Origin of the sequence: Streptomyces lichenis (assembly GCF_023218175.1) — a bacterium.
Lineage (GTDB): Bacteria > Actinomycetota > Actinomycetes > Streptomycetales > Streptomycetaceae > Streptomyces > Streptomyces lichenis.
Map to the genome: position 1 here is coordinate 115,344 of NZ_JALPTH010000014.1, position 57,671 is coordinate 173,014.

At 73.7% G+C, this 57,671-nt stretch carries 46 protein-coding genes and 2 pseudogenes (2 of these 48 cut by a window edge); 30 read left to right on the forward strand and 18 right to left on the reverse strand.

Annotated features, from left to right (window positions below; translation table 11 throughout):
* From M1O15_RS16040 to M1O15_RS16105, 14 genes and pseudogenes are all read left to right on the forward strand, one after another.
* Positions 1-2,218, forward strand: the 3' portion of a protein-coding gene (locus M1O15_RS16040) for a dienelactone hydrolase family protein (protein WP_443735618.1). 575 nt of this gene lie to the left of the window's left edge; 2,218 of the gene's 2,793 nt are visible here — the last part of the coding sequence; the start codon falls outside the window, past its left edge; it ends in the stop codon at positions 2,216-2,218.
* Between the two features lie 290 nt (positions 2,219-2,508).
* Positions 2,509-4,563: a beta-1,3-glucanase family protein gene (locus M1O15_RS16045; protein ID WP_248634524.1), complete on the forward strand. Its 2,055-nt coding sequence runs from the start codon at positions 2,509-2,511 to the stop codon at positions 4,561-4,563.
* Positions 4,564-4,828: 265 nt separating this feature from the next.
* Positions 4,829-5,779, forward strand: coding sequence for a carbohydrate-binding protein (locus tag M1O15_RS16050; protein ID WP_248634525.1), 951 nt, complete (start codon positions 4,829-4,831; stop codon positions 5,777-5,779).
* Between the two features lie 87 nt (positions 5,780-5,866).
* Complete coding sequence (locus M1O15_RS16055; protein ID WP_248634526.1) at positions 5,867-6,907, forward strand: AraC family transcriptional regulator; 1,041 nt, start codon at positions 5,867-5,869, stop codon at positions 6,905-6,907.
* A 460-nt stretch (positions 6,908-7,367) separates the two neighbouring features.
* Positions 7,368-7,703 carry a ferredoxin gene (fdxA, locus tag M1O15_RS16060; RefSeq protein WP_248634527.1) on the forward strand — a complete coding sequence of 112 codons (336 nt, stop codon included), beginning with the start codon at positions 7,368-7,370 and terminating at the stop codon, positions 7,701-7,703.
* A gap of 57 nt (positions 7,704-7,760) precedes the next feature.
* A complete protein-coding gene (amrS, locus tag M1O15_RS16065) occupies positions 7,761-9,197 on the forward strand; it encodes an AmmeMemoRadiSam system radical SAM enzyme (RefSeq protein WP_248634528.1) in 1,437 nt (478 codons plus the stop codon).
* A gap of 36 nt (positions 9,198-9,233) precedes the next feature.
* Positions 9,234-10,739 carry a radical SAM/SPASM domain-containing protein gene (locus tag M1O15_RS16070; RefSeq protein WP_248634529.1) on the forward strand — a complete coding sequence of 502 codons (1,506 nt, stop codon included), beginning with the start codon at positions 9,234-9,236 and terminating at the stop codon, positions 10,737-10,739.
* 33 nt (positions 10,740-10,772) lie between these two features.
* Positions 10,773-12,071, forward strand: coding sequence for a coproporphyrinogen-III oxidase family protein (locus M1O15_RS16075; RefSeq protein ID WP_248634530.1), 1,299 nt, complete (start codon positions 10,773-10,775; stop codon positions 12,069-12,071).
* Positions 12,072-12,247: 176 nt separating this feature from the next.
* Positions 12,248-12,874, forward strand: a complete 627-nt coding sequence (locus tag M1O15_RS16080; protein WP_248634531.1) for a LysE family transporter — start codon at positions 12,248-12,250, stop codon at positions 12,872-12,874.
* A 106-nt stretch (positions 12,875-12,980) separates the two neighbouring features.
* On the forward strand, positions 12,981-13,679 hold the full coding sequence (locus tag M1O15_RS16085; RefSeq protein ID WP_248634532.1) for a hypothetical protein: 699 nt from the start codon (positions 12,981-12,983) through the stop codon (positions 13,677-13,679).
* A 48-nt stretch (positions 13,680-13,727) separates the two neighbouring features.
* Complete coding sequence (locus M1O15_RS16090) at positions 13,728-14,429, forward strand: YczE/YyaS/YitT family protein (RefSeq protein WP_248634533.1); 702 nt, start codon at positions 13,728-13,730, stop codon at positions 14,427-14,429.
* 79 nt (positions 14,430-14,508) lie between these two features.
* A complete protein-coding gene (locus M1O15_RS16095) occupies positions 14,509-15,735 on the forward strand; it encodes a GDSL-type esterase/lipase family protein (RefSeq protein ID WP_248634534.1) in 1,227 nt (408 codons plus the stop codon).
* A gap of 148 nt (positions 15,736-15,883) precedes the next feature.
* A complete protein-coding gene (locus M1O15_RS16100) occupies positions 15,884-16,426 on the forward strand; it encodes a hypothetical protein (protein ID WP_248634535.1) in 543 nt (180 codons plus the stop codon).
* 86 nt (positions 16,427-16,512) lie between these two features.
* Positions 16,513-16,737 (forward strand): annotated as a pseudogene (locus M1O15_RS16105) (methyltransferase); the annotation flags it as partial.
* A gap of 77 nt (positions 16,738-16,814) precedes the next feature.
* Here the strand turns inward: M1O15_RS16105 and M1O15_RS16110 are convergent.
* Entirely contained in the window at positions 16,815-17,345 is a 531-nt protein-coding gene (locus tag M1O15_RS16110) for a winged helix-turn-helix transcriptional regulator (protein ID WP_248634536.1), read from the reverse strand.
* Positions 17,346-17,447: 102 nt separating this feature from the next.
* On the opposite strand from M1O15_RS16110, the gene M1O15_RS16115 reads away from it, so the two are divergent.
* Together M1O15_RS16115 and M1O15_RS16120 are read left to right on the forward strand one after the other, a co-directional pair.
* Entirely contained in the window at positions 17,448-18,851 is a 1,404-nt protein-coding gene (locus tag M1O15_RS16115) for an MFS transporter (protein WP_248634537.1), read from the forward strand.
* Between the two features lie 128 nt (positions 18,852-18,979).
* Positions 18,980-20,500, forward strand: coding sequence for a monooxygenase (locus tag M1O15_RS16120; protein WP_248634538.1), 1,521 nt, complete (start codon positions 18,980-18,982; stop codon positions 20,498-20,500).
* 60 nt (positions 20,501-20,560) lie between these two features.
* On the opposite strand, the gene M1O15_RS16125 is transcribed toward M1O15_RS16120, so the two are convergent.
* Positions 20,561-21,856: an alpha/beta hydrolase gene (locus M1O15_RS16125; RefSeq protein WP_248634539.1), complete on the reverse strand. Its 1,296-nt coding sequence runs from the start codon at positions 21,854-21,856 to the stop codon at positions 20,561-20,563.
* A 383-nt stretch (positions 21,857-22,239) separates the two neighbouring features.
* Between M1O15_RS16125 and M1O15_RS16130 the strand changes: the two genes are divergently transcribed.
* Both M1O15_RS16130 and M1O15_RS16135 read left to right on the forward strand, forming a co-directional pair.
* Entirely contained in the window at positions 22,240-24,015 is a 1,776-nt protein-coding gene (locus M1O15_RS16130) for an ATP-binding protein (RefSeq protein ID WP_308282352.1), read from the forward strand.
* A gap of 65 nt (positions 24,016-24,080) precedes the next feature.
* Entirely contained in the window at positions 24,081-24,758 is a 678-nt protein-coding gene (locus M1O15_RS16135) for a response regulator transcription factor (RefSeq protein ID WP_248634540.1), read from the forward strand.
* A gap of 29 nt (positions 24,759-24,787) precedes the next feature.
* Here M1O15_RS16135 and M1O15_RS16140 read toward each other — a convergent pair whose 3' ends face one another.
* On the reverse strand, positions 24,788-25,279 hold the full coding sequence (locus tag M1O15_RS16140; protein WP_248634541.1) for a PadR family transcriptional regulator: 492 nt from the start codon (positions 25,277-25,279) through the stop codon (positions 24,788-24,790).
* 64 nt (positions 25,280-25,343) lie between these two features.
* Between M1O15_RS16140 and M1O15_RS16145 the strand changes: the two are divergent.
* Positions 25,344-26,723 (forward strand): annotated as a pseudogene (locus M1O15_RS16145) (carboxylesterase/lipase family protein); the annotation flags it as partial.
* A gap of 255 nt (positions 26,724-26,978) precedes the next feature.
* Here M1O15_RS16145 and cynS read toward each other — a convergent pair.
* Both cynS and M1O15_RS16155 read right to left on the reverse strand, forming a co-directional pair.
* Positions 26,979-27,449, reverse strand: a complete 471-nt coding sequence (gene cynS / locus M1O15_RS16150) for a cyanase (RefSeq protein WP_248634589.1) — start codon at positions 27,447-27,449, stop codon at positions 26,979-26,981.
* A 56-nt stretch (positions 27,450-27,505) separates the two neighbouring features.
* Complete coding sequence (locus M1O15_RS16155) at positions 27,506-28,096, reverse strand: carbonic anhydrase (RefSeq protein ID WP_248634542.1); 591 nt, start codon at positions 28,094-28,096, stop codon at positions 27,506-27,508.
* 127 nt (positions 28,097-28,223) lie between these two features.
* Here M1O15_RS16155 and cynR point away from each other — a divergent pair, with 127 nt between their 5' ends.
* Positions 28,224-29,129 (forward strand): transcriptional regulator CynR, encoded by a 906-nt coding sequence (gene cynR, locus M1O15_RS16160; RefSeq protein WP_248634543.1) that lies wholly within the window; start codon positions 28,224-28,226, stop codon positions 29,127-29,129.
* 374 nt (positions 29,130-29,503) lie between these two features.
* Here cynR and M1O15_RS16165 read toward each other — a convergent pair whose 3' ends face one another.
* The 6 genes from M1O15_RS16165 to M1O15_RS16190 form a co-directional block, all read right to left on the reverse strand.
* Positions 29,504-29,743 carry a DUF5133 domain-containing protein gene (locus M1O15_RS16165; protein ID WP_248634544.1) on the reverse strand — a complete coding sequence of 80 codons (240 nt, stop codon included), beginning with the start codon at positions 29,741-29,743 and terminating at the stop codon, positions 29,504-29,506.
* 162 nt (positions 29,744-29,905) lie between these two features.
* Complete coding sequence (locus tag M1O15_RS16170; protein ID WP_248634545.1) at positions 29,906-30,688, reverse strand: class I SAM-dependent methyltransferase; 783 nt, start codon at positions 30,686-30,688, stop codon at positions 29,906-29,908.
* Positions 30,685-31,914 (reverse strand): cytochrome P450, encoded by a 1,230-nt coding sequence (locus M1O15_RS16175; protein WP_248634546.1) that lies wholly within the window; start codon positions 31,912-31,914, stop codon positions 30,685-30,687. Before M1O15_RS16175 ends, M1O15_RS16170 begins: the two co-directional genes overlap by 4 nt.
* Positions 31,911-32,594 carry a tRNA-dependent cyclodipeptide synthase gene (locus M1O15_RS16180; RefSeq protein ID WP_248634547.1) on the reverse strand — a complete coding sequence of 228 codons (684 nt, stop codon included), beginning with the start codon at positions 32,592-32,594 and terminating at the stop codon, positions 31,911-31,913. The genes M1O15_RS16175 and M1O15_RS16180 overlap by 4 nt, the downstream gene beginning before the upstream one ends.
* A gap of 328 nt (positions 32,595-32,922) precedes the next feature.
* Positions 32,923-33,582, reverse strand: a complete 660-nt coding sequence (locus M1O15_RS16185) for an NADPH-dependent F420 reductase (RefSeq protein WP_248634548.1) — start codon at positions 33,580-33,582, stop codon at positions 32,923-32,925.
* A gap of 479 nt (positions 33,583-34,061) precedes the next feature.
* Entirely contained in the window at positions 34,062-34,757 is a 696-nt protein-coding gene (locus M1O15_RS16190) for a CBS domain-containing protein (protein ID WP_248634549.1), read from the reverse strand.
* A gap of 325 nt (positions 34,758-35,082) precedes the next feature.
* Between M1O15_RS16190 and M1O15_RS16195 the strand changes: the two genes are divergently transcribed.
* Together M1O15_RS16195 and M1O15_RS16200 are read left to right on the forward strand one after the other, a co-directional pair.
* Complete coding sequence (locus tag M1O15_RS16195; RefSeq protein ID WP_248634550.1) at positions 35,083-35,808, forward strand: response regulator; 726 nt, start codon at positions 35,083-35,085, stop codon at positions 35,806-35,808.
* A gap of 341 nt (positions 35,809-36,149) precedes the next feature.
* Positions 36,150-37,880 carry a GAF domain-containing sensor histidine kinase gene (locus M1O15_RS16200; protein ID WP_443735619.1) on the forward strand — a complete coding sequence of 577 codons (1,731 nt, stop codon included), beginning with the start codon at positions 36,150-36,152 and terminating at the stop codon, positions 37,878-37,880.
* 34 nt (positions 37,881-37,914) lie between these two features.
* On the opposite strand, the gene M1O15_RS16205 is transcribed toward M1O15_RS16200, so the two are convergent.
* From M1O15_RS16205 to adhE, 5 genes are all read right to left on the reverse strand, one after another.
* A complete protein-coding gene (locus M1O15_RS16205; protein WP_248634551.1) occupies positions 37,915-38,793 on the reverse strand; it encodes a universal stress protein in 879 nt (292 codons plus the stop codon).
* 147 nt (positions 38,794-38,940) lie between these two features.
* Entirely contained in the window at positions 38,941-39,462 is a 522-nt protein-coding gene (locus tag M1O15_RS16210; protein WP_372499482.1) for a pyridoxamine 5'-phosphate oxidase family protein, read from the reverse strand.
* A 293-nt stretch (positions 39,463-39,755) separates the two neighbouring features.
* Positions 39,756-40,559, reverse strand: coding sequence for a pyruvate formate-lyase-activating protein (gene pflA, locus M1O15_RS16215; RefSeq protein ID WP_248634552.1), 804 nt, complete (start codon positions 40,557-40,559; stop codon positions 39,756-39,758).
* 46 nt (positions 40,560-40,605) lie between these two features.
* Positions 40,606-42,903 (reverse strand): formate C-acetyltransferase, encoded by a 2,298-nt coding sequence (gene pflB / locus M1O15_RS16220; protein WP_248634553.1) that lies wholly within the window; start codon positions 42,901-42,903, stop codon positions 40,606-40,608.
* Positions 42,904-42,988: 85 nt separating this feature from the next.
* Positions 42,989-45,652, reverse strand: a complete 2,664-nt coding sequence (gene adhE, locus M1O15_RS16225) for a bifunctional acetaldehyde-CoA/alcohol dehydrogenase (RefSeq protein WP_248634554.1) — start codon at positions 45,650-45,652, stop codon at positions 42,989-42,991.
* 319 nt (positions 45,653-45,971) lie between these two features.
* Here adhE and M1O15_RS16230 point away from each other — a divergent pair, with 319 nt between their 5' ends.
* Positions 45,972-46,949: a universal stress protein gene (locus M1O15_RS16230; protein WP_248634555.1), complete on the forward strand. Its 978-nt coding sequence runs from the start codon at positions 45,972-45,974 to the stop codon at positions 46,947-46,949.
* A gap of 256 nt (positions 46,950-47,205) precedes the next feature.
* On the opposite strand, the gene M1O15_RS16235 is transcribed toward M1O15_RS16230, so the two are convergent.
* Positions 47,206-48,003 carry a sigma 54 modulation/S30EA ribosomal C-terminal domain-containing protein gene (locus M1O15_RS16235; RefSeq protein ID WP_248634556.1) on the reverse strand — a complete coding sequence of 266 codons (798 nt, stop codon included), beginning with the start codon at positions 48,001-48,003 and terminating at the stop codon, positions 47,206-47,208.
* A gap of 508 nt (positions 48,004-48,511) precedes the next feature.
* On the opposite strand from M1O15_RS16235, the gene M1O15_RS16240 reads away from it, so the two are divergent.
* From M1O15_RS16240 to M1O15_RS16265, 6 genes are all read left to right on the forward strand, one after another.
* The gene (locus M1O15_RS16240; RefSeq protein ID WP_248634557.1) at positions 48,512-49,735 is read left to right on the forward strand and encodes an arginine deiminase; all 1,224 of its coding nucleotides are present in this window, start codon (positions 48,512-48,514) and stop codon (positions 49,733-49,735) included.
* Between the two features lie 54 nt (positions 49,736-49,789).
* Entirely contained in the window at positions 49,790-50,791 is a 1,002-nt protein-coding gene (gene argF / locus M1O15_RS16245; RefSeq protein WP_248634558.1) for an ornithine carbamoyltransferase, read from the forward strand.
* A gap of 47 nt (positions 50,792-50,838) precedes the next feature.
* Positions 50,839-51,843 carry a carbamate kinase gene (locus tag M1O15_RS16250; RefSeq protein ID WP_248634559.1) on the forward strand — a complete coding sequence of 335 codons (1,005 nt, stop codon included), beginning with the start codon at positions 50,839-50,841 and terminating at the stop codon, positions 51,841-51,843.
* Positions 51,840-53,444 carry a YfcC family protein gene (locus M1O15_RS16255; protein WP_248634560.1) on the forward strand — a complete coding sequence of 535 codons (1,605 nt, stop codon included), beginning with the start codon at positions 51,840-51,842 and terminating at the stop codon, positions 53,442-53,444. Before M1O15_RS16250 ends, M1O15_RS16255 begins: the two co-directional genes overlap by 4 nt.
* A gap of 163 nt (positions 53,445-53,607) precedes the next feature.
* The gene (gene ctaD / locus M1O15_RS16260; RefSeq protein WP_248634561.1) at positions 53,608-55,371 is read left to right on the forward strand and encodes an aa3-type cytochrome oxidase subunit I; all 1,764 of its coding nucleotides are present in this window, start codon (positions 53,608-53,610) and stop codon (positions 55,369-55,371) included.
* Positions 55,368-55,979, forward strand: a complete 612-nt coding sequence (locus M1O15_RS16265) for a hypothetical protein (protein WP_248634562.1) — start codon at positions 55,368-55,370, stop codon at positions 55,977-55,979. The genes ctaD and M1O15_RS16265 overlap by 4 nt, the downstream gene beginning before the upstream one ends.
* An 88-nt stretch (positions 55,980-56,067) precedes the next feature.
* Here the strand turns inward: M1O15_RS16265 and M1O15_RS16270 are convergent, their stop codons facing one another.
* Positions 56,068-57,051, reverse strand: a complete 984-nt coding sequence (locus tag M1O15_RS16270; protein WP_248634563.1) for an Acg family FMN-binding oxidoreductase — start codon at positions 57,049-57,051, stop codon at positions 56,068-56,070.
* 331 nt (positions 57,052-57,382) lie between these two features.
* On the opposite strand from M1O15_RS16270, the gene M1O15_RS16275 reads away from it, so the two are divergent.
* Positions 57,383-57,671, forward strand: partial view of a universal stress protein gene (locus M1O15_RS16275; RefSeq protein ID WP_248634564.1) — the 5' end (the start) only. Its footprint extends 608 nt past the window's final position; 289 of the gene's 897 nt are visible here — the first part of the coding sequence; its start codon is at positions 57,383-57,385; its stop codon lies beyond the right edge, outside the window.

Sequence of the window (57,671 nt, forward strand, 5' to 3'; positions counted from 1 at the left end):
GAAGGGCGCCCCCGGCAAACGGCCCGTCGCCCTGTTCCTGCACGGGCGGCACTCGACCTGCTATGTGCCCGGGAAGGAGGAGACCTCCATCGACTGGCCGTGCGCCAAGGGCAGCAAGCCGATCCCCAGCCACCGCGGCTACCTCCGCGACCAGAAGCTGCTGGCCTCCCAGGGCTATGTGACGGTGTCGATCTCCGCCAACGGTGTCAACGGCCAGGACGGGGAGCTCGAGGACGCCGGTGCCCAGGCCCGCTCCTCGCTGGTCCGCGCCCATCTGGCCCGCTGGGCGCAGTGGGCGGCCGACCCGGCGAGCGCGCCGGAGGCCGTACGCAAGGGACCGAAGGCGGACCTCTCCAAGGTGCTGCTGGTCGGGCACTCGCGTGGTGGTGAGGGCGTCAACCGCGCGGCCATGGACAGCCTCTACCCGCCGCCGCCCGCGCAGGACGGCGCCAAGGGCAAGGTGCGCTGGACCATCCGCGGCACCGTGCTGATCGGGCCCACCATCTTCGGCCAGAACCCGGTCGCCGACGTGCCCTCGCTGACCATCCTGCCGGGGTGCGACGGCGATGTCTCCGACCTCCAGGGCCAGGTGTACGCGGACGGCACCCGCGGTGTGAGCCAGGGCAAGGCCCTGCACAGCTCGGTCTACATGGTCGGCGCCAACCACAACTACTTCAACAGCGAGTGGACGCCCGGTCAGGCGCAGGCACCGGCCGGGGACGACTTCTACGACGACTCCGAGACCCCCGACCCGCTGTGCTCGCCGAAGGCTCCCGGTCGCCTCACCGCGGACCAGCAGCACCGGGCAGGCGCCACCTACATCGCCGCCGCGGCCCGGCTGTTCGCCGCCGGTGACGACCGGGTGCGCCCGCTGGTGGACGGCACCGGACGGCGCGCCCCGTCCGCCGACCCGGCCCGGGTGCTCAGCCACGCGGTGGGCGCCGGGCGCGGCGCGGGCCTGCTGCCGGACGGAGCGGTGACGGTGGCCGGCGACGGCCGGCTCTGCGACGCGGTCGCCCCGGGACGGAGCGCCTGCCTCGGCGAGAACGCCCCCGGCCAGTCCCCGCACTTCGCCCGCTGGGTCCCGGAGCACGAGGCCGGCCGCCGGGCGGTCGCCCTGTCCTGGAAGAAGCCGGGCACCGCGACCCGGATGACCCCGGGCAAGCCGCTCTCCGCCAAGGGCGCCGAGTCCCTGGCGCTGCGGCTGGCGGTCCCGCCGAACAGCGGCGGCACGAAGTTCGACGTGGCGGTCAAGGACGCCGCCGGCAAGCGGGCGGTCCTCGGCGGCGTACGCCTGGACGGGCTGCCCGGCACCGACCGGACCGCCTCCTACTGGGCGCAGGAGGTGCGGGTCCCGCTCAGCGCGGCGGTCCGCGCCCGGCTCGACCTGGGCAAGGTCGCGTCCCTGGAGCTGATCCCGCGCTCCGGCTCCGGCCAGGCGCTGCTGATGGACGCCTGGGCCTGGCGCCCGGGGACCCCGGCGGTGAGCAGCGCGGCGCTCACCCGGGTCGACATCGGGCGGCTGACCGTCAAGGAGGGCGACTCCGGCGTCCGCACCTACCAGGTGCCGGTGTGCACCACCGGCAAGGGCACGGGCACGGTCCGGCTGTACGTCGTCGACTCGGCCACCGGGAAGACCACCGGCCGGGTGGCCCAGGTCGGCCCGGGCACCGCGGGCATCAAGGTGCAGATGAAGGTCAAGGGCAACAAGCGGTACGGCTGGGACGAGGCCCAGACCATGGTGGTGAAGGCCGTCAAGGGCGCCGTGGTGGGCTCGGAGTCCGGTGGGGTGCTCGCCAAGAACGACGACCCGATGCCGAAGGTGACCGTGCGGCCGGTGGCCGCCTCCGTCACCGAGGGCGCGGCGCTGACCTGGCGGGCCTCCCTCTCGGCGCCCGCGGACGTCGACATCTCCGCGTTCGGCAAGCTGGTGCCGGTCACCGGCGGCCGCCCGGAGCTGTCCACCGCCGACGTGGACCGGGAGTGGCTGGCCGAGCTGGTGGGCGAGGTCCCGGGCACCGCGGTCCCGCTCTCCCGGCTGGACGCTTCGCTGTGGCTGAACATCCCGGCCGGTGAGACCAGCGGGGAGCTGACCGTTCCGACCGTCAAGGACGACGTGGCCGAGCCGGTCGAGCATGTCCGTATTGCCGCCCTCCGCGGCGACCAGGACGAGACGGTGGGCCAGCCGCTGGAGGGCACCGTCCGCGACGCGCCGTGACCGGCGCACCGTAACGCGACGGCGGGGCCGGGGGCTCCGGGCATCCATCCGATGCCCGGAGCCCTCCGTCATTCGGAGCCACTGAGGATCCGCAGGGTGTACGGGCCCGGGGACCGCGACGCTCCCCGGCCCGCCCCCGCCCCCTCGGTTCTCCGCCCTCCGCCACGATCCGGCCACCCTCAGGGGCGAGAACCGGCCGGAAGGATCAATCCGGTGGCCGCGGCCGTCAACACGGCCCCGCCTCCCCGTCCCTAGGCTCGGCGCAGCCAAGCACAAAGGACGCATCACGTATGTCTCGTAGAGCCGCCAAGCCGCTGTGGGCCCGCAGGAGATTCGTCGCCGCCTCCGCCGCCGGCGGGGCCGCCGTACTGGCCGGGGTCGGCACCCGGGTGTTCGCCGGTCAGGACGAGGCCTCCGGCCCCCGGGTCACCCTGGTGAACGAGTCCGGCCGCGGCGCGGCCTTCGCCTATGTCGCGGCGAACCTGATGAAGGGGGAGGTCTTCGAGGGGCACGCCTTCCTGGACCCGGCCACCGGGCGGCTGGTGCCGGTGCCCAACCCGTCCGCCGACGGCCAGGACCTCTCGTCGTTCCTGCGACGCTTCCGCATCCCGTTCGGGCAGGCCCTGACCCTGCGGGAGCGGCTGATATCGGGCCGGGTGTGGTTCGCCCTCGACAGCGAGCTGCCCTTCAGCGCCAACCGCCACCCCGGCCGGGCGGCCGGACTGCTGGTGCAGCCCGCGCCCGGCACCCCCTCCGATCCCACCTACGAAATGCTGTGGGACTACTGCGAGTTCACCTACGACCAGCGCGGGATCACGGCCAACATCTCCATGGTGGACGCCGTCGGCCTGCCGCTCGCCCTGAAACTGGAGCCGGCGAGCGGGCCGGTGCAGCAGGTCGGCGGGGTGGGCCCGGGCGGCACCGCGCGCCTCGCCCGCGAGCTGGCCAAGGCCGGCGGCGACTGGGCGGCCTGCCCGGTCCATGACAAGCATGGGCGGCTGGTACGGGTGACCAGTCCCGCCAAGCTGGACGGGCTCGGCACTCGGGTCTTCCGCGGCCACTACGCGGACTACGTGGACCAGGTCTGGGACCGCTACCGGGAGGGCAGGCCGGGGTTGCGGATCGCGCTGGGCGAGGTCTGGCCCGGCAAGACGGTCACCGGCAACACCTCCGGGGACCGCCTGGTCTTCCGCGGCGTCAGCGACGGCTCCCCCGCCTCGTTCCCCCGGCCCGGCACCCATCTCGACCCCCAGCTCACCGGGGCGGCCGCCCGGCGGACCGCGGAGGCCGACATCTTCGGCTGCGACGGCTCGCTGCACGCGATCAACGCCACCCAGCAGGGCCGGATCGCCGCCGTCCTCGGGGCGGCCTTCGCCCGCAGCACCCTGCTGGAGGACGGCACCCACCCGGACATCCCCGAGCGGACCTTCTACCGCGACCAGCCCGTCCACCACTACTCCCGGCTGGTGCACGAGATCGCCCAGGGCGGCCGGGGCTACGCCTTCGCCTTCGACGACGTCAGCCCGGCCGGCGGCAAGGACCTGTCGGGCACGGTCTTCCACTACCGGGAGCCCGACCGCTGGCACCTCACCGTCACCTTGCACTCCCCCGGCACCGCCGCCGCCCCGGGCAAGCCCGCACCGGCCGCACTCGCCGCGCCCACCGGGGTCAGGGTCCTGTCCCGTACGGGGACCACGGCCGAGGTGAGTTGGGAGGGCGCGGCCGGTGCCAGCGGGTACGAGGTCAGCCTGGACGGCCAGCAGGCCGCCTCGGTCACGGCGACCACCGCGACCCTCTCCTCGCTGCGACCGGGGCGGGACCACCGGCTCACCGTCCGCTCGCGCGCCGACGACGGGCGGCTGTCCCCGCCGTCCGCCCCGGTGACCATCCCCGCGCAGCCCGCCACCGGCGGCGGCACCGGTCAGGCCGCCACCGGGATCATCGCCGCCGCCGCGTACACCCGGCAGTCCGGGACCCGCGTCGAGCGCTCCCCGGACACCTCCCCCGGCTCCACCGGCCGGCAGGTGACCTCGGTGTCCGCGGGTGACTGGCTGCACTTCGCCCGGGTCCACTTCGGCACCGCGCCCGCCCGGGTGGTCCGCTGCCGGCTCGCCTCGGGTGCCGCACCCGGGATCAGCGGAGGCATCGAGTTCCGCCTCGGCGGCCGCACCGGGACGAAGATCGCCGAGATCGACCTCTCCTCCACCGGCGGCTGGGGGGCCTTCACCACGGTCCCGATGAATCTCAGCCGCCCGGTCACCGGCGCCCATGAGCTGTATCTGACGTTCATCGGCAGCCGCGCCGACTTCGTCAACCTCAACTGGTTCCGCTTCGACCAGCGTTGACACCGGTCCGGCACCGCGCCGCGCCGCCGTACGGTACGGCTCACCGTCCCGTACGGCGGCATCCGCCGACCGGCCGGCGCCCCGCGCCCGACAGGGCCACCCCACCGAGTCCCTGCCGCCCAAGCCCCCCCGCCGAGCCACCCCACCGAGTCCCTGCCGCCGAAGCCATCTCGCCGAGCCATCTCACCGAGTCCGTGCCGCCCAAGCCGTGCCGCCGAGCCCCTGCCGCCGAGACCGTGCCGCGGCCGGAAAGGACCACCTCCCCATGCCCCAGCCCCACGACCGCGGCCCCCGCCCCGCGGCAGCCCCGGCGCTGGTGCGGCCGTATCTGCGCCACCCCACCCCTCCCCCGCCCGACGCCCCGGCGCACCACCCCGTTCCCGTACCCGCCAGCCCCGTCCAACCCGACGAGCCGACCGCCCGGCTGTATGTGGTGGCGCCTCCGCGTGCGCCGGAGCCGCCCCCTCTCCGGGAGCGGGCGGTGGCGAGGCGCGGGCGCCGGCTCTCCGGGTACGCCCTGGCCGGAGCGGCCGGCTGTGCCGCCGTTCTCGTGGGCCTGGTGCTCACACTCCGCCCGAGCGGCGACCCGCGGCCGGACGCGCTGGTGGTCCCCACCGCGCCTGCGCCCCCGGTACCGACCGGGCCGGCACCCGAGCCGACGCGGTCCTCCGCCGTCCACGGTTCTCCGCGGCCGGACCGGTCGGCTGGGCCCCCGGTGCCGAGCGGCTCCCCCGCCGACGCGGTGTCCCCTTCCTGGGCCGGGTTGCGGGACGTCAGCGCCTCCTCGTCCGGCAGCGATGCGAGTGGAGGCGTGCCCGCGACCGGTCATCCGGCGGCATCCCCCAGCGCCGTGCCGAGCGCGATCGGGCCGGTGCCCGCCGGTTCGGGGGACGGAGCGGTGGTGGTCGACGGGGGCGGGGCCGATGTCTCGGCGGGCGCCACCCTGCGCTTCCGGCTGGACTTCGGCGAGCGGGGGCTGAGCCGGCTGGCCACGCGGCTGCGGTACGAGAGCGCCGACGGCTCCAGCGCGCTGGTCACCGTGCGCCTGGGCTCACCGTCCGCCCCGCCGATCGGCTCCTTCTCCGTGGGCGACACCGGCTCGGCCACCTGGCGGACCGTGCCGGCGGACATCACCAGCACCCGCGACGTCCAGGACGTGTTTCTGACCTTCGGGAGCGGTGCGCGCTTCGTCGTGGACTCGTTCGCCTTCTCCTGATCTCTCTTCCCCTCCGCGGGCCGTACGCCCAGCAGGCCCCGTACCTCCGCGTTGACACCCCGGCGGCCGCCACTTTCAATGTCCGCCATGCACGAGTCGCCGTCGCCCACCGTGGTGGCCAGTTACGCCAGAGCGGTGGTGGACGCCGGGTCCGGCGCGGGCGGGCAGGGAGGCGGGCCGGAGGCCCGTACGGGCGGTCCCGGGGCGCCGACTCGGTGGCCCTCGGCGCAGCGGCTGCCGTTCGCGGAGGTGCGTGCCCTCTGGGATCAGGCCGTCGGCAACGACGGAACCGGCGACGGCTACGGCGATCCGCATGTCGGTCTGGCGCTGGGCGCCCGCATGGGCCCGGGGACGCTGCATGTGCTGGGCCATCTGGTGGTGGGCTGCGCCAGCCTGGTGGAGATGGTGGCCCTGGTCGAGCGCTTCCATCCGCTGGTCAGCCAGGCGGGTGTGATCGTCTCGCACCGGGGCCGGCGGGCGACCCGGATCGCGTACCGCCCGCTGGTGCCGGCGCACACCACCCTGCCGCAGCAGATCGAGGCGATCGTGATCGGCATGGTGACCTCCGCCCGTTGGCTGGCGGGCCCGTCCTGGACGCCGGAGTCGGTGTCGTTCCGCCATCCGGGGCGCGGGGACGGCGCCCTCTTCACCGACGTGGTGGGCGCGCCGGTCGTCTTCGGTGCCGCCGAGAACGCGCTCATCGTGGACAACGCGGACCTGGACCTGGAGCGCGCGCTGCCCGACCCGGAGCTGGCGGCCCTGCACCGGACGCACGCCGAGCGGCTGCTGCGGGATCTGACGCCGCCCTCGGACCTGCCCGAACGGGTGCGGCGCTGGCTCGCGGACGCGGACCTGGAGCGCACCGGACCCAGGGACCTGTGCGACGCACTGCATCTGAGCGAGCGTTCGCTACGTCGGTTGCTGCACGAGGAGGGGACGTCCTGGCGGGCCCTGCTGAACGCGGCCCGCCATGAGCGCGCCCGCCAGCTGCTGGTCCGTACCGATCTCACCCTGGACCGGGTGGCGCAGCTGACGGGACTGAGCGGGGCGGCGGTGCTGGTGCGGGCGTTCAGCCGCTGGGAGGGCGCGACCCCGGGCGCCTACCGCAGGGCGGCGCGGGAGAGGTGAATCCCGGAGAGATCCCTTTCCCCGCGAGGGGAGAGATCCCTTTCCCTCCGAGCGGGAAGATCCCTTTCCACGCGAGGGGAAGATCTATTTCCGCCTGGAGGGAGATCCCTTTCCGCCCGAGGGAAGATCCCTTTCCCCTCACAGGGTTCTCTTTCAGACATCCGGCGGAGATTGTTTCGGCCCCAGGTGATCGCCCCGCCATCGAGAGCCGCCGGTCACCCCGATGAACAGGGAAAGTAAGGCCGCCCTTACTTTCCCTGGATTGGCCGATTACCGGCACGGGCGACCTCTGGACGCCGACTCGGGCACCCACCTAATCTTTGCCTAGCCATCGGCCGGATGGATCACCACCCCCTGCCGAACGGGGTGGGATCATTTCACCGCACCTTTTCGCGCGGTGTTCCCGTGAGCACCCGAGCAGGCCGATGACCGCCATGGACGGACCGCCATGGAGGAATCCATGACCTTCGTGATCGCTGAACCATGCGTGGATATCAAGGACAAGGCCTGTCTGGACGTCTGTCCGGTGGACTGCATCTACGAGGGTGATCGCACCCTCTACATCCAGCCCGACGAATGCATCGACTGCACGGCCTGCGAACCGGTCTGCCCGGTCGAGGCGATTCACCGGGACACCGAACTGCCGGTCGAATGGCAGGAGTACGAGCGCGTCAACGCCGAGTTCTTCACCGCCACCACCGGCCTCGGCACTCCGCACGGAGCCTCCGCGGTGGGCCCCACCGCGACCGACCACGCGTATGTCGCCGCCCTGCCCCGGCCGGCCTCCGCCGGCTGAGGGATCCGACCCACGCCCTGCCCCGTCCGTCCACCACCTTCGCCGGAAGGACCGCACGTGACGAAGACCGACTGGAACAGCGAGGCCCGCCCCGCCCGGTTGGAGGAGCGACTGGACGACGATGTCGTCCGATGTCATCTCAGCCCGAGGAACTGCCGTATACGGCCCGGTCAGCACGGGTTCTGCATGGTGCGCGCCAACCGTGACGGCCGCCTGGTCACCCTGAACTACGGGCGGTCGGTGCACGCCACCGAGGAGACCATCGAGACCGAGGCGGTGTTCCACTACGCGCCCGGCGCCCGGATCCTTTCCATGGGCAATGTGGGCTGCATGCTCAACTGCGACTACTGCCACAACTGGAAGACGTCGCAGGCGCGTTATGTGGAGGACAAGGACGTCTACCACTACACGCCCGAGGAAGTCGTCGACATCGCCGTCCGGCACGGCATCAAGGTGATTTCCTGGACCTACAACGACCCGGTGGTCTGGCACGAGTTCGTCGTGGAGACCGCCGCTCTCGCCAAGGCGGCGGGGATCGTCAACCTCTACAAGTCCGCGTTCTTCATCAGCGGTGAGGCGATCGAGGAACTGATCCCGGTCATCGACATCTTCTCGGTGTCGATCAAATCCCTCGACCCGAAATACTACCGAAAGATCACCAAGGGCTGGCTGGAGCCCGTCCTGGAGGGAACGGAACAGGTCTACCGGGCAGGAAAGCACGTCGAGGTCTCCACCCTGATGGTCACCGACCTCAGCGACGACGAGAAGACGGCCCGCGAGATGGCCACCTTCGTCGGTGAGCGGCTGGACCCCTCCGTGCCGACGCACTTCGTGCGCTTCCACCCCGACTACAAGATGACGAACACCATCCGCACCCCGGTCGACCGGCTGGAGAAGGCGCGGAAGACGGCCCTGGGCATGGGGCTGAACCACGTCTACCTCGGGAACGTGTACGACACCGAGTCGACCAACACCTGGTGCGGCCAGTGCGGGCAGCTCCAGGTCACCCGCTACGGCCTCAACGCCGACCTGGTCGGCGTGGACGAGCGGGGCGACTGCGCCACCTGCGGCCGCCACGCCGGCATCAGGCTGCTGCCGGACGCGCGGCGCCGGGACCGGGTCGAGGGCCTTCCGCCCGGCGAGGACCTCGATGTCGCCGGCTTCGACTGGCACGGCGATGTGCGGGCGCTCCATGTGCAGATGCGCAACACCTCCGACGCGCCGGCCCGCGCGTACTCCCGCCGCCATGGCGACCCCGCCGCGGACCAGGGCTGGGAGGTCATCGACCTCGCCCCGCGGGAGAGCTTCCGCTACATCGCGGCCAAGAGCACACCCGACGAGGTCGGCGTACAGGTGGCCATCCCCCGGCAGTGCGCCTCCAGCCTCCACCAGGTCTTCGACCGCGCCCACTTCCCCACCGTCGAGGCGACCGCCGGCACCCTCAACGAGGACATCTCCCCGCTGCCCCTCTTCCAGCCCGGCACCCGGCGCTGAACGAGCCGGCGTCGCCCGACCCAAGGGAGAGCTGCCATGAAACACGGAACCGACTACCGGGTGCTGCCGTTCAGCGAGGACACCGCGGCCGTGCTCATCACCGGCAACCACCGGCTGCTGCTGGCCCCGGCCGGCACCGCCCGGCGGCTGGAGTCAGGGGTGGACCAGCTGCTGCCGGAGGAGCGGCAGGCCTGGGAGCGGCTGCGCGCCACCGCCGGCTTCGCGGACGAGGCCAACCGCTCCCGGCTGGCCGGGAGCGCGCTGTCCGACGGGTCGGACTTCGCGGTCAACGTCAACCTCACCAACGTCTGCAACCTCGCCTGCACGTACTGCTTCGCCGAGGGCGGGGACTACGGCCGGATCACCGAGGCGATGGGCGAGCACTCCATCGCCTGGATCTTCGACTTCATCGAGAAGAACGCGGCCCCCGGCCAGCGGGTCCGCTTCGAGTTCTTCGGTGGTGAGCCGCTGGCGAACTTCGCCGTCATCGAGAAGATCTGCGAGCGGGCGCGGGGGATCCGCGAGCGGGACGGCACGGAGTTCGTGCACCGGATCTCGACCAACCTCACCCTCATGCCGCAGGGGATCGAGGAGCTGTTCCGCGCCTACCGCTTCATCGTGTCGGTCTCGATCGACGGCGGACGGGAGGTGCAGGACGCCAACCGGCCGTCGAAGAACGGCAAGGGGTCCTACGACCGGATCATCCGCAACCTGCGGCGGCTGCGGGAGGCCTGCGGCGACGGCATCACCCTGGTCGCCCGGATGACCATCGCCACGGCCGAGCCCTGCCTCAAGGACAGCGTGCTCGACCTGTGGGAGCTGGACCTGTTCGACTACTTCCAGATCTACCCGGGCGTCTATCCGGTGGAGACGGGCACCAAGGTCCCCATCGCGCTCACCCTCGGGGACCGCAAGCTGTCCGAGCCGCAGGGCATCCAGTACATCAACCACTTCCTCCAGCCGGGCATCGTGGAGCAGTTCAAGGACTTCCTGGTCCACTACCCGAGGCTGTTCGACCCCGGCAACCGCTTCAAGGGGGTGCTGGAGTACGAGCGCACGGTGCAGATGGTCACCGAGGGGGCGACCGCCCTCGCCTTCTGCTCCGGCGGCCGGACGTACTACACGCACTCCCCCGACGGCAGCATCAGCCCCTGCCACCGCCTGGTCGGCGACGAGAGCTTCGACGTGGGCACCGGCGCCGAGGGCGTCACCCGGGAGCATCCCGAGTGGCGGCGGACCGTGGACGAGCACCCGGTGTGCGGCGCCTGCTGGGCCCGCTATCTGTGCGGCGGGGGCTGCCGCCAGGAGAACCATGTGGCCACGGGGGACGTGAACGAGCTCAACGACGAGTCGTGCCAGTACCAGTTGATGCTGGCCGAGGAGGTCCTCAAGATGCTGGCCAGGTCCCAGGCCGGCTATCGCGGCCAGTCCCGCGACCGGTACGACGACCTGTTCGTCTCCTGCGGCCGCCCGGTCGTCCCCAACGGCCGGCCCGCGCTCGATGCCTCCACCGACTTCGGGGCCTTCCAGGTGCTCTGCTGACCGCTTCCGCCCTCGACAAGGAGCAGTAGCCAGATGGCCGACAAGATCGTCCGCCGCAACATCCACACGTACCCCTTCAAGTACCGCAAGCACGACTACGACGACTACTTCCGCGCCGAGAACGCGGTGCTGTACCTGCATGTGCCGTTCTGCATCACCAAGTGCGGGTTCTGCGACTACACGGTCTACATCAACAAGAACGAGCAGCACTTCGCCCAGTACGTCGACGCCCTGGAGAAGGAGATCCGGGCGTTCGCCGCCAATCGCACCTTCCCGGGGTTCCGGGTGGACGCCGTCTATTTCGGCGGCGGTACACCGGGAATCCTGACCGGCGACCAGACGGCCCGGCTGCTCGACGTGTGCCGTGAGTCCTTCGAGTTCAACGAGGGCGTGGAGATCGCCCTGGAGTTCGACCCGTCGACGGTGGACGCGCCCAAGATCGCCCGGATGCGGGAGGCCGGCTTCACCCGGCTCAACCTCGGTATCCAGGCCTTCGACGACCGGCTGCTGCGGATCTGCAACCGCTCGCACGACCTGGCCACCGCGGAGCGCGCGTACCGGACCATCGTGGACGGCGGCTTCACCCACACCAACATCGACCTGATCTTCCCGCTGCCGGACCAGTCGCTGGACGACTGGAAGCACAGCGTGGACCGGGCGATCGAGCTGGAGCCCGCCTGCATCACCGCGTACGGCCTGGAGATCTGGCCGAAGACGGCCTTCCACTCGCTGATCACCTCCGGGAAGATGGCGCTCCCGACGCCCGAGGACGAGGCGCGGATGTACGAGTACGCCATCGACGCACTGGAGGCGGCCGGCTTCGAACGGCGCAGCTCGACCGGGTACTACCACCCCGACCGCTGCCAGGACTACTCGCGGTTCCTGGAGTACTACTGGCGCACCTGGCCGATGATCGGGTTCGGCGTGTCCTCGAAGAGCGTCATCCACGACCGGCTCTTTGTGAACGTCAAACCGCTCCGGCAGTACTACGAGATGGTGAATGAGGGGAAAATCCCCCTGGATTTCGCCACGTATCTCACCAAGGACCAGGAGATGCGGCGGGTGATGATCCGCGGTCTGAAGATGTGCGAGATCTACCGCCAGGACTTCACGGACCGCTTCGGCGTCACCATGGAGGACGTATTCGGCGACGAGCTCGAACAGCTTCTCGACAAGGGGTGGCTGGAAAAGCGGGGGGACGACGTCTATTCCCTGACCCGGGCCGGACAGCTGCTCTCCACCAACGTCTACGAGATGTTCTACGCCCCCGAGGACCTCAGTCCGGCGGAAGCCGATGAGGTACGCTTCGGCATATCCGAACTCGTCGAATGAGCCGCATGGGCTGACCGACGGGATATGCCGTGAGGGACGGGGGAACGGGTGCGGTTGCTCTTACCGGAACGCGGGCCGGTACCGCAATCCGTACGGGTGCCGGAATGCGGACCGGTGCCGGAATGCGGGTGGGTACCGGAATGCGGGTGGACCGCCGCATGGGCGGAGGGTCCGCGGTGAGCGTGCTTCCGGCCTGGAGCGCCGGCCTGGGCCTCGGATTCCTGGTGGCCCTCCCCCTCGGTCCGATCGGACTGCTGTGCGTGCGCAGTGTGCTGCGCAACGGCTTCCTGTGCGGATTCGCCATCGGGCTCGGCGCGACCGCGATCGACATGCTGTACGCGGGGCTGGGTCTGGCGGGCGTCGGCAGGCTGCTGGACGTCCAGGTGCTGCGGACGGCCCTGGGGCTCGCCGGAGCCGTGGTCATGGTCTACCTGGGCGTCCGCTCCCTGCGGTCCGCCTTCAAGGCCAGGGGGGCCATCGACACCGAGGGCGAGACGGTGCTGCCGTGGGCGGCCTTCCGTACCGCGCTCACCGCGACGGCGGCCAACCCGGCGACGATCGGCTACTGGGCCGCGGCCTTCGCCGCGGCCACCGCGGCCAACCTCACCGGGACGCTCTCCGCTTCTGTGGGCATGCTCATCGGGGTCGGCTGCGGCACCCTGCTGTGGTTCACCACCCTGAGCGTCTCCGTGATGCTGTTCCGGCGCTGGTTCACCTCCCGGATGCTGCAAGGGGTCGACCTGCTCGCCGGCGTGGGCGTCATCTTCTTCGGCGGCGTCCTCGCCTACCAGGCCGTCGGCTGACACCACCGCCCGCGACGGCCGCGACGGCCCGGCTCCACCCGCGTGGAGCCGGGCCGCGCCCTGTGTGCCCGACGCTCCACCACTCTCACCAGGGAGGCCGTCGCACATGACCGACACCGAGCCGGCCGGCCGCGTCCACCGGGCCCTGACGGCTGACGAGATGGCCGCCATCGCCGCCGCCATCGAGGCGGTGGGCACCGCCGGCGGGCTGGTCCCGGCCACCGCGTACGCCCTCTACACCGCCCTCGGCGAGCACCTCCGGCCGGCCCTGGCCGACCACGTGGGCACCGCCCCCGCTCCCCTCCCGGCCCACGCCCGGTTCGCCATCCCCGAGGCCCAGTGGCTGGCGATCGCGGAGCGCTGCATCGCCCGCGCCGAGGCGTTCGGCGCCGGGGTGCACGCCGCCCTGGAACTGCGCCGGGTGATGCCCGCCCGCTACGCCGATCCCGGCATCACGACGCCGGCCCGCCTCCCCAGGGACCACCGGCCTCCCGCGCACGAGCTGTCGGTGACCCGGGAGGCCACCGACACCATCACCGCCGCGAGCCGCCACTGCGAGCGGCTGGCCCAGTGCTTCGGCCCCGGCTCGGACGAGCACCTGGCCGCGGTCCGCTCCTGGCAGTGCGGGCTGTCCCGGCTCTTCGCCATGGCGTTCGGCGCGCACACCCGCGTCGAGCGCGCCGACCCGCTCTCCCTCACCGTCACCTCCGAGACGACGGGCTTCGTCTACGGGCTCCACTTCCGCCCCGCCCTTGTCCCTCCGGCCGACGCACCCCGCCCCGGCCGCTGGCTGAGCGTCTACTGAGACCGCCCCCGTCCCCCTTCTCCCCTTCTCCCCCACCCGGAGGACCACATGACCGGAACGGACGGCCCCCTACCCGGCGACCAGCACCCCAGCGCACCACCCGTCGGCAGAGTCCGGCACCCGGCACTCGTCTACCTCTCCGGCTGCCTGCTGTTCTCTACGGGCGCCCACTTCTTCATCCAGTCCCATCTGGGGACCGACCCGCTGGATGTGTTCGCGCTGGGAGTCCTCGAACACCTCCCGCTGACGATCGGCCTCTGCCAGGCGGCCGTGGCGGTCGTGTGCATCGGCATCTGGGCCGCGTGGAACCGGCGGCGCCCGGTGCTCTCGCCGTTCCTGACCTTCTTCCTCTGCGGCACCCTGATCGACCTCCAGCAGTGGGCCGCACTCGCGGGCCACCTGGACCTCGGCGGCTACCCGCTGGTGCTGCTCGGGGCGCTGCTCTGCGCGTACGCCTCGGCCCTGATCATCATGAGCGGCTTCGGCATCCGTGCCATCGACCTGGTCGCCATCACCGTACGGCAGCGCTGGAAGTGGCCCTTCTGGTGCGGAAAGGGCCTGATCGAGGGTGCGCTCCTGGTCTCCGGATGGCTGCTGGGCGGCCCGGTCGGCATCGGCACGGTGGTCTTCCTGGTCTTCGTGGACCTGCTCATCGAGCCGTGCGTCCGCTTCAACCGGCGCTATCTGGCCATCCCCGACCGCGGCTTCGCCGTACCGGCCGCGGTGGCCCCGGCCACATCCACTCCCTAAAGCCTTTAGGTAAAGCCGCTTACACTGTAGGCTTCCGCCGTAACAGAAAAGCCCCCACCCATGGCAACAGGCGGAACCCATGAGCACCGAGCAGGAACACCAGCACCACCGGATCACCACCCCCCTCACCACACCCATCACCGCCGATCTCCTGCGCGGCTTCCTCGACCTGGAGACGACCCCGCACGGCCTGCTGCCGCACCGGCTGCCCGAATGGGCCCGCCGGCAGATCCCGGACGGGCAACTGGCCATGGCCGAGGCCCAGCCCTCCGGCGTACGGCTGGCCTTCCGCACCCGGGCGACCACCGTCGAGCTGGACACCCTGCCCACCAAGCGGGCCTATCAGGGCTTCCCGCCCCCGCCCGACGGTGTGTACGACCTGCTGGTCGACGGCCGCCTCACCGCCCAGGCCACCGTGGCCGGCGGCAACCTCCGTACGGTCACCGACCTGACCACCCAGGCCGCCGAACTGAGCGAAGGCCCGCCCGGCACCGCCCGGTTCACCGGCCTCCCGCCCCACGACAAGGACGTCGAGATCTGGCTGCCGCACACGGAGACCACCGAGTTGATCGCCCTGCGCACCGACGCCCCGGTCGAGATGGCCCCGGACGGCGGGCGCAGGGTGTGGCTGCACCACGGCAGTTCCATCAGCCACGGCTCCAACGCCGCCCATCCGAGCGCCATCTGGCCGGCGCTGGCCGCCGCCCGGGGCCAAGTGGATCTGGTCAACCTGGGGTTCGGCGGCGGCGCGCTGCTCGACCCGTTCACCGCGCGGGCGATGCGGGACACCCCCGCGGACCTGATCAGCGTCAAGATCGGCATCAATATCGTCAACGCCGATGTGATGCGCCTGCGCGCCTTCGCCCCCGCGGTGCACGGCTTCCTGGACACCATCCGCGAGGGGCACCCGACGGCGCCGCTCCTGGTCGTGTCCCCGATCCTGTGCCCGGTGCACGAGGACACCCCCGGCCCGCTCGCGCCCGACTTCTCCACCGGCACCCTGCGGTTCACGGCCACCGGCGACCCGGCCGAACGCGCCGCCGGCCGTCTGACGCTCCAGGTCATCCGCGCGGAACTGGCCCGGATCGTCGCACAGCGGGCGGCCGAAGACCCCTGTCTGCACTACCTCGACGGCCGTGAGCTGTACGGCGAGCAGGACTACGCCGAACTGCCGCTGCCCGACGAGCTCCACCCCGACCCCGCGGCCCACCGCCGCATCGGCGAGAACTTCGCGCGGCTGGCCTTCGCCGAAGGCGCCCCCTTCTCCCCCTCACCCCGGATCTCCCCCTCTTTCCGGAGGAGTTGACCGGCCGCGTCCGCCGACGCGCCGCCACATTCGAACAGCCACCACCCGGTAGCCGTCAGTAGCCGACTTCGCCGGACCGCCGGCGGGTCGGCGGTCTACTGTACGGACACGCCGCGTCACTCGCCGCGGTCGGAGAAGGAGGAGCCCTGTGTCGTCGCCCTGTGATCCCGCGCACGCCCCCGTCGGCGATGTGGGGGCAGCCCTCATGATGATCGATTCCCGGCTCACGGCCATCTACGACGGCAAGACCGAGACCAGCGCCGAACAGGAAGCGCTGATCGAGCAACTCACCGAGTCCCTCGACTCCAAGGGGGCCGATGCCGTCCTGGACGGCGCCTGCACCCTCATCTTCATGTACATGAAGTGGCTGCGGATGGCCTATGAGGACCATGACGAGGATGTCATCGCCTGTGTGGTGCCCAACCTGGTGGCCACGATGCGGATGATGCCCATGAGCGTCAAGCCCGAGACCATCCCCACCATGGCCGGTCTGCTCATCGCCGCGGGCACCGGGCTGAGCCCCAATCTCTGGCGCAAGCAGTACGGCTACTGGACCGAGGCGGAGATGACGCCCCTGGAGGTCACCGTCTTCCTGCTGGCGGAGCACATCAACCGCCTCACCGACGACAAGGCCTTCGCCACCCGCCTGATCAGCGACGCCCTGACCAGCGCGGACGAGGACGAGGACTGACCGCCTCGGCCTCGGTGAAGGAGCTTGCCGGCCCAGGCCGCCACGGTCCGACGGGTCCGAACGGCCCCCATGGAGCGGGCACAGCCCACCTCCGACCGGGCGGTGAAGGCTGGCTCATCCTGTCCGACCTGGCAGAACACCTCGGTCTACGGACCCGTCGGCACCTGCTCGACGCCATCCGGACCGCGCACCTCAGCGTGGTGGACAAGATCGGCACCAGGCCCCGGCACGCACGCGCCCAAGACCCCACCGACCCCCTCCACCCCGCGCGGAGCGTCAAACCCACGTCCCTCTGGCGCCTGACGGTATGACCGGCACCGGGAGCACGACACAGCGTTCCGCCCCGCAGTCCCCCCGCCCCCTTCACTCCCCCTGATCGCTGCCGCGTTCAGGAGCCCTCGGTGGGCCCGGCCTGGTCCCAGCCGGGTGCCCGTACGTCGATGGTGAGGCTCCTCGACCCGATCTCCTCACCGCAGGTCCGGCAGGTCGACACCGGATCGAGGTCGTGCTCGGCTTCGTGCGCGGAGCCGGGCCCGCCGCGGTGCCGGACGGCGACCGGCGGGGTGTCCACCGCCCAGCGGTCGCCCCAGGTCAGCAGCGCGCGCATCACCGGCGCGAGATCGCGGCCGGCTTCGGTGAGGTGGTACTCGAAGCGCGGGGGGCGCTCGCTGTAGGCGCGGCGCTCGACCAGGCCGGCCTCCTCCATCGCGCGCAGTCTGGCGGCGAGGCGGTCGCGGGGCGCGCCGGTGTTGCGGACGATCCGGCCGAAGCGCCGGTTGCCGTAGAAGATCTCGCGGATCGCCAGCAGGGCCCAGCGCTCGCCGACGAGTTGCAGCGCGGCGGCCGCGGAGCACGGCCGGCCGGGCACATGGGGGTGCGGGACCGCGTGCCCGCCCTGCTTCACGTTCGAGGTGGTCACATCCCCATCCTCTCCCGAGTGCGTTGTGTTTTCAAACCTACATGCCCTACTGTCCGCCCCATGACAGTTGGACTTTCAAACTCACCAAGGGCTTCCCGCGCCGTGTTCGCGACGATCGCGGCCTCGGTCTTCATGGCCAACCTCGACCTCTTCATCGTCAATGTGGCCCTCCCGGAGGTCGGCGACTCGTTCGGCGGCAGCGACCTCGGCTCCCTCTCCTGGGTCCTCAACGGCTACGCGATCGTCTTCGCGGCGCTCCTCGTGGTCGCCGGGCGCGTCGCCGACCGCTCCGGCCACAAGCCGGTCTTCCTGGCCGGACTGGCGGTGTTCACCCTCGCCTCGGTCGGCTGCGCGCTCGCGCCGAACGTCGGGACGCTGGTCGCGGCGCGGCTCGCGCAGGCCATCGGCGCGGCGCTGGTGATGCCGACCTCGCTCGCGCTGCTGCTCGCCACGACGGCACCGGAGAGACGCGCCGGAGCGGTGCGGGCCTGGGCGTCCATCGGCGGGATCGCCGCCGGACTCGGGCCGGTGGCCGGCGGGTTGCTGGTCGAGGTCGGTTGGCGCTGGGTGTTCCTGGTCAATGTGCCGGTGGGGATCGCGGCGTTCGCGCTCGGCCTCAGGGCGCTGCCGTCGCCCGGACGCGCCGGGGCGCGGAAGGCCCCGCTGCCCGACCTGTTCGGTGCCGTCCTCCTCACCGGGTCGATCGCCACGCTGGCGCTCGGCCTGGTGAAGGCCCCCGACTGGGGCTGGACCAGCGCCCGCACCCTCGGCGCCCTGGCCGCCGCGGTGCTGCTCGGCGCCTGGTTCGTGCTGCGCTCGGTCCGCCATCCCGTACCGATCGTGGAGCTGCCCCTGCTGCGCGTCCCCGCGTTCGCCTCCGCCGCGACCGCCCTGACGCTGTTCACCGTCGCGTTCGCCGGCATGCTGCTCGGCGCGGTGCTGTGGTGCCAGGGCGTGTGGGGCTACTCGGCTCTGCGCACCGGTCTCGCCATCGCGCCCGGCCCCCTGCTGGTGCCGGCGGTCGCGTTGCTGATCGGGCCCGTCGTCGCCCGATACGGTGCGGGCCGCGTCGCGCTGGCGGGAAACGTCCTGTTCGCGGGCGGCATCCTGTGGTGGGCCGCGGCGCTGGACACCGACCCGTCGTACGCGGCCTCGCTCCTGCCCGGCATGGTGCTGACCGGCCTCGGCGTCGGCCTGACGCTCCCGGTGCTGACCGGCGCGTCGGCGGCCGCCCTGCCGCCGGCCCACTTCGCCACCGGGTCGGCCATCACCTCGATGGGCCGCCAGATCGGCGCGGTCCTCGGGGTCGCGATCCTGGTCGGCATCCTCGGCACCCCGGCCCCCGGAGAGGTGGTCACCGCCTTCCGGCACGGCTGGTACGCGGTCGCCGCGGCGTCCCTGCTCGCCGCGTGCGCGACGGTCCCGCTCCTCCGCACACCGCGACCGGCCACCGCCACCGACTCGGCGGCCGACGACACCGGCGCCGCCAAGGCCGGCGCCGCCTGAGCACGAGCCCTGTCCGCCCCGGCCGGACAGGGCTCCCGCGGGCCGGGCGGGAGTTGACGGGCCACTCCTGGCGGCCGTTATAGTGAACAGCGTTCACGTGAACGCTGTTCACTAAGGTGGAGGAAGATGTGACCACGGATGTGATCGTCGTCGGAGCGGGGCCGACCGGGCTGATGCTCGCCTGCGAGCTGGCGCTGGCAGGCGTCCGGCCGCTGATCGTCGAGCGCCGCCCGGAACCGCAGCGCGACTCCCGGGCCCTGACGCTGCATCCGCGCAGCGTCGAGCTGATGGACCTGCGGGGGCTGGCCCCCCGCTTCCTCGCGGCCGGCACCACCATGCCGGGCTGGCACTTCGCGGGCCTGAGGACCCGGCTGGACTTCACCGCCCTCGACAGCCGGCACGCCTACACCCTGTTCATCGCCCAGGCCCGTACCGAGGCCCTGCTGGCGGAGCGGGCCGGGGAGCTGGGTGTCGAGATCCTGCGGGGGCACGAGACCGTCGACGTGCGCCAGGACGCCGCCGGGGTGGAGGTGGAGATACGCGGCCCCGGCGGACGGCGGACCCTCCGGGCGGCGTACGCGGTGGGGTGCGACGGCGGGCGCAGCCTGGTGCGCACGGCCGCGGGGATCGGCTTCCCGGGGACGGACGAGACGCTGACCGGGGTCCTCGGCGACTTCGAGACCCTGGACCGGGCCAACCCCGGGCTCCAGCGCGCGCAGGCCCGCGGGGTGCTGGTCGCGCCGCTGGAGGACGGGGCCACCCGGCTCGTCTACCTCGACCCCGCGCGGATGCGGGTCTCCTCCCGGGAGCCGGTGACGCTGGAGGAGTTCCGGACCTCGCTGACGGACATCTGCGGCTCCGACTGCGGGATCGGCCGACCGCGATGGCTCTCCCGCTTCGGCAACGCCAGCCGCGTCGCCGAACGGTACCGCGCGGGCCGGATCCTGCTGGCGGGCGACGCCGCCCATATCCACTTCCCCGCGGGCGGGCAGGGCCTCAACACCGGGTTGCAGGACGCCGCCAACCTGGGCTGGCGGCTGGCGGCCGAGGTCAACGGCTGGGCGCCGCCCGGGCTGCTCGACGGCTATGACGCCGAGCGCCGGCCGGTGGGTGCGGCGGTCGTGGAGAACACCGAGGTCCAGACCCTGCTGGCGGAACTGCTCCTCGTACCGCGGTACGCGGGGCCCGGCGCCGCGCTGCGCCGCATGCTCGACGAGTTCCTGAACGTCTCCGAGGTCAACCGGAACCTGGCCGCCCAGGTGTCCGCCCTCGGCACCGCCTACCCCGCCCGCCACCCGGACGCCGATCCGCTGGAGGGGCGGCGGATGCCGGACGTCGGCCTCACCGCCGCGGGGTCGTCCGCCGGCCGGGTCTACGAACTGGCCGGCCGCGGCCGTTTCCTGCTGCTGGACTTCGCCGGGGACGAGGCGCTTCCGCCCGCCGTCGCGGCCGGGTGGAGCGGACGCGTCGAGGCCGTGGCGGTGACCGAGTGGGACCCCCATCGCGAACTGGCGGGCGCGGCCGAGGTGCTGGTGCGCCCCGACGGCCATGTCGCCTGGGCGAGCCGGACCGGTGACACGGCCGTGCGGCGGGCCGAGCGCACCCGGGCCCTGACCGCGTGGGCGGGCGCCCCCGGCACGGGGAGCTGAGTCCTCCGCGGTCGCCGCCCCGCCCGCCCTCGGCGGTGGGGCGGCGACCCGGGATGACCGCTACCGGCCCGCGTCGTACTCGGTGGTGACGGTGGAGGCCGGTTCCCCCGGGAAGGGGCGCTCGCCGGTGAGCAGGGGGTGGCGGTCGGTGCGGTCCTGGAGGAAGCGCTCGAAGAAGGCGGTCACCCGGTTGACGGTGATCTGCCGCTGTGCGCGTTCGGCCAGCCGCGGCTGGTCCTGCTGGGGGTGGTCGGTGCCCGCGTACTGGGACTGGCAGGTGCCGGGCGCGGTTCCCGGCAGGGCGTCGTCGCGGGAGGCGACCTGACCGCCGCTGGGGGACCACTGGCGGTTGTAGAAGTTGTGATTGCCGCCGGTGAGCGTGTAGTCGAAGATGGGTGCCCGGTTGGCGGCGCGGTTGTGCTCGAAGTACAGACCGCTGTTGACCTGGTCGCAGGTGCCCCACATCACGGCGAACGGTGTCCGGGTGACCGGTTGCTCGTCCCAGGTGCCGGTGGGGGCGAGGGCGAAGGCGGCCTTGATGCGGACCCCGGCCGGCCACGTGGCGCGCGAGGAGTCGGCGACCTCCTGCATGACGCCGCCGCCTCCCATGGAGTGGCCGAGGAGGCCGACCTGGCCCATGTCCACCGTGCCGCGGAAGCCGGCCGCGACCGGGGCTCCGGTGCGTGTGTCGGTGAGGGCGCCGCGCAGCGGGCCGGTGCCCGAGCGGGCGAGGGTCTGCCACATCCGCAGGTGCCGGTCGAGCAGGGCGGCACGCGCCTGGTAGACGGTGTCGGCCTGTCCGGAGTCGGTGGCGTTGATGCCGTTGGTCCCCACCGAGACGACCACGAACCCCCGGCGGGCCAGTTCGCGCGCCAGATAGTCGTATCCGGCGCTGCTGGGGATCGGGGCGGTGCCGTGCGCGCAGGGCCAGGCCCACAACCGTGCCGACGTCCGCTCGATGATCGCCTGCTGGCGGGCGGCCTCGGCCTCGTCGCCCTGCTCCAGGGCGCGGTCGCGGGCCTTGAGCGCGGCGGCGTTCTCGGCCGCGGCCGCGGCGTCGGCACAGGTGTCCCAGTGGCCGTGCTGCATGACGACCAGCGGGTGACGGCCGGTACCCAGACGGGCGGGGTAGTACACGTCCGCCGCCAGTTCGGCGCGGCCCACGTAGCCGAGCGAGGCCGGGGGCTGGAACGCCTGGTCGCCGAGGTCGTAGCGAGCCGTCCGGACGGTGTCGGCGGCGGTCGGTGCGGCGGGCCGCGGCTCGGGCGGGGCGATGGGGACGGCGTACGCCGGGACGGCGGGGACGGAGAGCCCGAGGGCGCAGGCGAGGACGGTCAACCGGGCGGTGATCTTCATGGAGTGGACCTGTCGTGAGGGAGTACGGGAGCGTGGCCGGGGGCCGCCACGGGTGCGGGGACATGGCGTCCCCTCACCTGGCCGGTGAGCCGCGGGCCCCGGGGGGCGCTGTCACAGCGACAGACGTGCGGACGGGGCCGGGGTTGCGGGTCCAGCCGCTCCTCTCGCCCCGCCGCCCGGTGACATGGGTCACAACGAGCCGGGCGCCCTGGCGCTTGTTCGGCCCCTCCCCCCTCCCCGGGGTGACTTTCGTCGTCGCCGGTCGCGACGGACGGCCGATGCGGCGGGCGGCACCGGACCTCTAGCGTGGCGGTGTGACTCGTACGCGCCCCGCACACCCCGTACCACCGACGGGCCGGCCCCCGGTCCCGCGGACGTCTTCCGTGTACCGGTGGCTGACCGCCTCGGTCCGGGGCCTCGCCCGCCCCGGGATGTGGTCCGTGCGGCGGATGGTGGGAGAAGCGCTGCTGGCCGCGGGGTCGGGGCTGCCGGCGGCCGGGCTGGACCTCTGGGCCGACGGCGGCACCGCCCGGGCCGTCGCCGTGGGGCTGGCGGCGGGGACGCTGTCGGTGCTGCGCCGCTTCCTGCCCGCGACGGTGCTGCTCGCGGTCGTCACCGGAAGCCTGTTCCTGGACGGGCTCGCCGTACTGCTCCCCGTCGTGGCCTGGTCGGCCGGGCGGCGCGTCGACCGGGCGGGGCGGGCCCTGGGCGTCTTCGCCGCGGCCTGCGCGGTCAGCGTCGCCGACGGTCTGCTGGAGCAGTTCCCGCGCCCTTCCGTCTCGTACGCCGTGTTCACCCTCCTCGTCACCCTGGCGGTGGTCGTGGTCCCCGGTCTGGCCGGACGCCACTGGTCGCAGCGCCGTACGCTGACCGGCACCCTCCGGGAGTACCACGACCAGCTGCTGCGGGAGAGCAGGATGCTGGCCGACCAGGCCCGGCTGCGGGAGCGGCAGCGCATCGCGCGGGACATGCACGACAGCCTGGGCCACCAGCTGGTGCTGATCTCGGTGCAGGCCGGAGCGCTGGAGGTGGATCGCGAGGCGACCGAGCGCCAGCGCGGGGCGGCGGGGGTGCTGCGGGAGGCCTCGGTGGCCGCCATGCGCGAACTGCGGGAGGTGGTGGGGCTGCTGCGGGAGGACGCCGGAGCGGCCGGGGACCACGACCCCCCGGAGCCGTCCGCCGCACCGGAGGCCGCCGGTCAGCCGGGGCCCGGTGCGTCCGCGCCGCCCGGGGTGGCGGGCATCGAGGGGCTGGTGGCGGCGTCCCGGGACGCCGGTGCCACGGTGGTGCTGCGCCGGTACGGCGGTCCGCGTCCGCTTCCCCCGGCCGCCGGCCACGCGGCGTACCGCGTGGTCCAGGAAGGGCTGACCAACGCCCACAAGCACGCTCCCGGCGCCCCGATCACCGTGGAGCTGCGCCATGAACCGGACGCGCTGGTGGTGGCGGTCGTCAACGGTCCCGCGCCGCGGACGGCGGGCCCCGGCGGAGTCGGCTGGGCGGTGAGCGGCGGGCGGGGGCTGACCGGGCTGGCGGAGCGGACCCGGCTCGCCGGCGGCATGGTGCGTGCCGAGCCCACCGCGGAGGGCGGCTTCCGGGTGGCGGGCGTCCTGCCCTACGCCCCGGCTGTGGAGCACGGCTCCACCGATCCGGCGGAGACCGCGGCCACGACTTTCGTCCACGCGGCGGACGACCTTCGCGAGCAGCCCCGGACGGCCCCGCCCGGCGAGGCTGGGGCGGTCAGCGACTGGGACCAGATGTCGAAGGAAGTGACCCGGGTGATGCGCAGGAGCAGTCGTAGGAGTGGCGTGGCCATAGGCTGCGGTGTGGCCGTACTGGCCGCGCTGCTGGTGGGGTTCGCCGCGGTCGTGGGATACGTCTACTTCAGCGGCGAGGCCGGCAAGGCCATGATCGACAAGAAGAAGTACGACTCGGTGCGGGTAGGCGAGCCCGAGGACGAGGTGCGCGGGAAGCTGCCGGACGGGAAGTCGTTCCTGACCGTCGGCCTGGACGAGGGGGCGCCTCCCCAGCCGGCCGGGGCGACGTGCCTGAGCCTGAACTCGACGGAGGAGGCGAGCAGCTGGAGCAAGTCCCCGGTCTTCCGGTTCTGCTTCAAGGACGGCCGGCTGGTCGAGAAGAAGGCCTTCGAAGCTAAACTGTGAGTGCTTCCGGAAGCCCGCCCGCCAGATCGGGGGCGGGTTCCGTACCGAACCAAGCGGGGAGAGTCGTGATCAGGGTCCTCGTCACCGACGACGAGCCGCTCATCCGGGCCGGTATCCGGATGATCCTCTCCTCCTGCGACGAGATCGATGTCGTCGCGGAGGCGGCCGACGGCCGCGAGGCGGTGGACCTGGCCCGCGAGCTGCGGGTGGACGTCGCCCTGCTGGACATCCAGATGCCGGTCATGGACGGTCTGACGGCGCTGGCCGAGCTGCGCCGCACCGCGCCCGAGGTGCGGGTGCTGATCCTGACGACGTTCGGGGAGCAGCGGAACGTGCTGCGCGCACTGACCGAGGGCGGCGCGGGCTTCCTGCTGAAGGACTCCGCGCCGCCGGAGCTGATTAGCGCCGTGCGGGCCGCGGCGGCCGGCGAGGCGTACCTCTCCCCCGCCACCACCCGCCAGGTCGTGGACCTGCTGGCCTCCGGCGACACCGCGCGCCGCGCCGAACGGGCCCGCGGCCTGCTCGGGCGGCTGAGCGACCGCGAGCGGGAGGTGCTCGCCCTGCTCGGGGAGGGGCTGTCCAACGCGGACGTCGGCCGCCGGATCCATATGAGCGAGGGCACGATCAAGTCCTACGTCAGCCGCATCCTGGCCAAGCTGGACTGCGAGAACCGCGTGCAGGCCGCGCTGCTGGCCCGGGACGCCGGCCTGCGGAGCGACACCCCCGACCGCCCAGGACCCTGAGGCCGGCCGCCGGCCCGGGGCGGATGGGACTACTGCGCCTCGTCCGCGGGGGCCGCGCGGCCGAGGTCGGTCAGGATGTGCTCCAGCCAGCCCACGTGGGCGAGGAGGGCCCGCTCCCTGCCGTGGTGCACATGGTCCAGGATCACCGCCATCCTCGGGGGGTCCACCGTCGGAAGCCAGGGCTCGTCCCTCCGGTCGCGCGCGCGGAATCGCTGCAACTGCTCCCGGCGAGCTGCCAGTTCCACCGGGGGTTCGTACGGCTCGGCCAGGCGGGCGCGCAGGACGCGTTCGCCCTCCTCCGTCGCCTGGTACACCTTGGCGTCCGGCCGCCCCGCGGTCCGCTCCACCCGGTAGGCCACCCAGCCGTCCGCCGCCATCCGCGAGAGGGTGCGGTAGATCTGGCTCTGCTGCCCGGGCAGCCCGGTCATCCGCCCCAGCTCGCTGCCGAGCCATCGCTTGAGGTCGTAACCGGTGCAGGGCCGCATCGCCACGAACCCGAGCAGGACGTGCTCGAACTTCACTCTTCTCGTCTCCCACCAGTCCGGATGCCGATAGGGCACTAGTCACCTATGACATTCAGCACCTATGCTCGCGCTTCCACAGCCGGAACCACCGCCGCCGAAGCGCACGGCGGCGACCGTCCCGGTCCGCTGGTGCGCACCGCCGACGGCTGGGTGCGCGGCGCGGTCACCGGCGCGGGACTGGAGCGGGGTCCGGGACGCCACCCGCTACGGCGCCCGCTGCGCCCAGAACACCTACTGGGCACCCGGCTACGAGAAGCAGAACACCACCGAGGACTGTCTCGACGTCAACGTCTACACACCGCCGGGCCGGTCCGGCCAGGCGAGACGCCCGGTGATGGTGTGGATCCACGGCGGCGCCAACATCGGGGGCACGGCCCGTGACATCGTGCCCGACGCGTTCGCCCGCCGCACCGGCACCGTCGTGGTGACCGTGAACTACCGGCTCGGCGCGCTCGGGTTCCTCACCCTGCCCGGTACCACCGGCAACTTCGCCCTGCTCGACCAGCAGCAGGCACTGCGCTGGGTCCGGGCCAACATCGGCGCCTTCGGCGGCGACCGGGACCGGGTGACCGTCGCGGGCGAGTCCGCGGGCGGGGCGGCGGTCTGCACCCAGCTCGCCTCGCCGAAGAGCCATGGGCTCTACCGGGCCGCCATCATCCAGAGCGGTGCGTTCGGCCAGTGCGCCGTCACCCCGCGGCGGCAGGCTGTCACCGAGTCGCTCGCCTTCGCCGCCGGGCTCGGCTGCACCGAGCCCGCCACCGCCCTCGCCTGCCTGCGCGCCAAGAGCGCCAAGGAGGTGCTGGACGCCCAGGGCCGCACGCGCCGCTCCTGGGGCTACACCGTCGGCGGTCCCGAGCTGCCGCTCCAGCCCGCGGCCGCCTTCGCCTCGGGCCGCGCCGCCCGGGTGCCGGTGATGAACGGCGCCAACAGCCACGAGGGCCTGGTCTTCGCGTACAACACCTTCGACCGCTGGGGCACGCCGCTCACCGCCGCCGGATACCCCGCGGCGCTCGCCGACGCCTTCGGTGAGCGGCAGGGCGCCCGTGCGCCGGCCCGCTACCCGCTGGGCGCGTACGAGCGGCCCGCCTACGCCTACGCCGCCGCCTTCGGCGACCAGCTGTTCGCCTGCCCGGCGCTGTCGATGGACCGGCTGCCGGCGCGGCGCGGCAGGACCTACGCGTACGAGTTCGCCGACCGCGCCTCGCCGCTGTTCGCCTCCCTTCCACAGGGCGCGGACTTCGACTTCGGCGCCACCCATGCCGCCGAGCTGAACTACCTGTTCGAGCCGTACGGGCAGGCGGCCCGCCTCACCCGGGGGCAGCGGGCGCTGGCCGACCGGATGACCGCCTACTGGGGCTCGTTCGTGCACGGGCTCGCGCCGCGCTCCGCCGACGGCACGGCGAGGCCCGAGCAGACGTCCCGCCCGGGCCAGGTGCTGCGGCTGCGCACCGCCGCCGCCGGCGGGGACCGCGCCACCGGACCGACTGGCCGCCGAGCACCGCTGCGACCTGTGGAACGGTGCGTGACGTCCGGACGCCGGACGTACGGAACCGGGGGCGGGCCATCACGGCCCGCCCCCGGCGACTTCCCGCCGGCGCCCCGGCGGGAAGGGTCGGCCGCGCACCCGCGGGGGTGCTCCGGTCACCACCGGCCGGCTCGCCGGCGTCGCGCGGCGGGCTCGGGCGGTCGCGGTGGCTCAGAAGGGCTTGGTGGGGAGGTACTTGCCGTCCAGGGTGATGACGGCGCGCTCGCCGCCCTCGGGGTCGGCGACCTTCCTCACGTCGAGCTTGAAGTTGATCGCGGAGATGATGCCGTCGCCCAGCTGCTCGTGCACCAGGGCCTTGAGCGTGGTGCCGTAGACCTGGAGCATCTCGTAGAAGCGGTAGATGGTCGGGTCGGTCGGCACGCGGTCGGGGATCGAGCCGCGGGTCGGGATGGTCTGGAGCGTCAGCGCGTCGTCGGCGTCCAGGCCGAGGAGTTCGGTGACGGCCTGGGCCGAGGCCTCGGGCAGCGGGTGCTGACCGAGTACGGCGGCGGTGACGAAGGCGACCGACAGGCCGGCGGCGTCGGCGACCTGCTGCCAGGTCAGGTCCTTGCGGATCTTGGCGTCGACGGCCTTGGTGGCCAGGGCCTGGCGGGCGGTGTTGTCGAACTGGGCGTGCACCATGAGACGGGTCTTCCTTCGGGGGAGGGAGGGATGAGGAGAGTGAGGGGAGGGCAGGGTCAGACCGGGGAGGCGGCCGGCTGGGCGGTGGGGGTGAGTTCCTCCACGCGGCCGCTGCCGATGTCGTAGCTCCAGCCGTGCAGCCCGACCGCGCCCTGCTCCAGGGCACGGGCCACCGACGGGTGGGTGACCAGGTTCGCCAGCTGGGCGCGGACGTTGCTCCGTACCAGGGCGTCCACTCCCGGAGCGGTGGTACGGGCCCTGGCCGCGTCCGCGTGGCGCAGCCAGTCCGCGGTCGTCGGCATCGTGCCCAGGTCGTGGCCCTCGGCCAGGGCGGTCATCGCGCCGCAAGCGGAGTGCCCGCAGACCACGATGTCCCGCACGCCCAGGGCGGCGACCGCGTACTCGATGCTGGCGGCGATGCCGTCCGGGCGGGGGGCGTAGGCGGGTACGAGGTTGCCGGCCGTGCGGATGACGAACAGCTCCCCCGGATCGCTCTGGGTGATCAGTTCCGGCACCACGCGGGCGTCGGAGCAGCCGATGAACAGCGTGTGCGGTGCGTGGTGGGTGGCCAGATGGGCGAAGGCCCCGGACCTGGCAGGGAAGACCTCTTGCTGGAAGCGGCCGATTCCCCGGGCGAGATGACGCATGGCCCCTCACTCCCTTCGATCGGGTGGTCGGTGGGTGGGCTGACGTCATTCACTCTGCCTGAGCTGGAGGTATAGCGTCCAAGACGTAGTGACACGGGTAGCTATTGAGCTCGTCTATAGTCGGGGCATGAAGCCGGAACTGCGTCATCTGCGCTATCTGCTCGCAGTCGCCGAGCACGCCAACTTCACCCGCGCCGCCGAGGAGCTGCGCGTCTCCCAGCCCACCCTCTCCCAGCAGATCAGGCAGCTGGAGAAGGCCCTCGGGGTCCAGCTCCTCGACCGCACCGCCCGCGCCATCCGCCTCACCGACGCGGGGAGCGCCTACGTCCACTACGCCCGGAGCGCGCTACGGGACCTCGCGGCGGGCGAGCGGGCGGTGCTGGACGTGCGGGACCTCTCCCGCGGGCACCTCCGCCTCGCCGTCACCCCCACCTTCACCGCCTACCTCACCGGCCCGCTGGTCGCCGACTTCCACGCCCGCCACCCCGGCATCACCCTGGACGTGCGCGAGATGACCCAGGACCGCATCGAGGCCGACCTCCTGGACGACCGGCTCGACCTCGGCATCGCCTTCGCCGGTGACCATCTCCCGGGCATCGAGGCCACCGCGCTGTTCACCGAGACCCTCGGCCTCGTCGTGGGCCCCCGCCACCCCGACGGGCAGCACCCCGGCCCGCTGCCCGTCGCCGAACTCGGCGACCACCGACTCGCGCTGCTGCGCGGCGACTTCGCCACCCGCCGGCACATCGACCGGTACTTCGCCGAGCACCACGTACAGCCGCGGATCGCGGTGGAGGCCGACTCGGTCAACGCCCTCACCGAGATCGTCACCCGCGCCCCGCTCGCCACCGTCCTGCCCGACGCCGTCACCCACGACCACCCCCAGCTGACCCCGATCCCCCTCGACCCCGCACTCCCCTCCCGCACCGTCACCCTCCTCTGCCGCCGGAGCACGTACCGGAGCGCCGCCGCCCGCGCCTTCGGCCACCGAGCCGCCGACTGGGCCCGCACGCACGACATCACCTCCGGCTGAACCGGGTCGCCGAGAACCAGGAGAGGTGGTTGGCGCCGGGCTCCACCGGGCCGTGGGCGGGCAGACCGCCGCAGGAGAGCCGGTTCCGGCCGGCTGGAAGGGGTGACCAGGGGTCGTCAGCGGTGCCGGTGGTGAGGCGGCAGCCCGGGGCGGACGGCACCCCGAACCGGCCGTGCCAACCGGGACGCCTCCCCGGGTCTGCCTGGCAAGGGTCGGCTACGAGGGCTCGGTTACGAGGAGTTGGCTACCAGGAGGTGACTGCCGTCACCAGCCGCCGCACCCGCTGCGTCCGGCCCGCGGGGGGTCACTCATCCCAGCAGCTCGGTGTGGAGCTGCCGGTGCGCGCCCGTGCAGCGTCGGCGGGACGGCCTCGGTCATCGCGGCCCTGTCCCCCGGCTGGTCGGCAGGGTAGCGTCGGCGGACAGCCGCGCCCGGGCGGCCGACAGCGCCGCCTCGGGGTCGCGGGTGCCCATCGTGACGCACAGCGTGTAGGCGGCGTCCTCCAGCCGCTGCCGCGCCTCCGCCCCGCCCGGACCCGCCTCGGCGGGCAGCCTCCGCAGCGCCTCGTACCGCTCGACCAGGTTCCGCAGCGTGGCGGGGTGCGCCCTCAGCATCAGTACACCTCTTTCCGGCCGTACATGGGCCGCTCGATGCACCGGAGTGCCCCTGTTCCGGGAGGCCGAAAACGACATGCCCGGTGTATGGCCCTGTTCTTCGCTCCGAGGGGGGCGGTCTTCGTTCCGTGGCTGCCGTCCCTCGGCCGGGAAGGGCAGGGGTCAGGCGGGGGTGGGGGTCGCCCGGGCGGTGAGCAGGAGGGCGTGGGGGGTGGCCAGGTAGCCGGCGAGGGCGGTGTGGTCGGCGTCGGGTCCGGCGGTGGGGCGTTGCCAGGTGATGTCGGTGAAGCCGGCGGTGCGCAGGGCAAGTTCGTGGGTGGCGGCGCTCCAGTAGCGGGCGGTGACGTCGAAGTGCCGGCCGACCATCCAGGTGCGCAGGGCGATGGTGTCGCCGTCGCGCGGGTCCGGGACGGGGGTGCGGGCGGGGTCGTGGGGGCGGTGGGCGGTGAGGTCGAATCCGTAGCGGCGGTAGTAGCCGGGGGTGGTGGCGTAGTCGGGGTTGAGGGTGGCGGCGAGGAGGGTGCCGCCGCGGCGGGAGAGCGCGGTGCGGGCGGTGCGGCACATGGCGAGGAGGGCGTCCGGGGTGTCGGCGTAGGGCAGGACGTAGACGGCGAGGACGGTGTCGAAGTCGCGGCCGGGGGGTTCGGTGGCGCCGGCGTCTGCCACCTCGTAAGTGATGCCGAGGGGTTCTCGGGCCTCCTGCCGCCGGGCCCAGGCGATCATCCCCGGGGAGGCGTCGGTGCCGGTGACACGGGCGCCGGCCCGTGCCAGCAGCCGGCTGTGCAGCCCGGGGCCGCAGCCGAGGTCCAGCACCCGGCGGCCGGTCAGGTCACCGAGCGCGGTGAGCAGGGAGGGGATCTCGATGTCCCGGCGGAAGGGGAGTTCGTCGGCGCTGCCGGCGTAGGCCTCGGCCAGGTCGTCGAAGGAGTCGGGGCCGTCGTTCACGCGCGGGGCTCCTCGCTCCAGGAGACGGGCAGGGCCACGGGGCGGACGAACATGATGTCGTTGCGCCAGGGGACGTCCTGCTCGGCCACGGCCAGCCGCAGGGACGGGTGGCGTTCGAAGAGCAGGCGCAGGGCGGTGGCCAGGTAGAGGCGGGCCAGCTGGGCGCCGAGGCAGTAGTGCGGCCCGGCCCCGAAGGTGGCGGCGGCGTCCTCCCGGCGGCGGACGTTGAACTTCTCCGGGTTGTTCACATGCCTCGGGTCCCAGGTGGCGGCCTGCATGGAGGCGACCACCGCGTCCCCGGCGGCGATGGTCACTCCGTGCAGCTCGACGTCCTCGCGGGTGACGACCGGGAAGCCCAGCACCCCGTTGTGGAAGTAGCGCAGCACCTCCTCGGCCGCCTTGGGCCACAGGCCGGGGTCGTCCAGCACGGGCCGCAGCTGGGACGGGTTGAGGATCAGGATCATGGCCCCGGTGGTGGTGGGCGCGATGATGGCGTCGGAGCCGGTGAAGAACAGCACGAACGCGGTGCCGAACATCTCCTGCTCGCTGATCGCGCCCTCGTCGGCGGCGCGCAGCAGGGCCCCCATGGGGTCGTCGCGGGGCGGCAGGTCGCGGCGGGCGGTGATCACCCGGGCGGTGAAGGCCTTGATCTCCTCGGTCTCGGCGGACGTCTCCTCGGGACCCGCGGTGATGCTGGAGGCGGAGGGGAAGACCCGCTGGTGCTCCTCGTACAACTCCTCCGGTACGCCCAGGACTTCGCGCATCACCCGCATCTGGAGCGGGGCGGTGTAGGCGGCCACCAGGTCGCAGGGGTTCAGGCCGTCGTCCATGGCGTCCAGCAGCGCGGTGGCGTGCCCGGCGACCAGCTCCTCGTAGCGCCGGACGGCCCGGCGGGTGAAGAAGCCGGACACCACCGACTTGACCCGGGTGTGGTCCGGCGGGTCCAGGCTGAACAGCCCCCGGCTGATGGTGGTGATGTCCTGGCCCGCGATCCGGGGGACGGCCGGGTCGTCCAGGTCGCGGCTGAACCGCGGGTCGGCGAAGACCTGCGCGATGTCGTCCCTGCGGGTCAGCATCCACATCCGCGCGCCGCTGGGCATGGCGACCGGGCAGACCGGCCGGTTGCGCTGCGCCCACCGGATGAGCGGCGGCAGCCGGCCGTTGTCGCCCAGGGGGAAGGGGTAGCGCAGGGGCAGTCGGGGGTCGGACGGGGAGGAGGCGGTCATCGGTCGGCTCCGATCGGTTCCACGATGGCGTACCCCTGGCCGGAGCCGGGGCGCAGGGCGTCGGTGGTGCCGGTGATGAACGGGCGCAGCAGCTCCATCTCCCGGTGGTAGAGGAAGAGGGAGGTGGGCACCTGGAAGATGGCCGGGGAGTCCAGGGTGAGCGGGAGTTCCGCCAGCGGGTAGCCCACCGCGGTGTCCAGTGCCTCGGGGCCCGGGAGTGCGCAGCCGACGCGGACCAGGGTGGCCCGGGCCGTCTCCCGGCAGGCACCGCGCACCTGGGGGTCGCGGCGGTAGGCGTCATGGACCTCCGCGAGCCGTGTCGCGTAGTCGGCGTTGGTCAGCAGCCGGGTCCAGCTGTGCACATGGGCCACCGGGTCCGGGACCCCGGCGCGTGCCAGGGCGCGTTCGGCGGGGTTGCGCAACTGGTTGACGGATCGTTTCGCCCGCCGGACCGCCGAGGCGGGCGGGCGCCCCGCGGCCACCAGGGTGTGGGCGGCCTCGTAGCCGGGGATCATGACGTCCACCCGCGGGAAGCGCGAGCAGGCCCAGCCGACCAGGTCCTCGATGTAGGCGGTCTTGTAGCGGCCGTTCCAGGGGCTGATGCCCAGGAGGGCGTGGTCGGGTCGTTCGTTGAAGAAGCGCCCGCCGTTCTCGACGGGACGTAAGTGGAATGAGGGCACGACGGACTCCTTGTGTGCCAGGCGGTGGGCCGAACCGTCACCGTGGGTCTGCGGAGCCGGGAGACCGGGCCGTACGACAGGAGCGCCACTCCATGGGTGAACGAGGCGTGTCACCGAGCCGGGTCCGTACGCCTGAACGCCCGAGAACGACGATGGACTTCGGCCCCTGGGCGGGTGCCTGCCCGGGGCCGGGTACTGCTGGCCTGAGACGAGTATGGCACTCGCGTGAGGAAGGCGACACGGTCTGTATTCGCCGATCCGGTGGATCCGCCGCACCGCGCTCGGCCCGCTGTGGCCGGGGAGTCGGGCGGGGAGGACGGCGGGTGCCTCAGCGGACGATCTTGAATCCGAGGAGGTGGGTGCCCAGGGCCCGCGAGGCGTCGATCCACAGGCGCAGCATCATCTCGGTGGCGCGGGCCGTGCCGATGCCTCCGAGGTCGAGGACGTCCCGCCACCCCAGGGCCCTCAGCAGGTCGCCGACCCGCGCCTTGGCCGTCTCGTCGTCGCCGCTGAGGAAGACCGTGTGGTCGGGCCCGACCGCGCCGGGCTCGGGCATCACCTGCGCCGCCAGCGTGTTGAGCGTCTTCACCACATGGCTGCCGGGCAGGGCGCGCTGGACGGCCTCGCCGAGGCTGTCCGTGTTGACCGGGTCCAGGACCGCGTCCGGCCGGGACCAGTCGTAGGGGCTGGACACATCCATCACGACCTGGCCGGTCAGGCTCTCGGCGAGCGGGATCAGGGCGGCCAGGCAGACCGGTCCGGAGATGGCGTTGACGACCAGACCGGAGCGGTCGGCGGCCTCGGCGGCGGCCGCGAAGGACACCAGCCGCAGTTCCGGATGGCGGGCGGCCAGCAGGCGGTATCGGGGGTTGCCCGCCATGGTCGCCTCCGGATCACGGGTGCCGACGACGACCTCGTGACCGAGGGAGAGGAAGGCCGGGGCGAGGAGTCGGCAGACTTCGCCGGTGCCGAGGATGACGATCTTCATGGTGGTGTCCTTCCGTGGGGGACGCTCCGTTGACCGCGCGCGGAGGCGTGGGCGCCCAGTCAACCGCCGAGGGCGAAGCCCGGGTGCCGGTGCCTCCGGCGACCGGCTCCTCGACCAGGCGCGGCAGCAGCGTCTGCGTCGGGGTCGGGCCCTCGGACAGCGGCAGGGCGACCGCGGCGACCGGGATGGGGACGAGCGGGGGGACCGGCGGGACGTGTCGCGTGCCCTCCGCGATGTCCCGCAGCGGGCGGGAGCGCACCGGTGGGCCGGTACGCGGGAGCGGACGCGGCGCCAGGGCGGTGGCCGGGGCGACGAGGAACGCGAGGACTTCCGGGGGCCCTGAGGGGTGGTCCGGTCATCTCCTCTGCCGGCCGGCGAAGCGCTCGTGGAGACCCGTGCGGCCACTTCGCCTTCGATCCCCCCTGCCGGCGGTCCGCGAAGGCCCTCGGCGGCGGAGGACGCCGCCGAGGGCACCGGCGTCAGCAGTGGACCGGGGGCACGGCCCGCGTGGACCGGTCCCACATGACGCCGATCACGCCGTCCACCCGCCAGACGGCCCGGGCCAGGGCGGTGGTGTCCCATCCGGGGGCGGGCGGGCACTCCAGCCGGGCCACGCCCTCCCGTACCCGTACCCGGATGCCGTCCCGCAGGGCGGGCGGCACCGCCGCGAGGACCAGGTTGGCCACCTCGGCGCCGATCTCCTCGTCGGACCGCAGAAAGACGCGCAGCAGGTCCCGGCGGGTGACGATGCCGATGAGCCGGTCCTCCTCGTCCACCACCGGCAACCGGTCCACCCGCCGGCGCTCCATCAGGCGCGCCGCGTCCGCCACACGCTGCTCGGGGTGGACGGTCACCGCCGGCGCGCTCATCACCGCCCCGGCCGTCGGAGCGGAGGACGAGGCCCCGCGTGCCCGGCCGCCCCGCCGGAACGGCAGGCCGGCCGGCCGGGCCGCGCTTCCGCGGCCGCCGTTCCGGGCGGTCCGCCCCCGGGTGAGGTCGGTCCGCGAGACCACTCCCACCACCTTGTCGTCGTCGTCCACGACCGGCACGCCGCTGATGCGGTGGGCCGTGAGCAGCCGGGCCAGCTCCTCGAAGGGTGTTCCCGGGCCCGCCTGGACCACCTCGGCGCTCATCACCTCGCCCACGGTGCGGGGACGGTCGTCCACTGCGTCCATCACGGCACTCCTTTCTCCCGTCGCCGTACCGGCCATCGTGCGCGGTCGGGGCACGGGAGGGGGAGATCCGATACGGGACGGGATGAGGGCCGTTCGTCCCGGATACGCCGGGGCCGACCGTCCCCGCCCTCGGCCGCCGGCCGCCGGTGGGGGCCCCGGAGGCGGCCCTCCGCCGGTGCCCGACGCCCCACTGTGAGCGCGATCATGGTGCGGAAGTGGCAGGTGGGGCCGGTCGGCCCTGGTCATTCGCCCCGTGGCCGGGCACCCTTCAGAGGAAGCCCCCGCGCATCCGCGGGGAGCGAGCCGGGACTGACGGAGCTGTTTGATGACGGACGAGGCCGCCACCACGACGCGGGGACCGGTGAGGGTCTTCCTGCTCGACGACCACGAGGTCGTACGCCGAGGAGTGCACGACCTGTTGGACGCCGAGCCCGATCTGACGGTGGTCGGGGAGGCGGGCACCGCCGAGCAGGCGCTGACCCGGATCCCGGCGCTCCGCCCCGATGTCGCGGTGCTCGACGTACGGCTGCCCGACGGCGACGGGGTGAGCGTCTGCCGCGAACTGCGCTCGCGCATGCCGGAGCTGGCCTGTCTGATGTTGACCTCCTTCGACGACGAGGAGGCGCTGTTGGACGCCATCATGGCCGGGGCGTCGGGCTATGTGCTGAAGCAGATCACCGGCACCGACCTGGTCTCCGCGGTGCGCGCGGTGGCCTCGGGCCAGTCCCTGCTGGACCCGGGGGCCACGGCCCGGGTGATGGCCCGGCTGCGGGGCGGGCAGCCGCAGCAGGAGGAGCGGCAGCAGCCCGCACTGGCCGGGCTGACCGATCGGGAGCGGGACATCCTGGCCCTGATCGGCGAGGGGCTGACCAACCGCGAGATCGGCAAGCGCCTCTACCTCGCGGAGAAGACCGTCAAGAACAACATCTCCCGGCTGCTGGCCAAGCTGGGCGTCGAACGCCGGGTGCAGGCGGCCGTGCTCGCCACCCAGCTGCCCGAGGCGGCACAGGACGGCGGGGCGACCGGCTCCCCGCGGCGACCGGGGTACTGAGCGACCCCCCACGCCGCACACCCGTCCCGGCCGAGGGCGGGTCCGGCCCCGCTCGCGCGGCCCGGCCGTACGGGCGGGGCCGTTCGCCACGGTGGCCTCGGCCGTGAGGGAGGCCGTCGTTTTCCGGCGCCCCCTCCCTTCCGCCGTTCCCGGCCCGGCGGCCCGCGGCGGGTGGTCCCGGCCGCGAGGGAGGGCCGTCGCCGTCCTCCGGCGCCTCCCTCCTTCCCTCCTTCCGCCGTCCCGGCCCGGCGGCCCGCGGCCTTGCCCGGGTGCTCGCTCGGGTGTGCGGACGGCGTGGATAGGCTGACTCCGACGAGTGGTGATCGCGGAGGGAGCGCACGGTGGGTGCGGAGGAGCCGGTGTCGAGGATGCCGGGGATGCGGCTGGACGAGCTGCTGGCGGAGGTGCAGACCCGGATCGACGCGGTACGGGGCACCCGCGACCGGGTGCACCAGCTGCTGGAAGCGGTGGTGGGCGTCGGCCGGGGGCTCGATCTGGACCAGGTGCTGCGCCGCATCGTGGAGACCGCCGCACAGCTGGTCGACGCGCGCTACGGGGCACTCGGTGTGATCGGCCCGGACGGCCGGCGGCTGTCGCAGTTCCTGACCGTGGGGCTGAGCGAGGAGGAGGGCGCCCGGATCGGCCCGCTGCCGTCCGGTCACGGCATCCTGGGCGAGATCATCCGCCGCCCCGAGCCGCTGCGCCTGTCCGAGCTCGGGGCGCATCCCGCCTCCCATGGATTCCCGCCCGGGCACCCGCCGATGCGGACGTTCCTCGGGGTGCCGATCCGGGTCCGCGAGGAGGTCTTCGGCAACCTCTACCTCACCGACAAGAAGGGCGGCTGGGACTTCGACGAGGAGGACGAGGCGGTGATCGCCACCCTGTCGGTGGCGGCCGGGGTGGCGATCGACAACGCCCGCCTGTACCAGTCCTCGCAGCGCCAGCGGCGCTGGCTCCAGGCCGGTACCGAGATCACCCACCACCTACTCTCCGGCAGCCCGCGCACCCAGGTGCTGGAGCTCATGGCCCGCTGGGCCGGGGAGATCACCGAGGCCCGGCTGTCGGAGGTGTCCGTGCCGGTCACCGGGGCCGGTCAGCTCGTCGTGGAGCTGTCGCTCGACGCCGAGGGCTGCCCAGACCAGGGCCGGGAGGGGTGGGTGCTGCCCGTCGAGGGCACCCTGCCGGGCGCCGCCCATCGCACAGGCGCCCCGGTGGCCAGTACGGATCTGGCGTCCGACCCGGACTACGGCGCCGATCCCCGGGCCCCCGAGGGGCTGGGGCCGGCGGTGGCGGTGCCGCTGGGCACCGGGCCGCAGGCGGCGCACGGCGTGCTGCTGCTCGCCCGGCCGAGCGGGGCGCCGGTCTTCACCGGTGAGGAGCTGGACCCGCTGGCCGCCTTCGCCGGGCAGGCCGCCGTCGCCCTGGAACTGGCGGACCGCCGCAGCGAGGCGGAGCAGCTCGCGCTGCTGGAGGACCGCGACCGGATCGCCCGCGATCTGCACGACCTCGCCATCCAGCGGCTGTTCGCCACCGGGATGACCCTGCAGAGCGCGGCCCGGCTGGTCGACCACCCCGGCGCGGCCGAGCGGGTGCAGCGTGCCGTCGGGGACCTGGACGAGACCATCAAGATCATCCGCTCGACCATCTTCGGGCTGCGCGACCGCGGTGAGGACAGCGGGCCGGGGCTGCGCTCCCGGGTGGTGCGCGCGGTCGGCGAGGCGGCCACCGCGCTGGGCTTCCCGCCCCGGCTCAGCATGGAGGGCCTGCTGGACACCGATGTCCCGCCGGCGGTGGCGGACCATGTGGTGGCGGTGCTCACCGAACTGCTGAGCAACGCCGCCCGGCACGCCCACGCCACCCGGGTGGAGATCGGGCTGCGCGCCGCCTCCGGCGAGGTGGTGCTCACCGTGGAGGACGACGGCCGGGGCATCCCCGACGGCGGCCGGCGCAGCGGCCTGGCCAACCTCGGGGAGCGCGCCCTCGGGGTGGGTGGCTCCTTCGCGATCGCACCGGCGCGGGACGGGGGCGGCAGCCGCCTGGTGTGGCGGGCCCCGCTCCCCGCCGGCGGCTGACCCCTCGGGTGGCCGGCGCCCGCCGCGACGGGGCTCAGCTGTGCGGGACCACGGCCACCGGGCAGGGGGCGTGGTGCAGCACCGCGTGGGCGACCGAGCCGATACGGACACCGACGGGCGCGTGCCGGACCCGGCGCCCGACCACCACCAGCCGCGCGCCCGGGGACTGCGACAGCAGTACCTGCCCGGCGCTGCCCAGCTCGACGTGCTCGGCCACCGGGACGTGCGGGTAGCGGTCCCGCCAGGGCGCCAGGGCCTCGGCCAGGGCCTTCTCCTCGTACGGGACCGGCCCGCCGGCCTCGTCCATCACCTCCAGCCCGCCCAGCGCGTAGGCCTGGACCGGCGGCAGGTTCCAGGCCCGTACCGCCCGCACGCCGGCGCCCCGGGCGGCGGCGGCCCGGAAGGCGAACTCCAGCACGTCGGCGCTCTCCCGCGGGCTGCCCTGCTGCCCGACGAGGATCTCGCCGCCCTCGGCCGGGCGGGCGTCGTCCGGGGCCGCGGCGCGGACCGAGACCACGGGGCCCTCGGCCGCCGCGATCACCTGCTGCCCGTAGGACCCCAGTAGGAAGCCCAGCAGCCGCCCGTGCCCGCGCGTGCCCAGCACCAGGGTGCGGCCCCGCCCCGCCTCGCGCAGCAGCGCCGACACCGCCGTGTCGTCGACCACCGCCGCGGTGCACTCCAGCTCCGGGTGGCGCTGCGCGGCCCGCGTCTGGGCGTCGCGCAGAATGCCGTGCGCGGCGCGCTCCTGCACATCGCGGTCCTGCACGATCGGCACGTCCACCGGCTGCCAGAGCCAGGCGTGCACCAGCCGCAGCGGCACACCGTGCCGCACGGCCTCGTCGGCCGCCCAGTCCACCGCCGCCATGCTCTCGCCCGAACCGTCCACCCCGGCCGTGATCACCGTGTCCACCATGCCCGTTCCCTACCTGTGAGTCCCGCTGTCGTCTCCGCGGGGCCTGGTGACGTCCGCCCCACGACCTCAGCATCCGTTCGCACGGGTGTGCGCCGGGAGGGCCGACCGGCCCTGCCCGCCCGGCCGACCGGCCCACTCGGCCGGGGGTCAGGCGGCGCCCGGCGCCCGGCCGGGAGGCGCGCCCGGTACGAGGCCGGCGGCCGTCCCGGTACGGGGTGCCGCCCGCGCCGCCTCCAGCCGGAAGCCGGTCACCAGGTCGGGGCGGATGCGCAGGGCCGCCGTCATCGGGCGGTCCACCCACGGGCGCAGCCGGGCCGCGTAGCGCTCCAGGGCGGCCTGCTCCCGGACCAGATGGGCGTAGCCGGTCACCACCACGCTCCAGCCCAGATGGCTCACCGGGTCGATGAGGTCGGCCTCGTAGGCCACCACCGCGCCCGGGGTGCCGTCCGGGGCGCCCAGCGAGGCCAGGGTGGCGCCGTCGTGCACCCGGATCACCACGTCGGCGCCGTCCACCAGGTGGTTGACCGGCCGCACGGCCGGCAGCGCGTGCTCGGTGAAGACCACCCGGCCCAGGGAGACACCGCCCAGCAGCCGCAGGGCCTCGTCCCGTCCCAGCGGCACCATCCGGCGCGGGGCCGGATCGCCGGCGGCGCGCGTGTCGACGGGCAAGGGCGTCGGACCCCCGGTCACGGGCTTCTCCATGGTCACACCGGTCACTTCCGGACGGTCCTCGGCGGCCGCGCCATGGCCGACGCCGCGTACCGGCACGGTCCGTACGTCACGGTCCGGCCGGTCACCGGGAACCAGATCCCTACACGAGTTCGAATGTCGTACAACTTCACCAATCCGGAGGGGGCGTGGGAAGGCCCACAGGTCCCGACGGCAGGGCCGAAGGTCCCGAATACACCCGGCCACCGGGCCCGGCCACCGGGCCGGGCCGCCGATGCGGCCCGCGGGCACCGTCACACGGTGCGCAGCCCGTGCCCGGCGAAGACCGCCCGGACCGCGGCGGTCCGCTCGGCGGTGGGCGGCCGGGTGGAGCGCAGCGGGAAACGCCGGCCCAGCGCCTCCCACTTGGCGGCGCCCAGGGTGTGGAAGGGCAGCACGTCCACCCGTTCGACATTGCCCAGCGAGGCGGCGAAGGCGGCCACCCCCTCGATGTTCGCGGGGTCGTCGGTCAGCCCCGGCACCAGCACGAACCGCAGCCACACCGTGCTGCCCCGGTCGGCCAGCCTCCGGGCGAACTCCAGCGTCGGTCCGAGGTCCCGGCCGGTCAGCCGGCGGTACAGCGCCCGGTCCCAGGACTTCACGTCCAGCAGCACCAGGTCGGTGTCGGCGAGCAGCGCCTCGGTGGCCCGGGCGCCGAGGAAGCCGGAGGTGTCCAGCGCGGTGTGGTAGCCCAGCTCGTGCTTGAAGCGGTGCAGCAACTCGCCCGCGAAGACCGGCTGCAGCAGCGGCTCGCCGCCGCTCAGGGTGGCGCCGCCACCGGCCGCGGCGATGAAGGCACGGTACTTCGCCGCCTCCGCCACCAGTGCGTCGGCCGCCATCCGCCGTCCGGACCGCATGCGCCAGGTGTCGGGGTTGTGGCAGTAGAGGCAGCGCAGCGGGCAGCCGGCCAGGAAGGCGGTGAAGCGGGTGCCCGGTCCGTCCACCCCGGTCGACAGGTCCCAGGAGTGCACGCTGCCGCCGGCGGGCCGCCGGGTGGCGGCGGCCGCCGCGGTCGCCGGGAAGGAGGGCGGCGGGGAGCGGAAGGGGGCGGTGCCCATCGGGACCTCCGGTGCGGTCGGTGCGGGGGACGGGGGACAGCGGCGGTCAGAGGGAGTGGTGGAAGGTGCGGTTCACCACGTCCCGCTGCTGCTCCCGGGTGAGGCGGGTGAAGTTGACCGCGTACCCGGACACCCGGATCGTCAGCTGCGGGTACTTCTCGGGGTGCTCCATGGCGTCAAGCAGGGTGGCCCGGTCCAGCACGTTGACGTTCATGTGGAAGCCGCCGACGGCGGTGTAGCCGTCGAGCACACCCGCCAGGTTGGCGATCCGCTCCTCGCGGGTGCGGCCCAGACCCTGCGGGGTGACCGTGCTGGTCAGCGAGATGCCGTCCTCGGCCTCGGCGTAGGGCAGCTTGGCCACGGACAGGGCGGCGGCCACATAGCCGTGGGTGTCGCGGCCGTTCATCGGGTTGGCGCCCGGCGGGAACGGCTCCCCGGCCGGACGTCCGTCCGGGGTGGCGCCGGTCTTCCGGCCGTACACCACGTTGGAGGTGATGGTGAGCACCGACTGGGTGTGCTCGGCGCCCCGGTAGGCGGGGTGCTCGCGCACCTTGGCCATGAAGTCCTCCACCAGCCGCACGGCGAGCGCGTCCGCGCGGTCGTCGTTGTTGCCGTACGCGGGGTAGTCGCCCTCCACCGTGTAGCCGGTGGCCAGTCCGGTGGCGTCCCGGTGCGCGGTGACCCGGGCGTACCGGATGGCCGACAGGGAGTCGGCGGCCACCGCCAGGCCGGCGATCCCGCAGGCCATGGTGCGCCGTACGTCCCGGTCGTGCAGGGCCATCTCCAGGCGCTCGTAGGCGTACTTGTCGTGCATGTAGTGGATGACGTTCAGCGCGTGCACGTACACCCCGGCCAGCCAGTCCAGTTGGGCGTCGAACCGGGCCGCCACCTCCTCGTAGTCGAGCACGTCGCCGGTGAGCGCCCCGGTGTCCGGGCCGACCTGGGCGCCGGTGAGCTCGTCCCGGCCGCCGTTGACGGCGTACAGCAGGGCCTTGGCGACGTTCACCCGGGCGCCGAAGAACTGCATCTGCCGGCCGACCGGCATCGCCGAAACGCAGCAGGCGATGGCGGTGTCGTCGCCGAAGCGGGGCCGCAGCTGCTCGTCGGACTCGTACTGCACCGAGGATGTGTCGATCGACACCCGGGCGCAGAACTCCTTGAAGCCGCGCGGCAGGGCGGGCGACCAGAGGACCGTCATGTTCGGCTCGGGCGCCGGGCCCAGGTTGTAGAGGGTCTGGAGGTAGCGGAAGGAGGTGCGGGTGACCAGCGGCCGCCCGTCCTCGCCGATGCCGGCCAGCGACTCGGTGACCCAGGTCGGGTCGCCCGAGAACAGCTCGTCGTACTCCGGGGTGCGCAGGAACCGCACGAGCCGCAGCTTGATGACGAAGTCGTCCACCAGCTCCTGGGCGCCGGCCTCGGTGAGCCGGCCGGCCGCCAGGTCGCGCTGGAGGTAGACGTCGAGGAAGGTGGAGGTCCGGCCCAGCGACATGGCGGCGCCGTTCTGCTCCTTGACCGCTGCCAGATAGGCGAAGTAGAGCCACTGGACGGCCTCCCGGCCGGTGCGGGCCGGTCCGGAGAGGTCATGGCCGTACGCGGCGGCCATCCGCTTCAGCTCCCCGAGCGCCCGGATCTGCTCGGCCAGTTCCTCCCGCAGCCGGATCACCTCCTCCACCGTGCGCCCGCCGGCCCGGGGCGCGTCCAGCTCCTCCTTCTCGGCCCGCTTGGCCGCGATCAGCCGGTCCACGCCGTACAGCGCGACCCGCCGGTAGTCGCCGATGATCCGGCCGCGCCCGTAGGCGTCCGGCAGGCCGGTGACGATGCCGGCCTTCCTGGCGGCCAGTATCTCGGGGGTGTAGGCGTCGAACACGCCGTCGTTGTGGGTCCTGCGGTACTCGGTGAAGACCTTCTCCAGCTCGGCGGAGACCGGGTAGCCGTACGTCCGCAGGGCGCCGGCCACCATCCGCCACCCGCCGTAGGGCATGATCGCCCGCTTCAGCGGCGCGTCGGTCTGCAGCCCGACGATCAGCTCCCGGGCCCGGTCGATGTAGCCGGGCGCGTGCGCGGTGATCGAGGAGGGCACGTCGCAGGCGATGTCGTACACGCCCTTCGCGCGCTCCTCGGCGAACAGCGGGCCCAGCCCCTCCCAGAGGGCGGTGGTGCGGTCGGTCGGGCCGGCCAGGAAGGCCGCGTCCCCCTCGTACGGGGTGTAGTTGCGCTGGATGAAGTCGCGGACGTCGATCCGGTCGCACCACGGCCCCTCGGCGAAGCCCTGCCAGGGAGCCGGGGCGGGGTCCGGCGCGGGGGACGGGGCGGGGGCGGTGGGGGCGGTGGGGGCGGTGGTCATGGCGGTCGCCTGCTTCCTTCGCGGGGATGGAGGGTGGGGGCCGGGCCGGGTCCCGGTCGGGGGAGGCCGGGACCCGGCCCGGGGCTCAGGCGCGCACGCCGTGGTACGCCTGGAGCATCAGGCGCTCCATGTCGGCGAGCATCGGCATCCGCGGGTTGGCCGGGGCGCACTGGTCCTCGTAGGCGTTCATGGTCTGCCGGGGCAGCTCGCGGACGAACGCCTCCTCGTCCACCCCCGCCTCCTTGAACGAGCCGGGGATGCCGACCCGTTCGCGCAGCTCCTCGACGGCCGCCGCCAGCGACTCCACGCCCTCCTCGGGGGTGGCGGCCGGCAGGCCGAGCGTCCGGGCGATCTCCTGATAGCGCTCCGGGGCGGTGTACGTGGCGTACTTGGGCCAGCCGGTCACCTTGGCGGGCGCCGAGCCGTTGTACCGGATCACATGCGGCAGCAGCAGCGCGTTGGTCCGGCCGTGCGCGAGGTGGAAGGTGGCGCCCAGGGTGTGCGCCATGGCGTGCACCACGCCGAGGAAGGCCGAGCCGAACGCCATTCCGGCGATGGTCCCCGCGTTGTGCATCTTCTCCCGGGCCACCGGATCGCGGGGGCCGTCGGCCACGGCCCGCTCCAGGTGGCCGAAGACCAGCCGGATGCCCTGGAGCGCCAGTCCGTCGGTGAAGTCGTTGGCGTAGACCGACACATAGGTCTCGACGCAGTGGGTCAGCGCGTCGAAACCGGAGTCGGCGGTGACGTCCGCGGGCAGCCCGGTGGTCAGCGCCGGGTCGCAGATGGCCACGCTCGGCGTCAGCGCGTAGTCCGCCAGCGGGTACTTCTGGCCGGTGGCGGAGTCGGTGATCACCGCGAACGGGGTGACCTCGCTGCCCGTCCCGGAGGTGGTCGGCACACACACCAGGGCGGCCTTCGCGCCCAGGTCGGGGAAGGTGAAGGCACGCTTGCGGATGTCGAAGAACTTCTCCTTCAGGTCCGCGAACTCCACCTCGGGGTGCTCGTACAGCAGCCACATCACCTTGGCCGCGTCCATCGGCGAGCCCCCGCCCAGCGCCACGATGGTGTCGGGCCGGAAGTCCCGCATCAGCTCCGCTCCGCGCCGCACGGTGTCGATGCTGGGGTTGGGCTCCACGAAGTCCACCACCCGCACCTCGGGCGGCTGCGCCCGCCGGCCCAGCAGCCGGCGCACCCGCTCCAGATGGCCGATCTCCACCATGGTCCGGTCGGTGACCACCACCACCCGGCGGCAGTCGCGCATGTCGGTGAGGTAGCGCAGCGAGTTCCGCTCGAAGAAGATCTTCGGGGGCACCTTGAACCACTGCATGTTGGTGTTGCGGCGGCCGATCCGCTTGATGTTGACCAGGTGGAGCGCCGAGACGTTCCCCGACACCGAGTTGTGCCCGTAGGAGCCGCAGCCCAGGGTCAGCGAGGGCAGGAAGGCGTTGTAGACGTCGCCGATGCCGCCCTGGGAGGAGGGCGAGTTCCACAGCACCCGGCAGGCCTGGACCGCGTGGCCGAACTCCTCGGCGAACGCCGCGTCCTCGGTGTGCACCGCCGCCGAGTGGCCCAGCCCGTGGAACTCGACCATCGCCTGCGCCAGCCGTACCCCGTGCGCCCGGTCGCGCGCCTCCAGCAGCGCCAGCACCGGGCACAGCTTCTCCCGGGTCAGCGGCTCCGCCTCGCCCACCGAGCCGGCCTCCACCAGGATGACCGAGGTGTCCTCGGGCACGTCGAAACCGGCCGCCCGCGCGATCCCGTGGGCGCTCACGCCCACCACCGCGGGGTTGAGCCGGGCCCCCGCGCGGTCGCGGCCCTCGCCGGCGCCCGCCCCGAACAGGTGCCGCTCCAGCAGCGCCTTCTCCTCGGCGGTCGCCAGATGGGCCTTGAGCCCCGCGAACTCCGCCAGCACCGCCGGGCGGATCTCCCGGTCCACGATCACCGCCTGCTCGGAGGCGCAGATCATGCCGTGGTCGAAGGACTTGGACAGCACCACGTCGTTGACGGCGCGCCGCACGTCGGCGGTGCGCTCGATGTACGCGGGGACGTTGCCCGCGCCCACACCGAGGGCCGGCTTCCCGCACGAGTACGCCGCCCGGACCATCGCGTTGCCTCCGGTGGCCAGGATGGTGGCGACCCCGGGGTGGTTCATCAGCGCCTCGGTGGCCGCGCGGGAGGGCTCCTCGATCCACTGCACGCAGTGCTCCGGCGCACCGGCCGCCACCGCCGCGTCCCGCACGGTCCGCGCCGCCTCCACCGAGCAGTGCTGCGCGGACGGGTGGAAGGCGAACACGATCGGGTTGCGGGTCTTGAGCGCCAGCAGGCACTTGAAGATCACCGTGGAGGTCGGATTGGTGACCGGGGTGAGCCCGGCGACCACGCCCACCGGCTCGGCGATCTCCACGATGCCGTCGATCTCGTCCCGCCGGACCACTCCGACGGTGCGTGTCCCGGCCATGGAGTGGGTGACGTTCTCGCAGGCGAAGACGTTCTTCACCGCCTTGTCCTCGAACACGCCCCGGCCCGTCTCCCGCACCGCCAGCTCGGCCAGCGCGGTGTGCCGGGCCAGCGCCGCCAGCGACGCCTTCCGCACGATGCGGTCCACCCGCTCCTGGGTGAACACCGCGTCGTCACGGAACCGCGCCAACGCGCCGGCGGCCGCGGTCACCAGGGCGTCCACACCGCGCGCCTCGTCCCGGGGGTTTTCGCTCCCCGGTGACGGCTTCCTGTCCTGCGGACGGCGAGCCATGGCTCCCCACCTCTCCTCCGTGGCACGGTCCTGCCCGCGCCGCACATCCACCCTCCGCCCGCCGCCCCCGCGGGGAGAGCCGAGAACGGTCCCTGTCCTGGGGGCCGGTGGGCCCTGTTCCGGCGCCGCCGGCGGGCCGAAGGTCCTCCCGGCCGCCGGGGGCCCGGTCGGCGGCCCCGATCCGGGACGTACGGCCCTGGTCGGGGGCCCGCCCGGCCCCGGACGCCGGCCCCGCGGGGCGTGGAGAGTGAGGGCGTCCGCCGCGGTGGACGGGTCCGCCCGTCCGCGTTGCGCCCACCCCCTTCCCGAGGAGCCCGTCATGTCACCCAGCGTCGTCACCGGTCTGGACGGATCGGCCGCCTCCCTGGCCGCCGCCGAGTGGGCCGCCCGCGAGGCGGAGGTCCGGGGCCTGCCGCTGCGGCTGGTGCACGCGGCCGAGGAGTGGTCCACCCCCTACGGGCAGAGCCCCCCGGTCCCGCTGCTCTCCCGCCCCCGGTGGGGCGAGCGGATGCTCGCCCGGGCCGCGGACGAGCTGGCCGAGCGGCACCCCGGACTGAAGATCGAGACCGAGCAGGTGGCGGACGGGGCGTTCGACACGCTCATGGAGGCCTCCCGCGACGCCGACCTGCTGGTGCTCGGCTCCCGCCGGCTCACCGCCCTCGCCGGCTATCTGATGGGCTCGGTGTCCCTGGCGGTGCTGGCCCGCGCCACCTGCCCGGTCGCCCTGGTCCGCGCCCCCGATCCCGAGGACGCCCCGGCCCTGGCACCCGCCGCCCGTGCCGCCGCGCTCACCGCGGCCGACGGCGGCGCGGACCACCGCCCCGGCACCCCGCCGGCCACGGCCGGCGCCCCGTACGTCCCGGCACCGGTGGGCGAGGTCGTGCTCGGACTGGACCTCGCCAAGCCCTCCGACGAGGTGATCGCCCACGCCTTCGCCGCGGCCGCCGAACGCGGTGCGGTGCTGCGGGTGGTGCACGGCTGGAGCATGCCTCCCGTGTTCGGCTACGACCCGGCCGCGCTGGACCCCGCCCACGGCACCGAACTGGCCGCCGACCACTCCGCCCGCCTGCGCGACGCGCTGCGCCCCTGGCGTACCAGCCACCCCGGGGTCACCGTGGTCGAGCAGTGCGTGGTGGGGCCGCCCGCCGCGCATCTGACCGAAGCGGCGGCGGGCGCCTGCCTGGTCGTGCTCGGCCGGCAGAACCGGCCCTCCGTCCTCGGCTTCCGGATCGGCCCCGTCACCCACGCCGTCCTGCACCATGTCGCCCCGCCGGTGGTCGTCGTCCCGCACGACTGACCGGTCGTCAGGCGGGGTGCGAGCGGCACCTCGTACGCACGCCGCTGCGGCCCGCCGCCCCCGCGCGGGATGGCGGGCCGCAGGCGCGTGGGGTGGCGGGCCGCCGGGCATCCGCGTGAGCGGCCGGCCCTTGGTCCGACCCCCCGTCCGGCTCTTCGTCCGGCTCTTCGGGTGGCCGCCCGCGCCCGGTGGGACGCGGCGGGCACGCGGCGGCGCCCTCCCGGAAGAGTGCTCCGGGAGGGCGCCGCGGGGTGGCTCAGGCCGCCGGGGTGATCAGCCCGTAGTGGCCGTCGTAGCGGTGGTACAGCACGCAGCCGCGTCCGCTGTCCTGGTCGGCGAAGAAGACGAAGGGCGCTCCGGCCACCTCCAGCCGCTCGGCCGCCCGGGCCACACTCAGCACCGGGGCCGGCAGCGCCAGCGGCGTCAGTCCCGCCGCCGCGCGCGGCGGGCCGCCGGGGCCGCCGGTGGTGGCCAGCCGCAGCCGGGCGGTGAGCGGGTCGCGGTAGACCAGGCTGTCCCGGCCGGAGGCCTCCTCGGTGAAGAGGAAGAAGTCGTAGTCCAGGACGTCGAGGTCGACCAGCGCCTCCGCGGTGGACTGCCGCGCCAGGCCGAGGGACTTGTGCCGGACGATCCGGCGCTCGTCCACCGGCACGTGGTACCGGTGCGGTCGGTGCGCGACGTGCTCGGCCACCGCGCGGAACGCCGCCCGCTCATGCGCCGGCCCCCGCCCGGCGGCGCGGTCGTGCTGCCGGGCCCGGGCGATGCGGGTACGCAGCCGGTCCCGCAGCAGGTCCACGGCCTCGAACATGGTGCCGGCCGCCACCTGCGCCCGCACCGGGCGTCCGTTGACGTCCACGGTGACCTGCGCGGTGGCCGGCCGCGGCGCGAGGCCGGGCGCCTGGGTCAGCTTGACCCGTACCGAGAGCACCGGCACGCCGACGTGGTCCAGGACGGCGAGCACCTTCTGCCGGGCGTAACGGGCCGCGCCGCGGGGCACCTTGCCGTGCGTCTCCGTGCGGACGTCCACGTCCTGCGGAGTGATCAGACGGTTCATCGCGGAACCTCCTTCGTCACCCCGATCCTGTCCGGGCGCACCGGGGCCGCCCAGTGCCGCCCGGCCCGCCCCTGCCCGCCGAACGGCCCCCGCGCGGCGGCCCCGGCAGGGGCCGGTCGGCGCGGTGTCCGGGCCCTGCCGCCCGATGACACCGCCCGCACGATCCGCTCGCCGCCGCGGCGGGCCGCCTCCCCCGCCCCCGCCGACCGCGAGGCCCCGCACCAGGGCCGAACGGCCCTCCCCCCGCGTACCCACCGGTCCCCGCTCCCCGGTACCGCCCGGCCGCCGGGCCGGGACGTTCGCGGGCCGGGACGGGTGGGGCGGGAGTGACAGGCTTCGAACGCGGTTCCGGCCAGGGGCCCTTCGAGGCACCGGGCTCCCCCGGAAGTGGCGGCCCGTCCGCCGCCCTTCGCCCGGTCCGGCCCCTGGCCACCGCACCCGGCAGGCCATCGCCGCCGTCGCCGCCGCGCCCCCGTGTGCGGCCCCGCCCTGACCGAGGAGCACTCCCATGACCTTCCACGTCGACTCCGAGACCGGCCGGCTCCGGCAGGTGATCCTGCACCGGCCCGATCTGGAGCTGAAGCGGCTGACCCCGCGCAACAAGGACGAGCTGCTCTTCGACGACGTGCTGTGGGTCAAGCGGGCCCGCGAGGAGCACGACGCCTTCGCCGACGCGCTGCGCGACCGCGGGGTGCGGGTCCACCTCTTCGCCGACCTGCTCACCGAGGTCCTCGACGACCCCGCCGCCCGCACCCTGGTGCACGACCGGATCTTCGACGAGCGGGAGTTCGGGCCGCTGGCCACCGACCGGATACGCGCCCTGTTCGACGGGCTGGAGTCCGCGGAGCTGGCCTCCTGCCTCATCGGCGGGATGACCCGGGACGAACTCCTCGACCGCACCGGGCCGGGGGCCAGCGTCCGGCTGCACACCATGGCGCCCGACGACTTCGTGCTGGCCCCGCTGCCCAACCACCTCTTCACCCGGGACACCTCCTGCTGGATCTACGACGGGGTGAGCGTCAACCCGATGAGGAAGCGGGCCCGCCGCCGTGAGACCGTGCACTTCGAGGCGGTCTACCGCCACCACCCGCTCTTCGGGAAGCAGGAGTTCCACCGCTGGGCGGACGGCCAGAGCGGCTACCCCGCCACCATCGAGGGCGGTGACGTCCTGGTCATCGGCAACGGCGCCGTCCTCGTCGGGATGAGCGAGCGCACCACCCCGCAGGCCGTCGAGGAGCTGGCGCTGCGGCTGTTCGCCGCCGGCTCGGCCCGCCGGATCGTCGCCCTCGACATGCCGAAGGCCCGCAGCTTCATGCACCTGGACACCGTGATGACCATGGTCAGCGCCGACACCTTCACCCAGTACGCCGGGCTGGGGATGCTGCCGGCCCGCACCATCGAGCCCGGCCCCGGCGGCGAGGGGCTGACCCTCACCACGCACGAGCCCGCGGACATGCACCGGGCCATCGCCGACGCCCTCGGCCTGGACTCCGTCACGGTCCTCACCGCCGCCCAGGACGTCCGCTCCGCCGAGCGCGAGCAGTGGGACGACGGCTGCAACGTGCTGGCCGTCGAGCCCGGGGTGGTCCTCGCCTACGAACGCAACGTCACCACCAACACCCATCTGCGGCGCAACGGCGTCGAGGTCGTCACCGTACGGGGCAGCGAGCTGGGGCGCGGCCGCGGCGGCCCGCGCTGTATGTCCTGCCCCATCGAGCGCGACGCCGTCTGACCCCTCCCCGCCGCACACCCCACACACCTCGCACCTCTCGACAGGAGCACACCCATGGCCGTCAACCTGCGCAACCGGGGCTTCGTCAAGGAACTCGACTTCACCCCGGAGGAGTTCCGCTTCCTGCTCGACCTGTCCGCCGGTCTCAAGGCCGCCCGGTACGCGGGCACCGAGCAGCAGCGCCTCAGGGAGCGGAACATCGCCATCGTCTTCGAGAAGACCTCCACCCGCACCCGCTGCGCCTTCGAGGTCGCCGCCCACCAGCAGGGCGCGCATGTGACCTATCTGGACCCGAGCGGTTCGCAGATGGGGCACAAGGAGTCGGTGAAGGACACCGCCCGGGTGCTCGGCCGGCTCTACGACGGCATCGAGTACCGGGGCAGCGCCCACCACCTGGTCGAGGAGCTGGCCGCGCACGCCGGGGTCCCCGTCTTCAACGGGCTCACCGACGACTGGCACCCCACCCAGTCCCTGGCCGACGCCCTCACCATGCGGGAGCACAGCGACAAGCCGCTGCGGGAGGTGTCCGTCGCCTACCTGGGCGACGCGCGCAACAACGTGGGCAACTCCCTGCTGGTCGCCGGGGCGCTGCTCGGCATGGACGTCCGGATGGTCGGCCCTGCCTCCCTGCGCAACGCCCCGGAGGTGCTGGAGCGGGCCCGGGAGATCGCCGAGACCACCGGCGCCCGGATCACCGTCACCGACGACGTCGCGGCCGGGGTGGCCGGGGCCGACTTCCTCTACACCGACGTCTGGGTGTCCATGGGAGAGCCCAAGGAGATCTGGGAGGAGCGGGTCGCCCTGCTGAGGCCGTACCAGGTGACGATGGACATGATCAAGGCGACCGGCAACCCGAGGGTGCGGTTCCTGCACTGCCTGCCCGCCTTCCACGACGCGCGGACCACCGTGGGCGCCGAGGTGCTGGCGCACACCGGGATGACGGCGCTGGAGGTGACCGACGAGGTGTTCGAATCGCCGTACTCCCTCGTCTTCGACCAGGCGGAGAACCGGATGCACACCATCAAGGCCGTCCTCGTGGCCGCCCTCGGCGACTGAGCCGCGCCGCCGGACCCCACCGCCCATCCCACCGCACAGGAGGAACCGTGCGCATCGTCGTCGCCCTCGGCGGCAACGCCCTGCTCCGCCGGGGCCAGAGCCCGGACGCCGCCGTCCAGCTCGCCAACGTCCGGACGGCCGTGGCCGCCCTGGCGCCGCTCGCCCACCGGCACGAACTGGTCGTCACCCACGGCAACGGACCCCAGGTCGGACTGCTGGCCCTGGAGAGCGCCGCCGACCGGAGCCTGACGGGCCCCTACCCGCTCGACGTCCTCGGCGCCGAGACGCAGGGCATGATCGGCTACTGGCTGCTGCAGGCCTTCCAGAACGCCCTGCCCGACCGGCAGGTGTGCGCCCTGCTCAACCAGACGCTCGTCTCCGCCGCCGACCCCGCCTTCGCCGAACCGACCAAGTTCGTCGGCCCGGTCTACGGCGAGGAGGAGGCCCGGCGGCTGGCGGCCGAACGCGGCTGGACGGTCCGCCGGGACGGTGAGCACTGGCGCCGGGTGGTCCCCTCCCCCACGCCCCGGCGGGTCGTGGAGACCCGCCTCATCCGGCTGCTGCTCACCTCCGGCGCGGTGGCCGTCTGCGCGGGCGGCGGAGGCGTCCCCGTCGTCCGCGACGAGGCCGGACGGCTCACCGGGGTGGAGGCGGTGGTGGACAAGGACCTCACCGCCGCCCTGCTCGCCGAGGCGCTGGACGCCGACGCCCTGCTGCTGCTCACCGATGTGCCCCAGGTGGTGAAGGGGTACGGCACCCCCGGCGCCGAACCGATCGGGCACACCACCCCGGCCCGGCTGCGCGCCGAACGCTTCCCGGCCGGGTCGATGGGCCCCAAGGTGGACGCCGCCTGCCGGTTCGTCGAACTGACCGGCGGCCTCGCCGCCATCGGCGCGCTCACCGACGCGGCCGCCCTGCTCGACGGAACCGCCGGCACGCTGGTCACCCCCGGCGGCCGGGCACCCGCTCCCGCCGCCGCCCCGGCGGTCCCCACCCCGGCCCGCGCCGAACGGACGCCGGCCCTCCCCGTACCACCCCTGGACCGGCCATGACCACACCCGCCGGACCGACCGGCCCCCGGCCCGCCGCCCCGGCCCCGGGCAGCAGCACCGCACCGCCCCGGCCCGACGGCCGGGCCGCCCCGGACGGGCCGCCGGACACCGGCGCGCGGGCCGGCCAGGACTCCGGGCGGCGGCGCGGGTTCCGCTTCCCCTCCGCCTTCACCGTGCTGGTCGGTGTCACCGTCGCCGTCTGGGCGCTCACCTTCGTCATCCCGGCCGGCCGCTACGACACCATCGAGGACGGCAGGCCCGTCCCGGGGACCTACCACCCGGTGGACCTCACCACCGGCTTCGGCGACCGCCTCAAGGACCTCTTCCTGGCGCCGGTGAACGGCCTCTACGGGGTGAGCGACCCCGGCACCGGCCTCACCGCGCCGGGTGGGACCGGCGACTTCGCCGGGGCGGCCGGGGTCTTCCTCTTCGTGCTGGCGGTCGGCGCCTTCATCACCGTCACCCTGCGCACCGGGGCGCTGACCTCCGGGGTGGCCCGTCTCGCCGCCCGGCTCGACCGCCACCGCACCCTGCTGCTGGTGGTCCTGCTGGCCCTGTTCTCGCTGGGCGGCACCACCTACGGCATGGCCGAGGAGACCCTCGGCTTCTACGCCCTGCTCATCCCGCTGGCGCTCAAGCTCGGCTACGACCGGATGACCGGCGCGGCCGTCATCCTGGTGGGCGCGGGCGTCGGGACCCTCGCCTCCACGGTGAACCCCTTCGCCACCGGGGTCGCCTCCGACAGCGCGGGCATCGGCACCGGCGACGGCATCCTGCTGCGGGTGCTGATGTGGGCGGTGCTCACCGCCGTCGCCGCCGTGTTCCTGGTGCGCTACGCCGACCGGGTCCACCGCGACCCGTCCCGCTCGCTGGCCGAGCCGCTGGAGGAGGACGCGGAGCTGCGGGCCCGGGACGGGGCGGCCGAGCCGCTGACCGGCCGCCACAAGACCGTCCTCACCGTCTTCGGCGCGACCTTCGCCTTCATGATCTTCGCCGTCATCCCCTGGGCGGACCTGGGCGTGGCCTTCCTGCCGACCCTGGGCTGGTACTTCCCCGAGCTCGCCGCCCTGTTCCTGGTCGCCGCCATCGCGGTGGGACTCCTCGCCGGCCTCGGGGAGCGCACGACCTCGCAGGCGATCGTGTCGGGCGCCGGGGACTTCATGGGCGCGGCGCTGGTCATCATGCTGGCCCGCGGCGTCACCGTCATCATGAACAACGCCGCCGTCACCGACACCATCCTGCACCGGCTGCACGACGCGGTCTCCGGCACCTCCTCGGGCGTCTTCGCGGGGCTGATGTTCCTGGTGAACCTGCCCCTCGCCTTCCTCGTCCCGTCCTCCTCCGGACACGCCGCCCTGGCCATGCCGGTGCTCGCCCCGCTCGCGGACTTCGCCGGCGTCCACCGCGCGTTGGTGGTGACCGCCTACCAGTCGGCCTCCGGCTGGATCAACCTCGTCACCCCCACCTCCGCGGTGGTGATGGGCGGCCTCGCCCTGGCCAAGGTCCGCTACGACCGCTATCTGCGCTTCGTCGCGCCCCTGATGGGGGTGCTCCTCCTGCTCACCGTGGCGTTCCTCGCCACCGCGGCGGCCCTGGGCTGAGCCTTGCGGGGCGCCGGCCGGAGCCCGAGAGGGCCGTTCGGCCCTGCGTTCGAGAAGTGGTCGGGACCATTCGTCCCTGTCGGCGGCGTACCCGGCGATTGATCATGGTCCGGCGGCAGTCGGTCTGCCGCCGCCCGGGACACGTCCCGGGCAGAACAAGCAGATGGGGAGGCCCTGTCCGGTGGACACGGTGAGTGGTGACGAGTCGGCGGCCAAGGGGAGGCCCCCCGCGCCCGCGGAGGCGCCCGCGCGTGTGGAGGGCCCGGCGCGGGCGGAGCGCCCGACGTGGGTGGAGTGGCTGACGACCACCGACCACAAGAAGATCGGCACGATGTACCTGGTCTCGGCCTTCTTCTTCTTCGTCGTCGGCGGGGCCCTGGCCCTGGCGATGCGCGCCGAACTGGCCCGCCCCGGCACGCAGATCCTGTCGAACGAGCAGTTCAACCAGGCGTTCACGATGCACGGCTCGATCATGCTGCTGCTCTTCGCCATGCCGCTGTTCACCGGCTTCGCCAACTGGATCATGCCGCTGCAGATCGGGGCGCCCGACGTGGCCTTCCCCCGGCTGAACATGCTGGCCTTCTGGCTCTTCCTGTTCGGCTCGCTGATCGCGGCGGGCAGCTTCCTCACCCCGCAGGGCGCCCCGGACTTCGGCTGGTTCCTCTACGTACCGCTCTCGGACGCCACCCACTCGCCCGGCCTCGGCGCCGATCTGTGGATCATGGGCGTGGCGCTCTCCGGCTTCGGCAGCATCGCGGGCGCGGTCAACTTCATCACCACCATCATCTGCATGCGCGCCCCCGGGATGACGATGTTCCGGATGCCGATCTTCACCTGGAACGTGCTGCTCACCGCGGTGCTGGTGCTGCTGGTCTTCCCGGTGCTGGCCGCGGCGCTCTTCGCCCTGGAGGCGGACCGCAAGTTCGGCTCGCACATCTACGACCCGGCCAACGGCGGCGCGCTGCTGTGGCAGCACCTCTTCTGGTTCTTCGGCCATCCGGAGGTGTACATCCTGGCGCTGCCGTTCTTCGGCATCGTCTCCGAGGTCGTCCCGGTCTTCAGCCGCAAGCCGATGTTCGGCTACTTCGGCCTGATCGCGGCCACCATCGCCATCGCCGGCCTCTCGGTGACGGTGTGGGCGCACCACATGTACGTCACCGGCGGTGTGCTGCTGCCGTTCTTCTCCTTCATGACCTTCCTGATCGCGATACCGACCGGTGTGAAGTTCTTCAACTGGATCGGCACCATGTGGAAGGGCTCGCTCTCCTTCGAGACCCCCATGCTCTGGACCACCGGCTTCCTGGTGACGTTCGTCTTCGGCGGTCTCACCGGGGTCATCCTGGCCTCGCCGCCGCTGGACTTCCACGTCTCCGACTCGTACTTCGTCGTCGCCCACTTCCACTACACGCTCTTCGGCACCGTGGTGTACGCGATGTTCGCCGGCTTCCACTTCTGGTGGCCCAAGTTCACCGGCAGGATGCTGGACGAGCGGCTCGGCAAGATCACCTTCTGGACGCTCACCGCGGGCTTCCACCTGACCTTCCTGGTGCAGCACTGGCTGGGCGCCGAGGGCATGCCCCGGCGGTACGCGGACTACCTGGCCGCCGACGGCTTCACCGCGCTCAACACCCTCTCCAGCATCGGCTCGTTCCTGCTCGGCCTGTCCTTCCTGCCGTTCTTCTACAACGTCTGGAAGACCGCCAGGTACGGGAGGAGGGTGGAGGTGGACGACCCCTGGGGGTACGGGCGTTCGCTGGAGTGGGCGACCTCCTGCCCGCCGCCCCGGCACAACTTCACGGTGCTGCCCCGCATCCGGTCCGAGTCCCCGGCGTTCGACCTGCACCACCCGGAGGTCGCGCTCGTCGCCGCCGCTACGCCGGTCCCGGAGGCCGCCCCCGCCGGCGCCCTCGGGAAGGGGGCCGAGTGACCGGCTCCCCGGTGGTGCCGGTGCTGGGTCTCGCCGTCGTCACGGCCGCGGGGTGCGTCTGGTACGTGCCGTCCCTGGCCGACCTGCGGGCGGGCGCCGACCGGCCCGCCTCCCGCCGGCTCGCCGCCGCCGGGTGCCTCACCGGCTGGTCCTCGGCCGCCCTCCTGGCACCGCTGATCCTGCTGGCGCCCGGATGGGCGGTGCTCGCGGCGGCGGTGGCGGGCGCCGCGGCCACCGCCGTACTGCGCCTGGCCGCGCGGGCGGTGCGCCGGCGCGAGGAGCGGGAGGCCGCGGTCGACTGGGCGGCCCTGCGGCTGCCGGCCCCGCCCTCCGGCGGCCGGGACCGGGCCGGTTCGCCCGGCCGGGTGGCGGCCCGGCTGGGTCTGGCGCTCGCCGCCGGGGTGGCGCTAGTGCTGGGCGCGGCCGTCCTGGGAGCCGGGACGGCGGCGCTGCTGCTGGGACCGGCCGTTCCGCTGGCCGCGGTGGTCGTGGCGGCGGGGAACGCCCGGCGGCCCGGTGTCCGCCCGGCCGCGCACACCGCGGTCCCGGTCGCCGGCACCCGGAGCGTCCGGACGCCGAGGCGGCCGGGAGGCGCGGCACGGACCTGACGGACCCGCCACCCGCCGTGGCGGTGGCCGGCTGGGGGTTGACGGCGAGCTTGCGGGTGACGGCGAGGGCGAGACGGCCCGCCGCCGGTCAGACGATGTCCAGCACCTCGCTCACCGGGCGCCGCGGGGTCGCGGGGCTCTGCGGGCCGTAGCCGAGCCGGAGGAGTATCTGCGGGTATCCGGCGGGCGAGCGCGGGTCGCGTGCCATCCAGCGCAGCTCCGGCCATTCGAGCGCCTGGGAGTTCAGCGAGGTGGACAGGCCGTCCAGGGTCGCTCGCAGCAGGACCCGCTGGAGCGCCTGGCCGGCGCGCAGCCAGTCCGCGGGAGTGTCCTCGCGGGTGCCGAGGACGGCCAGGCACGGCGTCCGCTCGAACACCGCCGTCTCCCGTACGCCGTCGTCGCCCCCCGGGGCGAAGTCGCGGACCGCGGACCTGCCGTCGCGGGCCCGGGGGCCGAGGGCGCCGGCCGGGATGCCTTCGGTCGCCTCCTGCTCCTGGCCGGCCGTCCAGCGGGCGAGCTCCGCCCGCAGGCGCGGGGCGTCCCGTTCCGCGTGTTCGGCGTCCCACTGGAGCTCCGCCAGGTCGTTCAGCCGCTGCTGGTCCGCCACGTCGAGCCGGGCGCCCTCCCGCCGCGCGGCGGCCCTCAGCCCCTCCAGGACCGGTGCGGGCACCGCCTCGTCCCGGAACGGCTGCCGGCTGGTGCGCCGCCGCGCGATGCCGGGGTACAGCTCCGCCGTACCGTCGCCGGCCGCCCCGGAGCGGGTGAAGGTGACCGCGGCCAGGGTGCCGGGGGCGGTGGCGTCCGGCAGCAGGCGCGCGGAGGCCTCCCAGCCCGCGTGCGCCGCGGCGACGCGCAGGGTGAACAGGGCGGCGCCGCAGCCCAGGTGCGTACCCCTGCCCGAGGGGTCGGAGTGCGGCAGTGCCCGTGCCGGGTCCGCGGACAGCAGCAGTACGCCGTCGGCCGGGCGATAGCGGAACGTCCACGGCTGGGCGTTGTGCATCGACGGCGCCATGACGGCGTCGGCCACCCAGGAGGTCACCGGGTTCGTCTCGGGAGCGGCGTGGGCAGGCATCGCGGCCACCTCGGTTCGGAGGATCGGGAGGGAGGGGCGGGGGGTGGGTGTCCGGCGGCGCCGGGTGCGCGGCCGCCGTCCGGGCGGCCGCCCTTCCATCCTGCGCCGCTCGCGGCGGGCGGGGACAGGGCCGGGTGGGCCCCTCGGATGCGCCGTTGGTCCTCGCCGGGATCCCCCCTCCCCCCGACGGCCGAAGGGCCCTGGTGTCCCCGGGCGCAGTGGCCCGTCCGGGCCCAGGGCCCGGGACCTGCGGCCCTCCAGACCGTGGCCCGGTGCGGCGGATTCTGAGGTGGTCAGCGCGGCCTCGCCGCCCGAACCGGAGGTCATCACCATGTCCCGACACCTCACCGCAGGACTCGACGGATCGCGGGAGAGCGTCGCCGCGGCCCTGTGGGCCGCCCGTGAGGCGAGCCTGCTGGGCTGCTCCCTGCGGCTGCTCCACGTATGGGACCTGGTCCCGGAGACGTACCCGGTGCTCGCCGGAGCGGATGCCCGGCGGCTGTGGGCCGAGCGGGCCGAGTTCGACCCGCGTGAGGTGGTCCGGCGGATCCGCGCGGATCATCCGCAGCTGTCCGTCGAGACCGGGCAGTCGTGCGGCGATCCGGTACGGGAGCTGTGCG

Excerpts from the sequence above, each read along its gene's own strand:
- M1O15_RS16240 (WP_248634557.1), top strand. The coding sequence starts at position 48,512 with ATGACCTTCCACGTCGACTCCGAGACCGGCCGGCTCCGGCAGGTGATC.
- M1O15_RS16175 (WP_248634546.1), bottom strand. The coding sequence starts at position 31,914 with ATGACCGCCTCCTCCCCGTCCGACCCCCGACTGCCCCTGCGCTACCCC.
- cynR (WP_248634543.1), top strand. The coding sequence starts at position 28,224 with ATGAAGCCGGAACTGCGTCATCTGCGCTATCTGCTCGCAGTCGCCGAG.
- M1O15_RS16235 (WP_248634556.1), bottom strand. The coding sequence starts at position 48,003 with ATGAACCGTCTGATCACTCCGCAGGACGTGGACGTCCGCACGGAGACG.
- M1O15_RS16075 (WP_248634530.1), top strand. The coding sequence starts at position 10,773 with ATGGCCGACAAGATCGTCCGCCGCAACATCCACACGTACCCCTTCAAG.
- M1O15_RS16070 (WP_248634529.1), top strand. The coding sequence starts at position 9,234 with ATGAAACACGGAACCGACTACCGGGTGCTGCCGTTCAGCGAGGACACC.
- M1O15_RS16085 (WP_248634532.1), top strand. The coding sequence starts at position 12,981 with ATGACCGACACCGAGCCGGCCGGCCGCGTCCACCGGGCCCTGACGGCT.
- argF (WP_248634558.1), top strand. The coding sequence starts at position 49,790 with ATGGCCGTCAACCTGCGCAACCGGGGCTTCGTCAAGGAACTCGACTTC.
- ctaD (WP_248634561.1), top strand. The coding sequence starts at position 53,608 with ATGGGGAGGCCCTGTCCGGTGGACACGGTGAGTGGTGACGAGTCGGCG.
- M1O15_RS16045 (WP_248634524.1), top strand. The coding sequence starts at position 2,509 with ATGTCTCGTAGAGCCGCCAAGCCGCTGTGGGCCCGCAGGAGATTCGTC.
- M1O15_RS16055 (WP_248634526.1), top strand. The coding sequence starts at position 5,867 with ATGCACGAGTCGCCGTCGCCCACCGTGGTGGCCAGTTACGCCAGAGCG.
- M1O15_RS16185 (WP_248634548.1), bottom strand. The coding sequence starts at position 33,582 with ATGAAGATCGTCATCCTCGGCACCGGCGAAGTCTGCCGACTCCTCGCC.
- M1O15_RS16205 (WP_248634551.1), bottom strand. The coding sequence starts at position 38,793 with ATGGTGGACACGGTGATCACGGCCGGGGTGGACGGTTCGGGCGAGAGC.
- fdxA (WP_248634527.1), top strand. The coding sequence starts at position 7,368 with ATGACCTTCGTGATCGCTGAACCATGCGTGGATATCAAGGACAAGGCC.
- M1O15_RS16090 (WP_248634533.1), top strand. The coding sequence starts at position 13,728 with ATGACCGGAACGGACGGCCCCCTACCCGGCGACCAGCACCCCAGCGCA.
- M1O15_RS16230 (WP_248634555.1), top strand. The coding sequence starts at position 45,972 with ATGTCACCCAGCGTCGTCACCGGTCTGGACGGATCGGCCGCCTCCCTG.
- M1O15_RS16155 (WP_248634542.1), bottom strand. The coding sequence starts at position 28,096 with ATGCGTCATCTCGCCCGGGGAATCGGCCGCTTCCAGCAAGAGGTCTTC.
- M1O15_RS16165 (WP_248634544.1), bottom strand. The coding sequence starts at position 29,743 with ATGCTGAGGGCGCACCCCGCCACGCTGCGGAACCTGGTCGAGCGGTAC.
- M1O15_RS16125 (WP_248634539.1), bottom strand. The coding sequence starts at position 21,856 with ATGAAGATCACCGCCCGGTTGACCGTCCTCGCCTGCGCCCTCGGGCTC.
- M1O15_RS16095 (WP_248634534.1), top strand. The coding sequence starts at position 14,509 with ATGAGCACCGAGCAGGAACACCAGCACCACCGGATCACCACCCCCCTC.
- M1O15_RS16190 (WP_248634549.1), bottom strand. The coding sequence starts at position 34,757 with ATGGACGCAGTGGACGACCGTCCCCGCACCGTGGGCGAGGTGATGAGC.
- M1O15_RS16050 (WP_248634525.1), top strand. The coding sequence starts at position 4,829 with ATGCCCCAGCCCCACGACCGCGGCCCCCGCCCCGCGGCAGCCCCGGCG.
- M1O15_RS16195 (WP_248634550.1), top strand. The coding sequence starts at position 35,083 with ATGACGGACGAGGCCGCCACCACGACGCGGGGACCGGTGAGGGTCTTC.
- M1O15_RS16270 (WP_248634563.1), bottom strand. The coding sequence starts at position 57,051 with ATGCCTGCCCACGCCGCTCCCGAGACGAACCCGGTGACCTCCTGGGTG.
- cynS (WP_248634589.1), bottom strand. The coding sequence starts at position 27,449 with ATGGTGCACGCCCAGTTCGACAACACCGCCCGCCAGGCCCTGGCCACC.
- M1O15_RS16255 (WP_248634560.1), top strand. The coding sequence starts at position 51,840 with ATGACCACACCCGCCGGACCGACCGGCCCCCGGCCCGCCGCCCCGGCC.
- adhE (WP_248634554.1), bottom strand. The coding sequence starts at position 45,652 with ATGGCTCGCCGTCCGCAGGACAGGAAGCCGTCACCGGGGAGCGAAAAC.
- pflB (WP_248634553.1), bottom strand. The coding sequence starts at position 42,903 with ATGACCACCGCCCCCACCGCCCCCACCGCCCCCGCCCCGTCCCCCGCG.
- pflA (WP_248634552.1), bottom strand. The coding sequence starts at position 40,559 with ATGGGCACCGCCCCCTTCCGCTCCCCGCCGCCCTCCTTCCCGGCGACC.